Genomic DNA, 57530 nt, shown 5'->3' with positions numbered 1-57530 from the left:
TTTGCGGCCACTGCGCCAACGCTTCGCGAATGGGTGCACAATAGCTATCGATATCAATGTTGTCGTTTTGATAACTCACCGGAAAGCCACCGCCAATATCCAATGTATTCATGGCAGGCAAACCCGCGCGTCGAGCTAATTCAAAGACTTCTTTACATTGCTCTATTGCTGCCACGTATTTATGAGGATCGCGTGTTTGTGAGCCTACATGGAATGACAGCCCACGCACGCGAATACCCATGCTATGAGCTTGGTGCAACAATGGCAAAGCTTGCGCTGGTGTTACGCCAAACTTTTTCGACAAATCAGCAGCCGCATCTTCATTTAAGAAGCTTAAGCGCAGTAACAGCTCAACCTCATGGTTATAAGGCGCAAACTTATGTAACTCATTGGCACAGTCGAATACAAAGGTATTGCACCCATAAGCCAAGGCATGCTCAATATCTGCCACGCGCTTGACCGGGTGAGTGTGAATGGTTTTACTTGCTGGCACAGCACACTGAGCCACCACATCCACTTCACCATTGGTCGCAAGGTCAAAACTGCCGCCCAGCGCGTCTAAGGCGCGTACCACATCTGCATGAGGTAGGGGCTTTAGAGCATAGTGTAAAGTCACCCCCGGAAGCGCAGCATGAAGTGCTAGGTAGTTTTCGCGAACACGGTCAATATCCAGCACCAGTAAAGGGGTACCGTATTGATTGGCAAGTTGGTCGGCTTGTACGAATTGCTCGGTAAATGAGTGAGCAGGAGCTCGCAAAGAAGAAACAGACATAATAACTCCAAAATTGAATTTGGATAGTTACTCTTCGCCTTGGCTGGAGGGCTGTACTAGGATTGGCTATCGAATTAAAGTGGCGCAATAATAGTTAAATTATCGCGCCATGCAAGCAAAAATTTAAAATATTTTTAGTCTTTAATTTTCAATAGCTTATTGGGCTATGTCAAAGGTAACTTGAGCGTCTTCACCGCTTGTCACCGTGACTGTCTGTTGCTGATACAGCGTAAACGACTCATCGAGGATTTCGGCGTCATCAATGTGTGCAGCACAAGTGTAGGCTAGCTGATATTCACCTGGAGCGACAAAGCCGATTTCGAACTCATAACGTTCATCTTCCTCATCGTAGCTTACGCCACCGGTCGCGATAGGCGCATCAGCCGCAACCGTTTCGCCATCAAGGTACAAATCTTTAGGCTCACTGACATCGCTATTATAGAGATATACGGCATGACCAAACCCCCCGGTGGCAGGCGCGATATCTGCATTGTCAGTTTCGCAGTTTTGTACCAACTGCTGGCTAACTACACCCTCGATATCTTCCACTTGGGCAAGGTTTTCTAGGCGAATTCCTGTGGGTTTAAGCTTAACTTCGTTACTGTTACTTGGGTTGACCAAAGATTTTTTCAGGTCAAACTCAAGCACGAAGTCGTTGTCACCACTGACTAAAGTGAAGTCATTAATTTGAATTTCACCGATGCCGTCATTGCCCTTACGGGTGATAACAAGTGGCACGACAGTGTCATCGTTATAAACCAGATGTGAAGTCATCTCGATATTGGCCATATCGCCATTGACTATATCAGCGCGCAGCCATGCATAGTCACCGGCAGCAACAAGCTCATCATCGATAAGCGCAAACACATCATCACCAGTGTAGTCCAGTAAGTTTACCATCACGGGTTGATCTGGGTTCTCTGCAGAGCGGGTCTCAAAGGTTGGCATCTCACCATCGCCCGCGTTCAAGGTAATGCTGTCAAAGGCAACCCACACTGCTTTAACGTTACTTACTGGCGCATCAGATACGCCTAACGAGAACTCTGCTTGTGTCGGCTCTGGGTTGGTGATGTTGTCGTCATTATCGTCCGAACCCCCACAGCCGTTAAGTAAAACGGTGCTAATTGCACTCGCAAGAATCAGTTTATTCATTAAATGTACTCCGCCAGATTGCCCACTTATCGAGCGTAGCAAAGTTACCTGAACACTGTTTTAACTGTGTGCTGCGAGGGAGTGATAAATTTCTTGATAGCCTTGCTTGTGGTTATCAAACAGGAACTGGCGCAGCTGTTTTTTGTTGGTGTTACGTATAAATGTGACAGCAATGAGTGAGCCTTGTTGCCGCGCTTTTTGCATCTCCAATTGCATTGGCGGATAGTCTGGCAGGATCAACTTGGCTGTGGCCCTTTGTGGCGCATGCTTGATTTGCTCAGCATCAATCACCGCGCCTGTAGAGGATAAAGAATGAATAGGAAGCTTTCGTCCGTCGTCGGTGAGCAAGTAAATACTCGTGGGATTATCAAAGCGCCAGCTGCGGTGCTGCCCAAGAGCCTCGAAAATTTCTGGTGCTTCCAGCGCGGGCTGTAAATCACCGTTTGCGGTTAATGACAGCGAGAGAGGAAACCAAAGTTCAAAGTGCCCGACTTCTGCCAACATACATAACCCAGGCTGCTCAAATAGGGAGGCAACATAATCCGGTAACTCCGAACGAAGGGACAAGCCGGTGGTGTTAACATCGTCGCCCTGCAACGTGTTTTCGCTAAATACCTGCTGGAAAAAAGCCAGCTCTTGTTCGGTGAACTCCATCTCTGTACCCCAAATAACCCTTTGCGACTATAAAAAAATAAAATCAAATATGCAAAATTTGGGCGCAAATTTAGCAGACACTCGCTGAACGTTTAAAGAACAACAAATTATAACCTAGAGCGTTATTCTAATTTTTTGAATTAAATTGAATTAGTTTTGCTTAGCTTGCTTTGTGGCGAATGTCTTACAAAATTTTAAAAACAGGCAACTAGAAGACTGATTTATCGATATTTATACGTTCATAGAATCCCCGTTATATACCCGAGTAAACGGCCGTTTAGGAAAATGTTTAACGTTCATAAACGTGCTTCATCATAAACAAACGTTTTAAATCCCCAAATCTCAGTTAATCTTCTCATCGTTGTTTGAAGCACACCAATAACGGGTCAGGATGCGAAAGCAAAACGTTATAAAAATCTGTAAGTTGGCGCTAATGCTAGCAAGTTTAGATGGCTCCATAGCCACCGCAAATGAAGTTAGTCTAGCCATGTATGGATATATAAAAGCCCGTTGTTCTGTTGCGTTTCATCAACATGATGTTGAGTTGAGCAATACAAGGTCCTCTCAGGCTGAATTGGATTTACGCTGTAATTCACCCATGACCCTAACGCTTTATTCTCAAAATGGGGGGTTAAGCCATCATAACAATGATGTGTTAGTGCCTTACCGAGTGACGTTGACCGTGCCGAAAGCCAAACGGGAAACAGTATTTTCAGCCTTGCAGTTGAAGCAAGGAAAGGCGATTCACTTCGAGCAGGTGTTGTTCTCTGAACGCGCTTCTCTCGCGGTACAGCTGCAGCAGCAATTGGTTTTTGCCGGGCGCTATAGCGACGAAATTCGTCTTGAAATCACGCCTGATCTATATGGTCGAGGCCTATAACGATTATTATTTAAGCAAAAGGACATTACACATGAAAACAGTACTTATCTCTGCTGCGATTGCTCTGACTCTTAGCGCAACGGCGCATGCTTCAAGTAGCCTGAATCTTAACGGACAAGTTGATTCGGTATGCACCGTTTCTAACTTGACCAACAGCCAAACCTTCTCTTCTTTAAGCTCAGGTGCGACAGCGATGTCAGACGTTACATTGCTATGTAACGATGCTGATGGCGCGACTGTGAGCCTGACTTCAGCAGAAGGGAATCTGCAAAATACCGACAATGAAAACCGTGGTATTGACTACAAAGCCTCTCTTACCGCTGGCGCCGTTGCCCTACAGTTAATGGCAGACACCGGTGAAAACGAGAAACGTGTTAGCGTTGATGTTGACGGTTCAGAAGAGCTTGCTCGCGGCGTCAATGGTCAGATTCAGCTAGAGCTATTAGAAGATGCCTTGTATGCAGGCACTTATTCAGACACGCTGCAAATTGCTATTACCGCGCGTTAATCCAATTTCCATGTTGAGTTGGGCAGCCTTCGGGCTGCCTTTTTAGGTTTATGTTATGAGAATTTTACTGCTTACTCTTTTACTTTGGATAGCCGCCCCAGTTTACGCGTTCCAAGTACAGCCTATGGTGGCCGAACTTGCGCCTATGGGCAAGCAAGCGCAGCGTAATATGCGTATCGTAAATATTGAGGATACGCCTCTGACGGTGGAGGTCAGTGCTAAGAACTTGGTCATTAACAGCCAAGGTGAAGAGCAACTCACTAATAATGACAGCGACTTCTTAATTCTGCCAATGACAGCGGTTATTCCGCCAGGGCAAGCGCAAACAATCGTCGTGCGTTACATTGGTGAGCCGGCGCTAGTCGCGTCGAAAGCGTACCGTATTGTCATTGACCAAGTGGCTCTGCCAAATCAAGCGCAGTCCTCTGTAGGTATGGCTCTGAGCTTTCGTACTTTATTTAATGTGGCTCCTGAAGACGCTAAAGCAGATCTTGCGATTACTGACATTCGTAGCGACGAAAAAGCGTGGCAGGTCAATATCAGCAACTCAGGTAACAAGTATATTCGCCTTATTAAAACCAAATGGATACTACAACAAGGTGAAGAACAACGAATAGTACAAGGTCCGGCGCTGTCTGCGGCTTTGCAAACCAGCTTTATTCCTCCTAATAGCGCGCGCGTGATTGGGTTTACACCTCCTCCTGGGTTTAAAGCTGAAACGACAAAAGTGCGCATAGAGCCCTTGAGTCACTAGTATGGCTAAGTGGTTGTTGCTCTTTGGCACTCTGATCACCAGCCACCTGCTAGGTGCTGTCGAGGTCACACCCATGGTGCAGCATATTAGCCATAAGCCGGGGAGCCGTGGTTATTTTGTTATTCATAACCCAAGTAATCGTGAGTTTGCGTTTGAGCTGGGTGTTGAGCGTATTCACTTTCAAGATCAAGGTTATAGTTCGAGTGAAAGCGATGACCTGATGGTCTTTCCGCCAGCAATGATTTTAAAGCCTGGGCAGTCGCAGCGTGTTCAGATAGTGGTCGACAACATACCAGCTAACGGTGTAGAGGCTAGTTACTTCGTGCGGTTATTGCAGCAGCCGCTGATATTATCGCAGCCACAACTGCAGATGTTATTAGATATTAATGTTGTTGTGCACTTGGATGTAGCGGGTGCAAGCAGTGATGTGCGCATAGTGGACTCGAACATTACTGCGCACAATGCAAGCTTAACGCTTCATAACCAAGGAAACGCGAGAACATATCTTAGTTCACTACCTCTGGTACTTATCAGCGCTGATGGTGAAAAAGTTCTTTTACGCGACAGTGATATTGCGCGGCTCTCTGAGGACAGCTTATTGCCTGCTAAGAGCAGCCGTAATATTAGCTTAAGCTCGCAATGGCATCAGTATTTACTTTCAAAGGCAGTAGGGAAGGCGCCATGGCGGCTCGCATTGCGCCAGTAATTAGCCTGTGCTTATTGTTACTGATTGGCTGCTGTTGCTCTGTTGCTCATGGGGCGCTGAATCCAACAGGCCAAGACCTGGATTTGAGTGTGGAGCTTGTCGTAAATGGTGCTAATTTGAGTGTGGTTGATATTCGCATTGCAGCAGATGACACCATTTATGTTGATAGTGATGAGTTTATACACGCGCTAACACCACTCGTACTGCCGACAATCACACGCTCATTAGCGCAGCCACAGCAAAAATGGTTACCGTTGCTTGCATTACGTGAGCAGGGCATTCGCGTGCAATTCGATATGAGTCAGTTCCAGCTAGTGACCTCTATTGATCGTCAGCTATTGCAAAGCCGCACGGTGTCAGCGGCGCAACAGCAACCGTTCTTGGAAGCGCATAAAATGGCTCCCTACAGTGGTTATCTCAATAACTATCTGAGCGTTATTAAAGAGCAAGCATCGAAAGAGAGCCTCAGTGAGGAGCAATTTACCTGGCGCACCGAGCTTGCACTGCGCGCCCATGGTTGGCTGTTGGAGTCGGAGCAGCAACTTCAACACGGACGCTCGGCTCGGGCGAGTCGATTAGGAACTCGTCTCAGCTATGACTATGCGGATATAGGAGCGCGCCTTAGTCTTGGTGATAACTACGTACTCGGTGGCTATTTTCAGGGCAGTGAGTCGAGTTTAGGCGTTGCCTTTGTTAAAAACTTTGCGCAAATTACACGCCACTCCCCACGTCCCTCTGCTTCACAGAGCTTCACTCTTGAGCGCCCCTCCAGCATTGATGTGATCGTTGAACAGCGAGTCGTAAAACGTTTACAGCTTGGTCCCGGAGTCTACACGCTTGCGGATATTCCGTTGCAAGAAGGCAGCAATGATGTGTCGTTAAAAATAACGGATGATGCGGGTAAAGTGGAGGTGATCGAGTTTGATATTACCACCGGCTTAGATTTGCTCGCCCAAGGCGATTTGCAACTGCAAAGTTTTGCTGGTGTATTAAGTCAAGCCTCAGCAACGGGGTATGACTACCTTTGGCAGCAACCCTTTATTAGCGCGAGCTTTGACTATGGGTGGTCGCCTAATCTAACCCTAGGCGCTGGGCTGCAATGGCATGAGCAAAGTACGCAATTGAGCGCTCGGGCTACCTATGCAATGCCGTGGTTTATTGCCGCCAGCGAATATGCGTTGAGTCATCACTCTCACTTAGGAGCTGCACAGGCCTACCGAGCATCTTTACGCAGCTACCGGTCTAACTCTGGCAGCGAATTTCAGCTCGGTTACGAATATGTAGCGAAAGCCTACACTCCGCTGCAGATAAGTGCTGTTAAAGCGGCTCGCTCATTGCCAGTGCAGCACCAGTGGCAGTTTGACTACAGCTATGTATTTGATAACGCCAACACAGTTAACTTTTCCCTCAATGCGCAAAAACGTCATCAACAAGGTAGCAAGAAACAATCTTGGCAGCGCAGTGCCACTTTGAGTGTAGGCGGGCATAGTTGGCAGCAAGGTTGGTCTTGGCGAGTATTTACTGGAGTTCGTGATGAGGGTCAGCGGGATTACAACTTAGGTTTCAACATCAGTTATCAATTTGCTCAAGGTAAGCGCCTACGTTTGTACGCACAACAGCGAAAACACCTTGAGCGCTTAGAATACAGTTTCCAGGGGAGTGCTCAACATATTGGTGTGAGCCAATTTACGGCTGGCATTGAAAACAGCATTGATTATCAAAGCGCCGTCGATGTGAGCATGCGATACAACGGCAACCGTTTTGGTAGTGCACTGGATCATGGCAGCTTTTATAAGCGTTTACAGGCTGATGAAGGGCGGCATCAAACCCGTCTCTCACTCTCAACGGCCCTGGCGTTCGCGCAAAATCAGTGGGGGGTGGGGCGTACAATTAACGATAGTTTCGCTTTAGTCGATACGCACTCGAGTTTAGATGGGTTGAAGGTACGTTTGACCGACCAAGGTCAAGCAATACGCGTTAAAAATGATGGCTTAGGGACCATGTTACTGCCTGATCTTAATGCCTATAGCCAAGGCGGAGCGGCGGTAGATATCCCTAACTTGCCCATTGGCTATGACATTGGCACAGGGTTATTGCGATTCTATCCGCACTATCGCTCTGGTCATTACATCAAGGTCGGCTCCAGTGCCAATATTACCGTGATGGGAACACTTATTGATGACGATGAAGCGCCCCTTGCTTTAACCGTGGGAGAAGCGGTATGTGGTGATGATGTGAAAGCTTTTTTTACTAATCGTCAAGGACGTTTTGCCATCACCGGCATGAAACCGTGTCACTATCGCATTCGTTTTGATGATACCCACTTACCGAGTGTCTCGCTGGAAGTTGAGGATGAACAACAATTGCAAAGAAAAGGGGTGATTTATGTGCGTTAAATGGGTGTGTTTAGTATTAGCGCTTGCTGCTTTGCCAAGTACAGCACAACAAAGCTGCACGGATATGCAACTGCACATTGAAGAGCTCAGCGACACCTTGGCAAGCTATCGCTCTCAGAGCACGGCGCAGGCGAGCTATCGATTGCGTATTACGCCTAGGCAACACGAAGACTGTGAATTTCAACTCAGCTTACACTCTCAGCAGCAGTTCCGCCTACATGGGGATAAGGCGCGCCTTAGTTACGATGTGCACAACGACCAAGGTCAGACATTGGCGATGCCTATACATGTGCGCGGCGCTCAAAGCACCATTATCAATCTCAAATTAAGGCGTCAACAATCAGCACCTGCTGGGTTCTACGAAGATACTCTGCTTATTACTGGGCACTTCCAAGGGCAACTAATAACGCAAGCAAATGTGGTGGTTGATACTCATCTGCCACAGCGCTTTTCGTTGACCTGGTTAGGACACAATGCGCGCCAAGCGAGTGTCAATCTTGGTGAGCTGCGCAGTAACAAAGAGTATCATCACCTTCCTAGTTTACAGGTGCGTAGCAACACTGACTTGCGGTTATTGATGCGCTCACAAAACCAAGGGTATTTACTGCATGATACGCAAAAACCTGCTTGGCGTATTGGCTATTCGCTAGCTGTGGCTGGGCGTTGGTACGACCTACAACATGCGCGACAATTGCCAATCGCTGCACAGCAGTCTACTCAATTGCTGCCGCTGGCCATTCGCTTACAAGATTTTGAACGTCAAGTGGCAGGCCGATACAGCGATATTATTTACTTTCGAGTGGAGCCTCGCGAGTTGTAATTGTTCAGGTCAGGTGCTGCTGCGACCAAAGCATGGCTTGTTGTTTGTTTTTCACACCGATTTTTTGATAAATCTTATGTAGGTGAACACGCACGGTCGCATCGCTGATGAATAATCGCTCGGCAATGCTAATAAGCGGCATTCCAGAGGCCAGTAATTTAAGTACCGTCATTTCTTTTTCGGTCAATAAAGACTTTTGGCTTTGCTGGTGCTCTTCTGTGGCTAGGTAATGGCGCATCCAGTGATCCGTTACTTTACGTGGAAACCACAGCTTTCCTTCAGCAATGGCTTGCAGGCCTTGCATCACTTGCTCATCAGTACTTGGGGCAATAAAAACACCGCGCAGATTAGGCCAACGCTTAAGGTGACCGAAGTTCATATCGCTGGGCACATTGGCTATGACTAAGTGCTTTAACTTGTTTTGATGCATAAAGCGGGTAACGGAGGTTGGGTCAACTAAATCACTGATTACCTGATAATCAAGTAATAGGGTATTGAATTGCGGGTAACTGCTGATTAGCTGGGTGGTCGTGTCCTTGACGTGCGCTGAAGTCATTTATCTCTATCCTTATCTTAACGACTTGCAACGGATACTAGCACATTTGTATTAGGGATGTGAATAAAGAAGGGACGCGCCACAATGCCATGACGCGTCGTAATCGCTTATTTAACTTCTTTACCTGCTGCTTGTTGGTCAGCATGATAGCTAGAGCGTACAAAGGGACCACAGGCTGCTTGGGTGAAGCCGATGTCATCTGCGTACGCTTTTAAAGCGTCAAATTCCGCTGGTGGCACGTAACGTTTTACCGGCAAGTGGTGTTTCGAAGGCTGTAAATACTGGCCTACTGTGAGCATATCGACGTTGTGCTCACGTAAGTCGCGCAGCACTTCTTCGATCTCGCTCATATCTTCACCTAACCCTACCATTAGGCCTGACTTGGTGCGCACCTCAGGGTGTGCTTCTTTAAAGCGCTTTAATAGCTCTAAAGACCATTTGTAGTCTGCGCCTGGACGAGCCAATTTATAAAGGCGTGGGGCTGTCTCTAAATTGTGGTTAAAGACATCTGGTGGTGTCTCGCTGAGGATCGCTAATGCTCGGTCCATACGACCACGGAAATCTGGCACTAGAATTTCAATAGTAATGCCCGGGTTGTGCTTACGAATCTCGCGAATACAATCGGCGAAATGTTGAGCCCCCCCGTCACGTAAATCGTCGCGGTCTACCGAGGTGATCACCACGTAGTTGAGCTTCATGTCCTTGATAGTCAGTGCCAGCTTTTCTGGCTCTTGAGCATCAGGTTTCAGTGGACGACCATGAGCGACATCGCAAAACGGACAACGACGCGTACAAATGGCTCCTAAGATCATGAATGTGGCGGTGCCGTGATTAAAGCATTCAGAAAGGTTAGGGCAGCTCGCCTCTTCACACACTGAGTGCAAGCCGTGCTTACGCATTGCCTGTTTAATGCCATCAATGCGCTCGTTAGATTTAGGTAAGCGGATTTTCAGCCACTCTGGCTTACGTAGCATTTCGTCTTTTTCAGTCGGTAGGACTTTGACCGGGATAAGCGCCATTTTCTCAGCGTCACGTAATTTTACACCCGGTTGCATTCTTACTGATGATTTCGTCATTCTTTCGCTAACCCTTGTTGATACTCAACGTGTTCGGGGTTGAGTCGTTTAATTAATTGCTCGACAAGCCCTTGACCGGCTTGCTCTGTGGACTGAGGCCCATTTAAATCTTTACATTGCACCATTTGCATACCCGCATAGCCGCACGGGTTAATGCGCAAGAAAGGCTCCAAATCCATATTGACGTTCAAAGCCAAACCATGGAAGGAGCAGCCTCGACGCACGCGCAAACCTAAGGAGGCAATCTTGGCGTCATTAACATAGACCCCAGGTGCATCTTTTTTGGCGTAAGCGTCGATTCCATATTCACCAAGACTGTCGATGATACTGTCTTCTAGCCAGGTAACCAGGTCGCGTACACCGATTTTCAATCGACGTAGGTTGAAAAGTACATACAGCATTTGCTGTCCAGGGCCGTGATAAGTGACTTGTCCGCCACGGTCTACTTTGACCACAGGAATGTCACCGGGCATTAGCAAGTGCTCGTCTTTGCCTGCTTGGCCTTGCGTAAATACAGGCTCATGTTCTACCAGCCAAATTTCATCGGCACTGGCCTCGTCACGGGTGTCTGTGAAGGTTTGCATTGCCTGCCAAATAGGCATGTATGGGCGAGAACCCAATTGGCGTACTATTAAGGTGCTCAATGTCAGTCCTTAAAAGGCTTACAGAACGTAGCGTACATCATCAATGCTACCTAATTCAGTATAGATAACTTCGATATGCTCTTTTGATGTCACCGTCGCAACTAAAGTCACTGACTCATAATTACCTTTACTGCTCGGTTTCGTTTTTGGTGCATAGTCGCCAGGGGCGTGCTCTTGCATAACCGTTAATACCTGTTCCGTCAGGCTCACGTTAGCAAGACCCATCACCTTAAATGTGAAAGGACAAGGAAACTCTAGATATTCATCAAATTTGGTATTTTTGACCGGTTTGACCACGACAATAAACCCTCTTAACTACAGACGACGGTGTGTTTAAAGTATACGGAGCAAAGCTCTTAATAGTGCGTATTCTAGCATTTTTTAAGGTAAAAAAAACGCCCCAACAAGTGGGGCGCTCGGTAATGCGTGATCCGCTGTAACAAATCAGCGGCGATTACATGATTTGTAAGCGCAAATAGTCGTAGATCTTGCTGAAAAAGCCACCTTCTTCAATACTTTCCAGTGTCACCAGTGGATAGTTGGCCACATCTTCACCGTCAAGTTGTAAGTACAAAGTGCCTACTTTGGTGCCTTTCTCTAGTGGCGCTTCAAGTGTCGTATCGAGCTCAAAGTTCGCTTCTAGATTCTTCTGTTGGCCACGAGGGATAGTGATAGGCGTGTCTTCTAAAATGCCTAACGCCACAGTTTCTTTGTCGCCCATCCAGATGCGTTGGTCGGCAAATTTGTCGCCAGCTTTATACGGTGTGATGGTTTCGAAAAAACGAAAGCCGTAGTTAAGCAGTTTTTTGCTTTCCACTTTACGTGCACGCTCAGAGCTGGCACCCATGACCACGGCTATTAAACGCATATCACCCTTAGTGGCAGAAGACACTAAGCTATATCCGGCTTCGCTGGTGTGACCAGTTTTAATGCCGTCTACGTCGAGGCCTTGATCCCACAGCAAGCTATTGCGGTTAAATTGTTTGATACCGTTGTAGGTAAAGTCTTTTTCTTTATACAGTGCGTATTCGTCTGGCACGTCACGGATAAGTGCAGCGCCCAAGGTCGCCATATCCCGAGGGGTAGTGAAATGCTCGTTGGTGTCTAAACCATGGCTGTTGATAAAGTGGCTGTTATCCATGCCAAGCTTCTGCGCGTGGGCATTCATGAGATCGGCAAATGCCGATTCACTTCCCGCAATATGTTCGGCCATCGCTACACACGCATCGTTACCCGATTGAATGATGATACCGCGATTTAAATCTTCAACGCTTACTTGCTTACCGACTTCGATAAACATTTTTGATGACTCTGGAAAGTTTTTTGCCCATGCATTTTCACTGACGGTCACCATATCTGAAGGGGAGATGTTACCGGCGTTAATTTCTGTACCGATGACGTAGCTCGTCATCATTTTCGTGAGGCTAGCGGGTGCCAATTTAGTGTCGGCTTCGCCTTCGGCGATCACCTTGCCCGTTGTGAAATCGACAAGAAAGTGGCCCTTAGCGTTAACTTCAGGTGGAGCCGGAATGATCTGCGCTTGAGCGGCAAACACTGAGCTTGCACACAGTAATCCGCCTAGGCCTTTGAGAAGAGAATGTTTAATTGATTTCATTATGCTTTTAAATATATTTTAGGTGAAAATGCGAATTGGTTAATATCTTAAAGGGCATGGTCATCATAAAGCAAGAAAGCTTGGGCGAATTGGCCACTTTTTAATTGCTTCAATAGCGACTGTGCCTGATTTTCATCAGTTATTGGACCTAAGCGTAAGCGAAAAATTCCATCATTTTGCTTTTTAATATTCGTTGGTACGTGATACTGCTGCTCCAATTGATAAGCCAATGCTTCAATATTAGCGAGTTTTGAGCCCGCAGCGACTTGAATATACTTAGTACGAGGTTTTGCGTCGGCAAGGGTAACTGCTTCGAGCTTAACCCGCGCTGTACCTTGGCGGTGATAGCCCAGTTTGTAGGCTGCTGAGTATGATAAATCAATAATCCGGTCGTCATGAAACGGGCCGCGATCATTGACGCGAACGATCACGCTTTTGCCGTTATCGAGGTTGGTCACTCGAACGAAGCTGGGTAAGGGCAGGGTTTTATGGGCTGCGGTCATGGCGAACATGTTGTAGGTCTCGCCATTGGAGGTGTGATAGCCATGAAACTTACGGCCATACCACGAAGCAATACCTTGTTGTGTAAACCCTCGTTCGTCAAAAATAGGCACGTAATGGTGCCCACGAACTTCATAAGGGCGATTTGCAGCGGCACTTTTGGGTTCATCGGTGATCACCGCGTCTTGCAGCTCCAGCGCCGTAGGCTGGCGTAAAGGTGCGGCATCATGGCGCATATGATAGCGCCCCGATGGCGTACTACAGGCACTTATTAAAAGTGTTATAAGAGTAAGAAAAAGCGCACGAACTGCCATTATTTATTTAACATCCGTTTTTCTGTGGCGATACTCATAATAATGCCAAAACCCGCCATCAGAGTCACCATTGAGGTGCCGCCATAACTGATCAGTGGCAAGGGGACGCCTACGACAGGTAATAATCCAGACACCATACCGATGTTGACAAACACATAAACAAAAAAGGTTAGGGTTAAAGCCCCTGCGAGTAACTTACCAAAGGCTTCTTGGGCATTCACGGCGATATAGAGGCCGCGAGCGATAATGAATAAATACACCCCTAAGAGGATTAACACGCCAATTAGGCCAAACTCTTCACTCAGTACTGAGAAGATAAAGTCGGTGTGTCGCTCGGGTAAAAACTCCAACTGTGATTGGGTGCCTTGCAGCCAGCCCTTGCCTTCTATGCCGCCCGAGCCAATGGCGATTTTTGACTGAATAATATGGTAGCCTGCACCGAGTGGGTCGCTTTCCGGGTTTAAGAAAGTAAGGACTCGCTGCTTTTGATAGGCGTGCATACCATAATGCCAAAATAAGGGAGCGCCGGCGCCAACGAGCACAGCCAAAGAGCCAATCAGCTTCCAGCTTACACCGGCTAGAAACAACACAAAAATCCCCGAGCTGGCGATCAGAATAGATGTCCCCAAGTCGGGTTGTTCTTTAATTAGCAAAGTGGGCACCATGACGATAACCAGCCCGATAAACAAATGCCCCAAGCGAGGCGGCAGATGATTGCGGCCAATATACCAAGCAACGCCCATGGGCACCGCAAGCTTCATAATCTCTGAAGGCTGAAAACGAATACCAATGTCGAGCCAGCGCTGTGCACCCTTGGAACTGACACCGACAAACAACACCGCGATGAGCATCAAGGTGCCCATCAGATACAAAGGCACAACAACACGCTTTAACGTAGGTGGAGAGACCTGTGCAAACACTAACATAGCCACTAGAGCGCCACCCATCCGGGTGCCGTGGCGCATCATCATATTCCAATCTTGGCCGCTAGCACTGTAGACGATGCACAAGCTTGCGAACATCATGGCGAGCAAGGCTAAAAACAGCGGCAGGTCGATATGCACGCGTTGCCATAAAGAGTTGTGCTGATGTAATGGCGTCATTGCGATTCATCCTGTACTTCGCTGGCAATGGGGTTCGCAAGGAAATAGTAGTCCATTACCTCGCGGGCGATCGGGGCGGCCACCGAGCTGCCACCACCACTGTTTTCAACAATGACTGTGACAACGATTTGCGGGTCGTCAAACGGAGCAAAACCAACATAAATGGCGTTATCACGATGGCGCTCTTTGAGCTTATCAGCGTCGTAACGCTCGCCCTGGGCAATACTCACCACCTGTGCGGTACCCGTTTTACCGGCTGGATCATAATTAGTCCCTTTGAATGCCTTATGCGCCGTACCTGTGACTTTTTTCACGGTATTATGCATGGCATCTAAGGCAATTTGCCAATGCTCAGGTTTTTGTAATTTTACCGGTGGCTTTTCGTCGTCATTAACGGTTGTAATATCGCTATCACGGCGTAATTGATGAACTAGGTGGGGCGGATTGTGTACGCCGCGATTGGCCATGATGTTGACGGCATTAGCAATTTGAATCGGGGTTGCTGTCCAATACCCTTGGCCGATTCCTACAGAAATCGTATCGCCACGCCACCAAGACTCGCGAAAACGGTCTTCTTTCCACTCCTTGGAAGGTAAAATAGCCGTCGTTTCCTCGTGGATATCAATACCGGATAAATCGCCAAAACCAAACTGCGCCATAAAATTACTAATTTTGGTTATGCCAGCACGGTAAGCGATGTCGTAAAAGTAAGTATCGCATGACTCTTCTATGGCTTTATAAACGTCGACATGGCCATGACCCCAGCGCTTCCAGTCGCGCCATTTGTGTTCAACGTTGGGAATTTGGAAAAAGCCAGGGTCCCACATTTTTGTTTCTTCGGTCACCAACCCCTGCTCTAAGCCAAAAATCGCCATATGTGGTTTGATGGTTGATGCCGGGGCATAGCGGCCTTGGGTAGCACGGTTTATCAGCGGTCTATCAGGATTAAGCAGGGCTTTGTAATTTGCTGAGCTAATACCGTGAACGAATAAGTTAGGGTCATAACTGGGGTTAGAGTACAGCGCTAAGATGCCTCCCGTTTTTGCATCTAATGCGACAATGGCACCACGTTTATCCTTTAATGTCATTTGCGCGATTTGCTGCAGCCCAATATCGAGGGTCAGCATTAAGTCTTTACCGGGCACCGGAGGCGTTTCCTCAACGCGACGTAATACTCGGCCTCGGTTATTAATCTCCACCGATTGCGAGCCTACCTGACCATGTAACTGCGACTCATAAAACTTCTCAAGCCCGAGCTTACCGAAATCCCGGGTGGCGCGATAATTGGTGGCCAAGCCTTGCGCTTCCAGGTTGGTTAGCTCTTTTTTATTCAGTTTGGCAACATATCCAAGAGCATGAGTGAGGGTATCTCCGAAGGGGTAGTACCGGGCTAAGCGAGCCTCGACACTGAACCCTGAGAATTTATGTTGGTTTACAGAAAATAGCGCTACTTCTTTGTCATTCAAACGGCTTTTTAGCACCTGACTCTGGAACCGGCGGTTGTGGCGGATATCGTCGAGAAACTCTGCACGCTGCTGTTCGCTAATATTGAGTAATGCGCTAATATCGTCCAGCGATTGTGTTAGGTCATCCACCTGTTCAGGGATCACCTCAAGGTTATAAACCGGCTTGTTCTCGGCCAGCAAAGTGCCGTTCCTATCGTAAATTAAGCCTCGGTTAGGGGCCACAGGCAACACTTTAATTCGGTTATCGTTGGAACGGGTTTGATAGGTTTTGTGCGCCACCACCTGCAGGTTGTAGAGATTCGAAATTAAAATGGCGACCAGAATAAGAACAAAAATAAAAGCCGTAAAAGAACGGCGCGCAAACAAATTGGCCTCGGCGGAATGATCGCGGATAGGAGTGCGTTTACGCAGCATAAAAACGGCTATTCTCGGTGATAGGGGTGATTGTTATTTAAGCTCCAGCCTCGATATAGGCTTTCCGCTACGATAATGCGAACCAGCGGGTGAGGCAAGGTTAAATTCGATAGCGACCACTTTTGCTCGCTGCGGGCAATGCATTCAGGAGCTAGTCCCTCAGGGCCTCCGATAAGCAAACTGACATCACGACCATCGAGTTGCCATTTTTCCATGGCCTTGGCAAGCTGGTGCGTGTCCATCGCTTTGCCTGTTACTTCTAAGGTAACAATACGATTTCCCTTTGGAATGGCCGCTAAGGTGCGCTCACCTTCTTGCTGTAAAATACGTTTAATATCGGCATTTTTGCCGCGTTTACCAGCGGGTATTTCAATCAGCTCTAGAGCCATGTCCTTGGGAAACCGGCGTTGATACTCGCTAAACCCTGTCTCTACCCAAGATGGCATTTTGGTCCCCACGGCGACCAGTTGGATTTTCACCGTTAACCCCAGAGCTTCTCGAGTTGGTAAAAGTCACGAGTTTCATCTTGCATTACATGCACGACCACGTCACCTAAGTCCACCAATACCCATTCACCGATGTCTTGTCCTTCCATGCCTATCACATCTAAGTCATGTTCCTTGGCCTCTTTGGCAAGGTGTTGGGCGATGGATTGAACTTGGCGTTTGGAATTACCCGAACAGACAACCATGAAATCAGTAATGTTCGATGTGTCGCGAACGTCCAAGGTAATGACGTCACGCGCTTTCATATCGTCAATTTTATCTAATGCAAAATCAAGAAGGTTGTTGGTTTGCAAAATGCACTCTCTAAGTTAGTTAAAGCTTTCTAAGCGGCGTATTTTACCACTATTATCAACCTATATACAGGCGCTTATCGCGGATATATTGGTACACGGGCGGCGTAAGCAGTTCCTCACAAGGCTGCTGACGTTGCAATTTGGCGCGCACCTCGGAGGATGAAACCGCCAGCTGCGGGCCGGGTAAAAAGTAAACAAGCCCGCTGCGTTGGTTATTGAGCGCCGCCCCTTGCTGACACTGATGCTGTGATAAGTATTGCGTGAGTGTTGCTGATAGGTCAAGGCGCTCTTGTGGACGCTGATAGACCACTAAATGACACAAAGATGTAATTTGCTGCCATTGATACCACGAATCAAAGCTGTTGAATGAGTCCAAGCCCATCAAAAAGAGTATTGGCTCTTGGTGATTACCGGCACTATCTAGTTCTTCACGTAACTCTTGTAGGCTCAGTAGTGAGTAGGATGGACCTTCGCGATGCAGCTCGCGCTCATCGATTTTAAAGCGCGGCTCGGAGGCTATGGCTAAGCGTAACATCGCCAGTTTGTCAGCATTACTGATGTTGCTCGCCTGCTTGTGAGCAGGGACGCGGTTGGGCATAAAAAATAGTTGCTCACTATTAAAGTGATTTAAGCACTGATTAGCCATATTAAGATGGCCGATATGAACCGGATCAAACGTACCGCCGAACAGAAGCATATTTACTCCGAAAAAATAGGCGCAGAAAATGCTAAGGTGCGACAGAAGCTCATACTGATGTGTGCAAGCATGGGGTAGGGCGAAGATAACTTGCCGCTTTTAAACTGGCTATCAAAATCACTGAGTAAATCACAAAGTTGCTCTATACGTGCCATGTCTAAGCGCTGCAGGGCTCTTTGATACAAAGGTTGCTGATTCTTCCAAATCCCCAGTTTTTTACACGCGCTATTAAAATCCTGTCCTTGATGACGCAACTCTGCGAGTGTGAGGAGTTGCTGCGCTTCCTTGCCAAGAGCCCAAGCGATGGCGGTGGGCTCGGTGTTATCATTTTGCAGTCGTGCCAACACCTGCATCGCTTTGTCACCCTCGCCACCAAGTACCGCATTAGCCAAATCAAAAATATCAAACTTATTTTGATTCAATAACATGCCTGTAAGGGTACGCCCATCAATGGCTTTATTTGCGTACAGCAAAGCCAGCTTTTCTAGCTCTTGGTGACAGGCCAGGAGGTTCCCCTCTGTGGTATCGAGCAGCACCTGCTTAGCATCCCCTTCAAGATTAAGACCTAGACGTTGACAGTGGTTATCAAGCCAACGCCGTAAGTGATTGCCGGTTAGTGGGTAGCAGGGGACAAAGGTGCCTTCTTTATCAAGCGCTTTAAACCAGGCTGAACGCTGGACGTCTTGCGATGCTTTCATGCCACGGATCACAATAATGCAATCAGGATTCACGCCTTGTGCACATCGCTTCAGGTGCTCGGCGCCGGTTTTCGCAGGCTTTTGGCCGTTTAAGTCTAATTCTATTAAGGTGCGGGAGCTAAATAGCGACAGGCTGTGGTAGTGGCCGTCTAACTCTTGCCAGTCAAATTGCGCTCCGGCGGTGAGTTTAATGACCTCATCAAAGCCTTGTTGGCGGGCATTTTGGCGAATATGGCGGATACACTCATCAACTTGAAAGGGTTCATCGCCAAACACCATGTAAAAAGGTGCCAGCCCACGGGATAGTTGCTGTGCCAGTTGATTCGCGTAGATGCGCATTAGAGCTGTGCTAACTCCCTAACAATGCGGCGACTCGCCTGTTTACGTAGCTCCTCCAACAAAATCGTCATTTCATTGGCTTTAGCTAAGGCATTGTCTGGATCGTCTTGGTAATTGCGATAAAGCTCAAAATATTGCTCGATAGGGTCTTCACCTGCTCGCTTAAGCGTGTAAGACACCGAGTAAATAAGCTCGTATTCTGCGACCTGACCGTTTTTAAACAGCGACAGTGTTCGTCTATCTAGGCGGTCGGAGGTGAGTCGTAACATCGGAGAGTTAGCGCGCAACCCTTTATTGACCTGCACATTACTGCGTGCAAGTTCACTCAATAGTTGCTCATACAGAGCTGAATTAGGATCGCTGGCGTTGACTTCCAAAGTCATGAGATCTTGCGGTAGATCCGAGGCCTTTTTAAGGTGAAAACCACAGCTGCTTAGTAATAATACTAAGCAGCTGATCACTAGGCTATGGCGTAGTGCACTGGCAGCGAACATCTTAGTTCGCCACCACATTAAGCACTTTGCCTTTGATGTAGATGACTTTACGCACGGTGAGTCCATCGGTGAACTTCTGTACGTTGGCATCTGCAAAGGCTGCTTGCTCAACGGCCTGCTGATCTGCATCGGCCGCTAGAGTCAGCTTGGCGCGGACTTTACCATTGACTTGAACTACCACCAGTTTCTCACTTTCAACCATGGCTGATTGATCGGCAACAGGCCATTGTGCGTCAAGGATATCGCCAGGCTTGGCGAGGTCTTGCCACAACTGATGTGATAGGTGTGGGGTAATCGGTGCCAGCATAATCAGCATTGCTTCTAACGCTTCATTGGCTACGGCCTTGTCACCGTCATCAGCTAATGGTGCCTTGATCAGCTTGTTCGATAGCTCCATTACCGCTGCAATGGCGGTATTGAAGGTTTGGCGGCGGGCTAAATCATCAGTGATTTTAGCGATGGCTTTGTGCAACTCGCGACGCAGTTCTTTTTGCGCTTTCGTCAAGCTGGCGACATCTAGCTCAACAAAGCCCGCTTGCTTCACATCATAGGCATACTTGTATACCCGTTTGATAAAGCGATGCGCGCCTTCAACACCGGAGTCAGACCATTCCAATGTTTGCTCTGGTGGCGCTGTAAACATCATAAACAAACGCACGGTATCGGCACCGTATTGGTCGATTACCGTTTGTGGGTCAATGCCATTGTTCTTGGACTTAGACATCTTGCTCATGCCGGCGCTTTCAACCGGTTGACCATCATCCTTGTGCCAAGCTTTAATGATACGGCCTTTGTCATCAGTTTCTACTTCGACGTCACTGGGTGAGAACCAAATATCACCGCCTTTTTCATCTTTGCGGAAGTAGGTGTCGGCCAGGACCATGCCTTGGCAAAGTAGGCGCTCAAATGGCTCATCAGAGTCAACCAAGCCAAAGTCACGTAATAATTTGTGGAAGAAACGCGCATAAAGCAGGTGCAAAATTGCGTGTTCAATACCGCCGATATACTGGTTGACTGGCAGCCAATAGTTAGCTGCGCCTGGCTCAAGCATGCCTTCGTCGTAACGCGGGCTGCAATAACGAGCGTAGTACCAAGATGATTCCATAAAGGTATCGAAGGTATCGGTCTCGTGGAACACGGTTTCACCGTTGACGCTTGCCTTGGCCCATTCAGGGTCTGATTTAATGGGGGAAGTCACGCCGTCCATTACCACATCTTCTGGTAGGCGCACCGGTAGCATATCCTCTGGCGCTGCCAGTTCGCTGCCATCTTCTTTATTCAACATTGGGATAGGTGAACCCCAATAGCGTTGGCGGCTAACGCCCCAATCGCGCAGGCGGAAATTAACCTTGCGCTCACCCACGCCAAGCTCAGCTAACTTATCGGCAATGGCATTAAAGGCGGCATCAAAATCCAGACCATCGAATTCACCAGAATTGATGAGCGTGCCTTTTTCTGTGTAAGCGGCTTTGGATAAATCACACTCGTCACCTTCATTGGCAGCAATAACCTGCTTGATCTCTAGACCGTATGCTGACGCGAACTCAAAATCACGTTGATCGTGTCCTGGTACTGCCATAACTGCACCTGAGCCGTAGTCCATCAACACAAAGTTAGCTATCCAAATCGGCACTTCTTTACCGGTTAGCGGGTGAACTGCGTTCAGACCCGTGGCGATGCCTTTTTTGTCCATGGTGGCAACGTCGGCTTCGGCTACTTTGGTGTTTTTACACTGTTCAACAAACGCTGCAACATCGGCATTACTCTTCGCAGCTTCTTGAGCAATAGGGTGGCCTGCGGCAACAGCCACATAGGTAACACCCATGAAGGTATCGGGACGTGTTGTGTAGACGCTGAATTCGCCTTGGTTATCGGCGCGTTTGAAGGTAATGTCGACGCCTTCAGAGCGGCCAATCCAGTTGCGCTGCATGGTTTTAACTTGCTCAGGCCAGTGCTCAAGCTTGTCTAAATCATCTAATAATTCTTGCGCGTAGTCGGTGATTTTAATAAACCACTGCGGAATTTCTTTTTGCTCAACCACAGCACCAGAGCGCCAACCACGACCATCAATCACCTGCTCGTTTGCCAAAACAGTCTGATCTACAGGGTCCCAGTTAACAGTGGACATTTTTTTGTACACTAGGCCTTTTTCGTACAGCTTAGTGAAGAACCATTGTTCCCACTTGTAGTAATCTGGGTGACAGGTGGCAATCTCACGGTCCCAGTCGTAACCAAAGCCTAATAGTTTGAGCTGGTTACGCATGTAATCAATATTTTGATAGGTCCATTTGGCTGGGGCGGTGTTGTTTTTAATTGCGGCATTCTCTGCCGGCAAGCCAAAGGCGTCCCAACCCATGGGTTGCATAACATTTTTACCTTGCAAGCGCTGGAAGCGAGAAACAACGTCACCAATGGTGTAGTTACGCACGTGACCCATGTGCAGTCGACCACTCGGGTAGGGGAACATGGACAGACAGTAAAACTTCTCTTTTGAGTCGTCTTCACGAACTTGGAAAACCTTGTTTTCTTCCCAGTATGACTGGGCCTTAGCTTCTATTTCCTGCGGGTTATATTGCTCTTGCATCTACTATTCCAGACTTCTTGCAAAATGATGACAAATTTGCCGATAGCATACCCCAAATCGATATCTAATCACAGCAAGGCACAGGCTTTTTTATCGCTGTTATTGAATTGTCGGCAAGCGGGCTATAGTTACAATAGAGAGAGGCTGTTAAATTCAAAAGGAGCGAACATGGCAGATTATCGTCAATGGTTGGGTCAGTTTAGTGATTGGCTCAAAGATGTGAAAGAGCATGAAGTGAAAGACATGGTGTCCTCCTTTATGGAGTCGAAGCAGGCTTTGCAAGAGCTGAGTAAAGACAAGTACGAGCAATATAAACAATATTTACAGCGCGACATCGACCACCTCATTGAACACGAGAAACACTACAACGAGCTAGCATGGCAAGAACTTAAGGAGTCGCTGTGGTTCGAATTATCACATATCGAAGATAAGTCACAATTGGAGTGGCAAGCGCTTAGCCAAGACTTTAAACATAAAGGCGTTTATCACGCTGGAGAATGGATAGCCATGGGCACCTTAGTGTGCCAAAATTGCCATCATCAGGTGGATATTTACCACGCCAGTGAGATTCAGCCTTGCAGTCAATGCGAAGGCATTCACTTCAGCCGTCAGGCACTGCAGCCATAACGCAGTGCTCAGCGGATAATAATTGGGGCCCGCTAATAGGGCCCACTACAAGATGTGTCGAATGAAAGATAAAAGCAATAACGGTGTTACTCCTCTTAGTGCCAATGCGTTGGCCCCACAAATTTCAGCAAATCATGTGCGCACTTGTTTAGCGCATCCCTACCCCGAGGACTTACCTTTTATCGGCCAGCAGCGTGCCGACAGTGCTTTGGAATTTGCTCTGGGTATGCAGCTTCCTGGATACAATGCTTATGTGATGGGAGAGCCAGCGTTAGGGCGCTTCACGTTAGTGCAGCATAAGCTGCAACAACATGCCAAAGAGCGCGAGACGCCGCGTGAGTGGCTCTATGTTAATAATTACGATGATCACCGCGAGCCTATCGCCTTGTTAATGAATCCGGGCGAGGGACAAGTCCTAGTCGACGATATTGATGCGTTGCTGGATGAGATTCTCGATACCTTTCCGGCTGCGTTTGATAACCCAGGGTTCCAACGCAAGAAAAAGTCCATCGATCGTGAATTTGAAGATAAGTACGAAGATGCGTTGGCTGCGGTGGAAGACTTGGCCAATGCCCGCAGTGTCGAGTTGATCGAGGATGAAAATAACGTAGGTTTTGTGCCAATCGTCAACAATCAGCGCCTCAGCGATGAGCAGTTCAGTGCCCTTGATGAGCCCACGCAAGAGCGCTTTCTTGACGCTATCGCAGAGCTTGAAGACGCATTAATTGATGCCCTTATTGAGCTGCCAAAGTGGAAGCGCGAGTCTAGCGAGGCACTGCGCAAGCTGAAGAAAAGCACCGCCGAAGCGGCAATCAAACCGCTTTTACGTGAGCTTGAGCACAAGTATGCCACCCATGTTGGGGTGTTACGTTACTTAAAAGATTTACGCTCAGAGTTGGTCGATACGGTACTCGAGTGGCTTGATGAAGAGCAAGGCAGTGAAGATAACAAAGATGAGTATGATCGTGATGAAATGCTCACCGAATTCTTTGCTCCCAATTTATTGGTGTCTTTTAAAGAAGACGATCCCGCGCCAGTTATTTATGAGCCTAATCCGACCTTTGGTAATCTGTTTGGCAAAATAGAATATTCAACATCGCAAGGGTCGTTGGTAACCAGTTACCGCAGCATTCAGCCTGGCGCACTGCACCGTGCCAATGGTGGTTATCTGATTATGGATGCGGAAAAAGTGATGACCAACGCGCAAGTGTGGGATGGCTTAAAATTATCATTAAAAACACATCAGATAAAAAATGATTTACCTTACCAAGACAGCTCGGTAGGTAGCAGCTTCACCTTACGACCGCAATTGATCCCGCTGGATGTAAAAGTGATTTTACTGGGTTCTCGGGATTTGTATTACACCCTCAATGAATATGACGAAGAGTTTGCCGAGCATTTTCGCGTTCTGGCTGATTTTGATTATTACCTTCCAGGCTCAGATAAATACCAATATCAATTTATCACTAAAGTGATTGAGTATTGTCGAGAAAAGCTGAAAATTGAGCCTAATAATGAGGCGATGGCACTGCTGTTGCGCTTTAGCCACCGCCAGGCTGAGCATCAACAAAAGTTGTCAGCACGGTTTGCCGATGTACTTGAGTTAGTGGCTGAAGCAAGCTTTTACGCTCGTCAGGACAGCAGTGAACAGATCTTAGCTGCCCACGTAGAAGAAGCAATTGCTGGGAAAGAATACCGCACTGGGCAAATGAGCGAAAACATGCTGAGTGATATTCGTGAAGGACACATTCTTATTGATACACAAGGTGAGGCAGTCGGTATTGTTAATGGCCTTACTGTGTTGCACGTGGGTGATACCTCATTTGGCACTCCGGCGCGTATGAGCGCCTCGGTTTATGCAGGCAGTGATGGGGTGATTGATATTGAGCGCGAAGCTGAATTGGGTAAGTCTATTCACTCAAAAGGTGTCATGTTGCTAACCGGTTACCTAGGTAATAAATACGCGCAGGATTTCAGCCTGACTCTCAGTGCCAACATCGCAATTGAGCAAAGCTATGGCTATATCGATGGTGACAGCGCCTCGCTGGCTGAGTTGTGTGCTTTGGTCTCAAGTATTACCCAAGTGCCCATAAAGCAAGGCATTGCACTGACTGGTTCAATCAACCAACGCGGTGAAGTGCAAGCCATTGGCGGTGTTAACGAAAAGATTGAAGGGTTCTTCAAACTTTGCCAAATGCGCGGTTTAGACACTCACCAAGGGGTCATTATTCCCAAGTCAAATTGCTTGAACCTGGTGCTCAATCAAGAGGTAATAAGTGCCGTTGAGCAGGGGAAGTTCCATATTTATCCAGTTTCGAGTGTCGATGAAGCCCTCAGTTTGCTGACTGGTAAGCAATGCGGGCAATTTCATCAGGGCCAATACCCCGAAGGAAGCTTGCACGACTTAGCCATGAAACGCTTGCGGGCTATAGCTGACATTGTTGCTGGTGAGGAAGAAAAGGATGATTAATGCGTTATTAATTCTCGCCATTGTCGTGTTGTTGGTACTGACCTTTCGCGGCCATCGGCGCAATCAAGCGGCAGCAGCAGAAAATGGCGATGCCGAGGCGCAATTTCTGGCTGAGAACAAACACAAAGAAGGAGTTGTGGAGCTTGATTGTGGGGTGCAAATGCTGTGGCATACTCGCAATCAGGCTGGTGAGCAGCCAAGCGCTAAGTCGAAAGTAACGGTGCACTATCGGGGCACATTGCTTGATGGCAGTGAATTCGATAACTCCCAGAAGCGAGGCCAACCCCTGACCTTCAAATTAAACCAAGTGATCAGTGGCTGGCAGCAAGGGTTGCTTGCCATGCATGCTGGAGAGCGGGCCACGCTGTATATTCCAGCTAAACTTGCCTATGGTAACCGCCGGGTGGGGAATATCGCCCCAGCAAGCTTGTTAATCTTCGACGTTGAGCTTATTGCTGTTAACTAAGCTGCTGTAAATACGCTAGGTCAGCGTAACTGATTTAGCGTGTGCCCCGTCAATTTCATGTCCCCCATATAAGTAAAATTGAAAATACAATGTAAAAATATATTTGACAACGCTGTCTTTGTGGCAACAATAAACGGTGGGAGGGCTCAGTGATCAGTGCATGAGCAGCTGGTCGGTCTTACAACGAAAAAATGAGTCAAATATGTCTAAAACAACACAACTATTCACCGTGCTGGGGATCAGCGCAGCCGTCTCCACAGCGGCCCACGCCATTAATGTACAACCCGATCCACAGAACCCCGAGGGCTATGTCGTCGCCAAAGCCGATATTGAAGCCATGGCAGCGGCGAAAACAGCCGATCCTATGTATCAAGTGTGGGCGCAGGCATTGCGTACTCGCGACAATGCCGTGGTTGAAGCTATTGTCCCAGGGAGCGCCACTAACCCCGAAAACGTGCAGCGCGCACAGCGGGTATTTCCACAGCAGCAGTGGGACTTTCTTACGCAAATGGCGGCACCAGAGTACACCTACACGCGATTTTTAAGAGCGATAGGCAAATTCCCCGCGTTTTGTGGCGACTATAGCGATGGGCGCGATGCCGATGCTATTTGCAAACGCTCAATAGTCACAGCCTTTGCTCACTTTGCCCAAGAAACTGGCGGTCATATCAGTAAAGACAACGTCTCTGATAACCCTTTGGGGTTAGAGGAGTGGCAACAAGCGTTAGTGCATGTGCGAGAAATGGGATGGTCCGAGGGCGAAGAGGGCTACACCACAGGCTGCGGTCAAAATGACTGGCAAAACCGTCGTTGGCCATGCGCTCCAGGTCAGGGTTACTTTGGTCGCGGCGCAAAACAGCTCTCTTATCATTTTAACTACGGGGCATTCTCAGAAGTCATGTTCGATGGTGACGCCACCGTATTGCTAAATAACCCGGCGTTAGTGGCGGACTCGTGGTTAAACTTGGCTTCAGCTATTTGGTTTTTCCTCACTCCGCAAGCCCCGAAACCGGCAATGTTACACGTGATTGACCGTACCTGGGTGCCGTCGCAGCGTGAGCGTAATGCCGGGATTGGTTATGGCTTTGGCACCACCATTAATGTTATCAATGGTGGTATAGAGTGCGGCGAGCAAAATAAATATAAGGGCCAACCAGTCAATCGTATTCGTTATTGGCAGGGCCTCGCTCATCACTACAATATCGTTATAGAAAGTGACGAAGAAGACACCTGTTGGCAACAAACCCCGTATGGCAGTCTTAATCTTGAGGGCGCGACAGATGTCTTATACACCAATTGGGAGGGTGATTGGGGCTATTATGCCGACCGCCCCGGTGGCTATTCCTTCGAATGTAAGTTAGTAGGTTATCAAACGGCTTATTCGGCCTTGGTCCCCGGTGACTATGAGAAATGTGTTACTAACTTCTATCAGTCTCATGCCGGCTGGCCGCAAGTGCGCGTTAGCGACACCTTGCCTAGTGAGCCGCCCACAGAGCCGCCTGTGGATGGCGTTGCAGCGTGGGATGCAGCAACGGTCTATGTACAAGGTGAGCAAGTGAGCCAAGGTGGGCAAATCTATGAGGCCAAGTGGTGGACTCAAGGTGATGACCCTCTTAATGGTGGGCCATGGCAACTTATTGACAGTGGCGGCCAAAGCGAGCCGACACCGCCAAGCGATCCGGTAGACCCTGCACCCGGTGACGGTGCGATCACCTGGGATGCGGCGACTATCTACGTCGGGGGTGACCAAGCCAGCAAAAATGGTGTCCTGTATCAGGCTAAATGGTGGACACAAGGTGACGACCCCATCAATGGCGGGCCTTGGCAGCGCGCCAATAACTAAGCTCATGAGTATAGCCTGCCTTAGCGCAGGCTTTTTTATGTCATTGGTCGCAACCCACTGTTTTTCACCTAAGTGTTACATTAGCGTTAATATCGAGGTGTAAGTACCGACTATTATTCAACAGGGGAACAATCCATGACAAAGCTTTCGGTTTTAGGCCAAGCGCTATTGCTGGCAGGTATGTTTAGTGTCACATCAAGCGTTGCGGCCGCTGATTTAGACCAACAAATTCAACAAGCCAATGAACAGGTTGCCGATAAGGTGATCACTTGGCGACGTCATATTCATCAATATCCGGAATTGAGTAACCGTGAGTTTAAGACCGCGCAGTACGTGGCCGAACACTTACAAAGCTTGGGCCTTGAGGTGGAAACCGGCGTGGCTCATACCGGGGTGGTAGCCAGGCTCAAGGGTGATAAACCGGGGCCCTTGATTGCCTTGCGTGCGGATATGGACGCACTGCCTGTGACCGAGCAAGTAGACTTGCCTTTTGCTTCGCAGCAGAGTGCCACTTACCGTGGTCAAAAAGTGGGGGTGATGCATGCCTGTGGTCACGATGCCCACGTCGCTATCCTTATGGCTGTGGCTGAGTCCTTGGTGGCGTTAAAGTCTGAACTAGCTGGGGAAATACTGTTTGTGTTCCAACCAGCGGAAGAAGGCGCTCCTGAGGGAGAGCAGGGCGGTGCCGAACTGATGCTTAAAGAAGGCTTATTTGCACAAAAGCCTGAGGCGGTGTTTGGTTTGCATGTCACCTCATCACTCAATACCGGGCAAATTGGTTTTCGCTCAGGGCCGTTGATGGCCAGTGAGGACTCATTTAACATCAAGGTCAAAGGTCGTCAGACTCATGGCTCACGACCTTGGAATGGAGTCGATCCCATTGTCGCTTCTAGCCAAATTATTATGGCTACACAAACCATTGCTTCGCGCCAAGTCGATGTCACCAAAGCGCCTTCGGTGATTTCTTTTGGTGCCATCAATGGTGGGGTACGCAGTAATATTATCCCTGATGAGGTGGAGATGGTGGGCACTATTCGCACCTTTGATCAGCAAATGCGCGCTGACATCAAGCAGCGTTTGCAAAAAACCGTGGAGTTAACCGCCCAGGCAGCTGGGGCAAAGGCTGATATCCATATCGACCATGGTTACCCGGTCACCGTGAATGACCCGCAGTTAACGAACATGATGACCCCCACGCTGCAACGGGCCGCAGGCAGCGACAATGTCATCACCACGGATCTGATCACCGGCGCTGAAGACTTCTCTTACTACGCCCTGGAAACCCCTGGACTGTTCTTCTTTTTGGGAGTGACGCCAAAGGATCAGGATGCCAAAACGGCGCCAAGCAACCACTCGCCGCACTTTTACATTGACGAGAAAGCGTTGCCGTTAGGGGTCAAAGCGATGACTAACTTGGTGTTTGATTACCTCGACAAGCAATAAAAAAAGCGCCGTTAGGCGCTTTTTTAACTCTTCTAGAATAGTACAGACTCAGGCCCAGTAAGCACAGCAGCGCCAACCACGTAGGCCAACGACCATACAGGGCGTATAGGCTGTCGCCAGAGATCAAGCGAACATCAGCGCGCAGTACATCCGCATCAAATTGCGCAAGGCTAAGTTGTGATTGCGAAATCGGGTCATACACGCCAGTCACCCCAGTATTAGTCACTCGTACCAGTGGACGCTGCAGCTCGAGCGCGCGCATGCGTGAGATTTGCATATGTTGATGAGGTCCGTGGGAGTCGCCAAACCAGGCATCATTACTCACGGTAAAGAGGATATCCGAGTCACTGCGGTAATTATCTCTGACTAAATCCGGAAAGGCGATTTCGTAACAGATAGCGGCAAGGATATGGTAGCCGTTGGCTATCAGGTTATCTTGCACGCGTTCACCGCGACTAAAACTCGACATTGGCAAGTCAAACAGCGGTGCCAAAGGACGTAGTAAGTCTTCAAAAGGCACAAACTCGCCAATAGGTAGTAACTGATGTTTGCGATAGCGGTTTTTATGGAGGTAGCGGTACTGACCTGCGCTGCTGTCTCGTTGTTTTTTACCCACCACCACTAAGGTGTTGTAAACATTGCGGGTATCATATTGATAGTCGACGATGCCGGTGATAAGCGCAGTATCATTAAACACCGCCGCCTTATCCAAGGATGTGAGGTATTCCCCCGCTAACTGTTCGAGCTCGGGGATCGCAGCCTCAGGCCACACCACCAGATCGGCATCCCAATGTAGGCGCGTCATATCTTGGTACTTGAGCATGGTGGGCCAGAAGTTCTCGGGTTGCCAGCGCATGCTTTGCTTGATATTGCCTTGTACTAAGGCCACATTCAGCTGTTTGCCAGAATACTGGTTATAATTGAATACTGTGGCTAGGGCTGCAACTAGGGCGCCTGCGGCGAGTGTTGCCACAAGGGGTTGCCAGACCTTGGCACAAAATAAACGATAAAGGCCATAACCCACGGCCAGCACCAGCACACTTAAGCCAAATTCACCCACTATCGGCGCGAGAACATTTACTGGTGAATCGGTTTGGGTGTAGCCCAGTGATAACCAAGGAAAGCCGGTTAGTAGTGTGCCGCGCAGCCATTCGCTGAAGGCAAAGCTGATTAACAGCGGAGCCAGCCAAGCGCCGCTGTGTTTGTGTATAAACGCAGTGAGTGCCAGTGCCAGTGCAGGATAAAGTGCTAAATACACCACCAGTAAGGCCATAATGGCAATGGAGGCGGGCAGTGGCATACCACCAAACTGGGCTATGGAGACGTGCACCCAGCTTATTCCCGCAGCAAACCAGCCGATGGCAAAGATAAATCCGTACCAAGCCGCTTGTTTGACCGGTGCCTGATAACTGCAATAACACAGCACCGCAATACTAAAAAAAGCTAAAGGCCAGGCGCCGAAAGGGGCATAAGCAAAGGTTAAAACAAGGCCGGCAACCAGTGCCAGCCATGTTTTTTTATCACTAAATTGCTGTTTAAGCCGCGTCAGTATCTTCGCCATCGCTCGATTTCGGCAAGGTAACTTGCAGCTGCAAAATACGACGGCTGTCGGAATTTGTGACCTTAAACTGCAAAGGATCAATGTCTATGATTTCACCGCGCCCAGGCATATGGCCGAAGGCATGCAACACAATACCGCCAATGGTATCGGCTTCGCTGGTGTTGAAATCGGTTTTAAACACGTCGTTAAACTCTTCAATAGGCGTCAGAGCCTGTACAGAGTAAACGTGCTTAGAAACCTTACGGATGGCTTTACTTTCATCTTCATCATCATGCTCGTCTTCAATCTCGCCGACAATGATTTCGAGAATATCTTCAATGGTCACTAAGCCAGACACACCACCATATTCGTCGATAACAATCGCCATGTGGTAGCGCTGTTGGCGAAACTCGTTCAGTAGCGTATCAACCCGCTTACTTTCCGGGACGACTACCGCCGGGCGGAGCATATCGCGTAGGTTTGGTAAGGCGGCCTCTTTGTCCATCAGTAATGGCAATAAGTCCTTGGCCAATAAGATACCTTCGACGTGGTCTTTGTCTTCACACACCACCGGAAAGCGCGAGTGCGAGGACTCGATCATCATCGGTAGTTGATCGAACAGTGGTTTATCTACATCTAAGGTGATCATGTGTGAGCGTGGGATCATAATGTCGCGCACTTTCAGCTCCGACACACCCAATACGCCTTCCATCATTTCCTTGGTCTCAGGGTCAATCAGATCGCGTTCTTGCGCATCTGAGATGACTTCAACCAATTCTTCCTTATTTTGGGGTTCTCCTTGGAACATCTGGGTGATGCGATCCATCCACGATTTTCCAGAAGAACCCTCTCTACTATGCGAGTTTTCGTCGCTCATTAGCTTTATGCGCTCCAAGTTGAATTAATTCCGATAGTGAGCAGAGCCTCACTATTGGGATTAACACTCATCATCCCTGTATGGGTCGCTGATATCAATGGTTGCCAACAGGCGTTTTTCAATCGCTTCCATTTCTTGGGCATCAGCGTCATTTATATGGTCATAGCCAAGTAAATGCAAGCACCCGTGTACCACCATGTGGGCAAAGTGGTCATGAAAGCTTTTTTGCTGTTCCAAAGACTCACGATATACCACTTCGGGGCAAATAATCAAATCCCCAACTAAGGGTAGCTCTACACCTGGGGGGGCATCGAACTCAAAAGACAAAACATTAGTCGGTTTGTCTTTGCCTCGGTAACTATGGTTGAGGCTTTGGCTTTCCTCTGCATTGCTGATGCGAATAGTGATTTCGCTGTTAGGCTTAAGTTCATCAAGCACCAACGCGGCCCAGCGCTGAAATTGCTCAGCGCTCGGTAAGTTATCAAATTCACAAGCAAGTTGCAGATCGACAGTGGTGGTCATGAGTCAGACTCTTTTTTATTTTGCTCTTTAGCGGCACGTTTGGCACGCTGTGCTTCATCATGGCTTTCGTAAGCTTCAACAATAGCAGCGACCACGGGGTGGCGAACCACATCATGAGCTTGGAAAAAGTTAAAGCTGATAGCCTCAACATCACTGAGCACCTCAATTGCATGACGCAGGCCTGAGCGCGCACCTCGAGGCAAATCCACCTGCGTAATATCACCGGTGATCACCGCTTTTGAATTAAAGCCAATACGGGTAAGGAACATCTTCATTTGTTCCACTGTGGTATTTTGGCTCTCATCAAGAATGATAAAAGCGTCATTCAACGTGCGACCACGCATATACGCCAAAGGAGCCACTTCGATGACGTTTTTCTCTATGAGTCGCTCAACCTTCTCAAAGCCAAGCATTTCAAATAAAGCATCATAAAGGGGGCGCAGGTAAGGGTCGATTTTTTGGGTGAGGTCACCAGGTAAAAAGCCTAGTTTTTCACCCGCTTCAACCGCCGGGCGGGTCAATAGAATACGGCGAATCTCTTGGCGTTCGAGGGCATCGACGGCAGCGGCTACGGCTAAGTAAGTTTTTCCGGTCCCTGCTGGGCCAATACCGAAGCTAATGTCGTGATTTAAGATATTAGCCACATACTGACTTTGATTGGGGTTACGCGGTTTGATGACGCCACGGCGGGTTTTAATGAACACTTCTTTCCCCCACACACTGGGCTGCTCTTGTTCGAGCACATCAGCTTCGGTGATGGCTAAGTGTACGTGTTCAGGTTCGATCTCTTTTTGCTTACCTTTAACAGGGGCCGTATCAACGTAAAGATTTTTTAGAATTTCCCCGGCAGCTTTTGCAGTGTGCGGCTTGCCGGTGACTTTAAAGAGGTTTTCGCGGTGTGCAATTTCAACTCCCAGACGACGCTCGATGTGCTTAATATTTTCGTCGAAGGGTCCACACAAAGAAGAAAGGCGGGCATTGTCTGACGGTTCTAAGTAAATATCGATATTCTTCAGCTGGTTACTCAAAGTTGCTTCCTGTTGCTTGGCGCTGCGTAAACGCAGCGCACGATTATTTTAATTCGGGGTGAATGTACCGACGCCGATGTCATTGGCTTGCGGCTCGCTCGGTGCTTTGGCAAGAATGTCGCTCGGCGCGACATCGCGACGTAGATTCATTTCATCTTCAGTGCGCAGCAATTCTCCACGCAGTGAATTAGGCAACGCTTCAGTGATACGGACATCAACAAATTGGCCGATCACAGAATGTGGACCCTCGAAGTTAACTACACGGTTATTTTCGGTGCGTCCACGCAGCTCCATAGGGTTCTTTTTCGAAGGGCCTTCCACCAAAATACGCTGCTCAGTAGCAAACATATCACGGCTGATTTTCTGTGCCATTTGGTTGATGCGGTCTTGTAAAATGTATAGGCGCTGTTTTTTCTCGTCTTCGCTGACGTCATCCGGCAAGTCTGCTGCGGGTGTACCAGGGCGGGCACTGTAAATAAAGCTGAAGCTCATATCAAAGCCGATGTCGTTGATAAGCTTCATGGTTGCTTCAAAGTCTTCGGTGGTTTCGCCTGGGAAGCCGATAATAAAGTCTGAGCTCATGCTGATATTAGGGCGGATCTTACGCAGTTTGCGAATAGTCGACTTATATTCAATGGCCGTGTGGCCACGCTTCATTAGGTTTAACACGCGGTCTGAACCACTTTGTACTGGCAAGTGCAAGTGGTCAACTAACTCAGGTACATCAGCATAGGCATCAATAATATCAGGCGTAAACTCAACAGGGTGCGAGGTCGTGTAGCGAATGCGATCAATACCATCGATGGCGGCCACGTAACGCAGTAAGTCAGAAAAGTAACAGATTTCGCCATCATGCGTCTCGCCACGATATGCGTTAACGTTTTGACCCAGCAGATTCACTTCACGCACGCCTTGCTCAGCCAGTTGCGCAACTTCTAAAAGTACATCATCCAGAGGGCGGCTTACTTCTTCGCCACGAGTGTAGGGCACCACGCAGAACGTGCAGTATTTCGAACAGCCTTCCATAATCGATACAAAGGCACTGGGTCCTTCCGCTTTGGGCTCTGGCAAACGGTCAAACTTTTCGATTTCAGGAAACGTGATATCAACCACTGAACCTTCTTTCGCCTGCACTTGTTGAATCATTTCAGGCAAGCGGTGCAAGGTTTGTGGGCCGAACACGATATCTACGAAAGGCGCACGTTGGCGAATGGTATCACCCTCTTGTGAAGCTACGCAGCCACCAACACCGATAACTAAATCGGGGTTTTGCTCTTTGAGTAGTTTCCAGCGGCCAAGTTGATGGAATACTTTTTCTTGTGCCTTCTCACGGATTGAGCAGGTGTTAAGTAAAATGACATCCGCATCGCTGGCTTCTTCGGTCAACTGATAACCATTGGTGTCATCAAGTAGATCGGCCATTTTCTGGGAGTCATATTCATTCATCTGACAACCCCAGGTTTTTATATGCAGCTTTTTACTCATTGAGATAATGCCTCGCTTTCAATCCGGTAGATAATGCACGACAGAGCTTTGGGTTGGACTAATGGCCCGAGCTTTGCCTAAAGGACGCGTATTTTATATGCTATCGCGCTATGAGCCAAGTATAGATTTGATATTTACACTGTGACACAGGATGACATCAAAGCAACACGCTTTAGCCTGCGCTTAGACTGCCACCATTGCCTTAACTGAGTTACAATCACCATAATATTGAAGCATTTAGAGGCAATAGGCCATGAGTGTAAAAAATGTGCTAATCGTCGGTGGCGGGATGGTCGGAGCTGCTTGTGCCATTAAGCTGGCGCAACAAGGCATGAAGGTGACGGTATTTGAGCGCCACTTTCCAGGTGCCACTACTGATTTGCAAAACAGCCGTGTTGATATTCGTGTCTCAGCGATAAATCGTGCCTCCGAGCGATTGCTTGATGAACTCGGAGCTATGGCGACGATTAAAGCGACGCGTAGCGCGCCGTACACTGAGTTAGAAGCTTTTGAACAGCCCAACGCGCGTTTATTATTTTCCGCCGAACAACTGGGTTTAACCCATTTAGGTCACCTGATTGAAAACAACGTGATTCAAGCAGCGTTATGGCAACAATTCTCACAGTACGATATTACAGCTATCGAAAGTGCTGAGCCAATAAGTGCGATTGACGATGACGGTGAGCAAGTAACACTGACCTTAGGGGCAAAGCAGTATCAAGGCGATCTACTCATTGCTGCCGATGGCGGGCGTTCCGCTGTACGCTCGATGTTAGGAATAGGTAGCGAGGGGTGGCAATATCAGCAACATTGTATGGGCATATTGGTTAAGCTTGATGCCCCGCAGCAGGTGCGTACTTGGCAGCAATTTCAGCGCACCGGGCCAGTGGCGTTTCTACCCATGCAGGCGCCTTATGCCAACTTGATTTGGTATCACCACGGTGATCACTTAGCTCGTTTAAAGGCTTTACCAAAAGAGCAACTGAAACAAGAGATTATTACTCATTTCCCAAGCTTGCCAGGTGATTTTGATATTGAGTCTGTGGCGGTTTTTCCGCTTACCAGAGCCCATGCTCAGCGCTATGTTCAAGGACGCTGCGTGTTAATCGGGGATGCCGCTCACACCATCAACCCGTTGGCAGGGCAGGGGGTCAATCTCGGCTTTGCTGATGTAGTGGCGCTCAGTGCACAGTTACAAAATGACAACCCCATTGATATTGCATTGCAGCGTTATTGGCAAGCGCGCCGTTATGCCAACTTGGCTATGATGAGCACAATGGATGCATGTTATTGGGGGTTCTCTAATGAGAGTGGGCCATTAAAATGGGGGCGTAATCTATTTTTACGCGCGGCAAACCAGGCTGGGCCGATAAAAGATTGGGTACTAAAATACGCGATTGGTCATTAGATCAATCGCCATCTTGCAGTCGTGCCGGATTTTTTTATTAAGTGAATTCTATAAATGCTTATAGGTGGTCGCGATAAGCAAGTAGTGCTTAGACTATGGTGATGTATAAAAGGTGAGATAATAAAAATGGTGCGGAAGGAGAGACTTGAACTCTCACATCCGAAGATACTGGAACCTAAATCCAGCGCGTCTACCAATTCCGCCACTTCCGCATTTTTTACTTTACCTAAAGAAACCTAATTAGAGCGTCTAGTTGGAGACACTAGGCTCATTCCTCAACTTTAGGAAAGTTGGCTGGAGTACCAGGATTTGAACCTGGGAATGGCGGGATCAAAACCCGCTGCCTTACCGCTTGGCGATACTCCAACGAAATCTCAAATCTATTTGTGAACCAGGATTTGAATCTGGGGGTGGATGAGTGAGGGATCAAAACCTCTCTCTTCTGCCCTTACCGCTTGGCGATACTCCAGCAATCCAGGACGATTATTTTAGTTCTTATCGAGAACATGGTGCGGAAGGTGAGACTTGAACTCACACATCCGAAGATACTGGAACCTAAATCCAGCGCGTCTACCAATTCCGCCACTCCCGCATAGTGTATTTTCCATTTTCTTATTGGTAGAAAGAAAATGGTGGCTACGCCCTGATTTGAACAGGGGACCCCATCATTATGAGTGATGTGCTCTAACCAACTGAGCTACGTAGCCAATGGCTGGAGTACCAGGATTTGAACCTGGGAATGGCGGGATCAAAACCCGCTGCCTTACCGCTTGGCGATACTCCAACGAAATCTCAAATCTATTTGTGGACCAGGATTTGAATCTGGGGGTGGATGAGTGAGGGATCAAAACCTCTCTCTTCTGTCCTTACCGCTTCCACTTCGTGGCGAGGCGATACTCCAACAAAATCAAGTTTGATAATTTTAGTTCTTATCAAGAACATGGTGCGGAAGGAGAGACTTGAACTCTCACATCCGAAGATACTGGAACCTAAATCCAGCGCGTCTACCAATTCCGCCACTTCCGCAATATAATCTGGAGCATTTTGGAACTTAAGCCTAAGCTCATTCCTCAACTTCAGAAAAGTTGGCTGGAGTACCAGGATTTGAACCTGGGAATGGCGGGATCAAAACCCGCTGCCTTACCGCTTGGCGATACTCCAACAAAATCAAGTTTGATAATTTTAGTTCTTATCAAGAACATGGTGCGGAAGGAGAGACTTGAACTCTCACATCCGAAGATACTGGAACCTAAATCCAGCGCGTCTACCAATTCCGCCACTTCCGCAATATAATCTGGAGCATTTTGGAACTTAAGCCTAAGCTCATTCCTCAACTTCAGAAAAGTTGGCTGGAGTACCAGGATTTGAACCTGGGAATGGCGGGATCAAAACCCGCTGCCTTACCGCTTGGCGATACTCCAGCTATAGAAAATGATAATTTCAGTTCTTATCGAGAACATGGTGCGGAAGGAGAGACTTGAACTCTCACATCCGAAGATACTGGAACCTAAATCCAGCGCGTCTACCAATTCCGCCACTTCCGCATAAAGTAATTTTCATTTTCTTATTGGTAGAAAGAAAATGGTGGCTACGCCCTGATTTGAACAGGGGACCCCATCATTATGAGTGATGTGCTCTAACCAACTGAGCTACGTAGCCAACTTTTACTTGTTCATCATCGCTGATGCGGGGCGTATTATGCTGATCTGCCGAAAGCGCGTCAACACCTTTTTAGTAAAAACATAACGAGGATGAATTGTTTGCCTGAAAAACAAGCGAAGCGAATAAAAAACAGCTTCTTTTTCTCACTCACAAACAAAAAAGCCCGCTAATAAAGCGGGCTCATTGAAGCGGTGTTTATTACACGTTGAACAAGAAGTTCATTACATCGCCATCTTTAACAATGTAGTCCTTGCCTTCTTGACGCATTTTTCCAGCTTCTTTTGCGCCATTTTCGCCCTTGTATTCAATATAGTCATCAAACGCGATTGTTTGTGCACGGATAAAGCCTTTTTCGAAATCCGTGTGTATTTTTCCTGCTGCTTGTGGCGCTGTTGCACCAACAGGAATCGTCCAAGCACGAACCTCTTTGACGCCCGCAGTGAAGTAAGTTTGCAGCTGTAGCAACTCGTAGCCACCACGAATTACTCGGTTTAAGCCTGGTTCTTCAAGGCCTAAATCTTCCATAAATTCGTTGCGCTCGTCTTCTTCGAGCTCTGACAGTTCAGCTTCTATGGCTGCACAAACCGGAATGACCACTGCATCTTCATTCGCAGCAATCTCGCGCACGGTTTCTAAATGCGGGTTATTTTCAAAGCCGTCTTCGTTGACATTGGCGATGTACATAGTTGGCTTAATGGTTAAGAAGTTTAAGTAATCAATGGCTGCTTTTTCTTCTTTTTCCAAGCGGAGTGAGCGCAATGTTAAGCCTTCATCTAAATGCGCTTTTACTTTCTCAAGCACACTTATCTCGAATTTTGCGTCTTTGTCGCCGCCTTTGGCTTTCTTTGCTTGACGTAGTAGCGCTTTATCAGCACTGTCCATGTCAGCCAACACGAGCTCAGTGTTGATAACTTCAATATCATCGGCAGGGTCGATTTGCCCGGCAACGTGGACAATATTGTCATTTTCAAAGCAGCGCACAACATGACCAATCGCATCGGTTTCGCGAATATTGGCAAGGAATTGGTTCCCTAGACCTTCACCTTTCGAAGCGCCTTTTACCAAACCAGCGATATCAACGAACTCCATGGTCGTAGGTAGAACACGTTGTGGGTTAACAATCTCTGCAAGCTGGTTTAAGCGTGCGTCGGGTACTGGAACAACGCCTGTATTTGGCTCGATAGTACAAAAGGGGAAGTTTTGCGCTTCAATACCAGCTTTGGTAAGCGCGTTGAAAAGGGTTGATTTACCAACATTAGGCAAGCCAACAATACCACATTTAAAACCCATATTATGTATACCTGTTTGTGTTCAAGCCACGCGTCATTATGGCTTAAATGAGTGGAGTCTGTTTTGTGCTTTAAGCACACCGTCTTTCGCCAAAATATCCATGCAGCGCACAGCTTCATCAACTGCGGCGTCGATCTTTTCCTGATCAGCTTGAGGCGCCTTGCCTAACACCCAACCGGTCACTTTATCACGGTGACCTGGGTGGCCAATACCTATACGCAAACGCATAAATTCTTTGTTGTTCGCCATTTTCGCAATGATATCTTTTAGCCCGTTGTGACCGCCGTGTCCACCGCCTTTTTTTAACTTAGCGATGCCCGGTTCTAAATCCATCTCGTCATGAGCAACAAGAATATGCTCAACGGGGATTTTGTAAAAGTTAGCTAAACTGGCCACAGATTTACCACTGAGATTCATATAAGTGGTTGGAATCAGAAGCTTAAATTCGCTGTCACCGATAATAACTTTGCCGGTTAAGCCGTGATGTTTTGCGTCAGGTTTTAGAGTGCAGTTATAGCGCGCGGCCAGTTCTTCGATAAACCAGGCCCCTGCATTATGGCGGGTCTTTTGATATTCGGGGCCTGGATTAGCCAGGCCCACTAGCATTTGAATAGTATTCAAGGTGCTAACACCTTAAACCTTATTCTGCGTCGCTATCAGACGCTTCTTCTGAGTCTTCAGCTGGAGCAGCTTTGTTAGCGTTGACAGTTACAACCGCTTGGTCGTGGTCAGCGCCTTTAGCTAGTTCTACTGAAACAACACCTGCTGGTAGTTTGATCTCAGATAGGTGTAGTGAATCACCAGGAACTAGGTCAGCTACGCTTACTTCGATGAACTCAGGTAGCGCTTTAGGTAGACACGTGATTTCGATTTCAGTTAGTTGGTGAACAGCAGTTGCACCTTTTTTGCTAACTTCTTCATCACCGATGAAGTGAATTGGCACGTTAGTGTGGATCTTAGAGTTCGGGTCAACACGTTGGAAGTCTAAGTGAGTGATCTTAGGCTTGAACGGGTGACGGTGAATGTCTTTAAGAATCGCTTCAACAGACTCACCACCGATGTTCAGGGTAAGAATGTGCGTGTAGAAACCTTCGTGGTCTTGTGCTTGGTTCACTTTGTTGTGGTCAAGCGTTAGTGATACAGCGTCTTTGCCTGCACCGTAAAGGATCGCAGGAACTTTGTCTGCACGACGTAGGCGGCGGCTCGCACCAGTACCTAGCTCTGTACGTACTTCTGCATCAAATGTGTAAAAATCGTTAGACATGATGTCTCCAAATTATCAAATTAATATAGTGTAAGACCTTCGCGACCAAAGGCCTTAACCCAATTGGCAAGCGATGTAACACCACAGCCAATTAAAAAAGGCGCGCTATAGTACCACCGGCCTTGGTTAAAATAAACAGCAGAATAAAAAAAACACCGCCGAGGCGGTGTTTTCTATTTGAGCTCATCGGCGAAGCATTTTAGTGCTCAAACATCGCCGAAATAGATTCTTCGTTGCTAATACGGCGGATGGTCTCGGCCATCATATCAGCCAAGGTTAACACCTTGATATTGTCTAAGGCTTTAAGCTCATCTGACAACGGAATTGAGTCGGTGACAATGACTTCGTCAATTACTGAATTACGCAGATTTTCAGCTGCATTACCGGATAATACTGGGTGGGTGGCATAAGCAAACACGCGTTTAGCGCCATGTTCTTTTAATGCTTCAGCAGCTTTACAGAGTGTGCCGCCAGTATCAATCATGTCATCAACGATAATACAGTCACGACCTTTGACATCACCAATGATGTGCATAACCTGAGACACATTGGCTTGAGGACGACGCTTATCAATAATAGCGAGGTCTTTGTCATCAAGTAACTTCGCAATAGCACGGGCGCGAACGACGCCACCAATGTCAGGTGAGACAACGACGACGTCGTCAAAATCACGCTGAGCCATGTCTTCGATAAGTACAGGGCTGCCAAATACGTTGTCCACCGGCACATCGAAAAAGCCTTGGATTTGCTCGGCGTGGAGGTCTACCGTTAGCACACGGTCGACGCCAACACTTGATAAGAAATCAGCAACAACTTTGGCAGTGATTGGCACACGAGCAGAACGCACACGGCGATCTTGACGGGCATAACCGAAGTACGGCAGTACAGCGGTGATACGCCCAGCTGAAGCGCGGCGCAGCGCATCAACCATGACGATTAATTCCATCAGGTTGTCGTTGGTCGGCGCACAGGTAGACTGGATAATAAAAACGTCCGAGCCACGGACGTTTTCATTAATAGATACACTGATTTCACCGTCGCTAAAACGACCAACTTCGGCATCGCCTAGTTCGATATATAAACGTTTTGCAACTTTTTGAGCTAGGTCAGGCGTTGCATTACCAGCGAAGAGCTTCATGTCTGGCACGGTAGGGTTCCTCGGGCACTGAAATTTTGGACTAACATGCAAGTGAATTTGCAGGCTAACTTAAACACTTTACTTCTACATTAGTTTAAACCAAGCGCTGTATGAGCAGGAGATTGATTTAAACTTTTGGCAACAAAGCCTTGCCACTCGGTGGGCAGCTTTTCTAGAACGTCTAACGCTGCGCGTTCGCTATCGAACGCGGCGAAACAACACGCCCCAGTGCCAGTCATTCTCGACGGGGCGTATTTTAGCAACCACTGCAGTGTTTTTTCAACCTCGCTGTAGAGCTTTTTGACCAGTGCTTCACAGTCATTTCTATGCTCTGCATGCTGCCATTGCTGTGGTAGTGGGGCGCTATCTCGAGGTAAATCAGGGTGGCCAAATACCGCTGCGGTGCTTATATGCACTTGTGGATGTACTACCAAATACCAGTGTTGTGGTACATCAACCGCTTGTAATTGTTCACCAACCCCTCGCGCTAGGGCACTGCGCCCGCCTATAAACACGGGCACATCGGCACCGAGTTGAATGCCTAATTCTGCTAGCTCATCCAGGCTCAGCTTGTTGCCCCACAGTGAATTAAGAGCAAGTAGGGTTGTTGCCGCATCCGATGAACCACCGCCGACACCGCCGCCCATAGGCAATCGCTTGTCGATATCAATATTCACTCCGCACACTTCGAGACCACGCTGCTGATATGCTTGGCGCAAAAGTTCGCCAGCGCGGAAAATAAGGTTATCCTCGTTGGCCACGCCATTCATTGGCGCCAACTCGAGGCGTGAGTCTTGGCGTGGTTGAAAGTGCAACTCATCGCCGTGGTCAAGAAAAGTGAAAAGGGTTTCCAATTCATGATAGCCGTCATCTCGGCGCCCCGTTATATGCAAAAACAAATTAAGTTTAGCCGGTGCTATCACGCTAAGTGCACATGAGTTCATTGCAGTTGCCATTCATTAATTAATAACTTAACGCGCAGAGTATCGTGGCTCAGGGTGATACGCGTGGGTAGCCAAACGCCCTGAATAGCCTCGTAATTTTGGTAACGAATCTGCCACTGACGATTATCCGGGCTCAGCCAGCTGGCGCTACGTACGCGTTGTTGTTGATCAAACTGAGCTGACTCGGCGTCGTAGGCCGCTAACAGCCATTGTTCTGGGGTATCTAAAGGTAACAGCCAACCGCTTAAACGATACACTAAGCTCTGTGCGTTATGTCCTTGGTATTGTTCGCCATCGATATCCAGCTCAACGATATAGGGGTGGCGTTTTAAGCGCAAAACGTTGGTGCCGATAAAGGTGTTTAAATCGAGGCTGTATTCATCGTCTTGTTGTTGCCAAACAAAATTAGCTGATTGCCGCTTCTGTGGTGAAATAAACGCCATTTTACCTTCACTGCGAAAGTGTTTTATTTGCTTAAGGGAGGTGCGCCAAGTGTCGCTAGGTGGTGTGGATTCCGGGATTGTTTGTACACAGCCTGTGAGAAACAAAAAAAACACCAGCAAAATCAATCGAAAGTTAATCAAATGTCTTTCCCGCCTTTCCTTATTCGCTTGATTTTCGTAAAATTATTCGCTTGAAGCAGGTTCAGACCAATGTTATTGCAAGCGATTTTCATTTAGCGTCGACGAATTCGTTTACTGCCATCGATAAAATCCGTTTGGCAGAAGCTATCCATCTATGCGCTAATTTAAAGAATGAGTAAGTATTTAATAAAATTGGTTGTTAAGCAATAGTTGTCCACCATGACCATAGTCGCACTGGGTATTAATCACAAAACAGCATCGGTTGATTTGCGCGAGAGAGTTGCCTTCTCTCCTGAACAACTTGACCGCGCACTACAGCAACTCACAATGCAAGATGAGTTCGCTGAGTCCGTGATCGTCTCGACCTGCAATCGCACTGAAATATATTGTTCACTTGAGAGCGGTACACCGGAGCAAGTGTTGCAGTGGCTCGCGCAGTTTCACCAACTTGATAGCAAAGAACTGGCGGAAAACGTGTACAGCTTTGATCACAGCCAAGCTATCTATCATTTGATGAAGGTGGCCTGCGGTCTCGATTCATTAGTACTGGGTGAGCCGCAAATCCTTGGGCAAATAAAACAAGCGTACGCCAGCGCTAAAAAGAATGGCGGTGTTGGAGTCTTATTCGAGCGCTTATTTCAAAAAACGTTCTCTGTCGCGAAACAGGTGCGTACAGAGACGAATATTGGTGCCAGTGCGGTGTCGGTGGCCTATGCTGCAGTGAATTTAGCCAAACATATTTATGGCAAGCTAGATAACACTCGTGTGCTACTCATTGGCGCTGGTGAAACCATTGAGCTGGTTGCCAGACATATTCATCAGCACTCACCCCAATCAATGACTGTTGCCAACCGTACCATCGACCGCGCCCGAAATTTAGCCGACGAGTTCGCCGCTGGCGTGATATCCTTAGCGCAGTTGCCGGAACAATTACCACAGGCCGATATTGTCATCAGCTCAACGGCCAGTACGTTGCCCATTATCGGTAAAGGGGTGATTGAGCAGGCGCTGAAAAAGCGTAAAAACAAACCTATGCTGTTGATTGATATCGCTGTTCCACGGGATATCGAAAGCCAAGTAGCGGAGCTGGATAACGCCTATTTATATTCAGTGGATGACTTGCAAGCGATCGTCAGCGAAAATATGGCAACGCGAGAGCAAGCAGCAAAAGAAGCCGAGCAGATTATCACCGCGCGAGTCAGTGAGTTTGATAATTGGCTAAAGTCTCTCGATTCAGTGGGACTCATCCGCGATTATCGTAATGATGTGACGCAAACGAAAGAACAACTCCTTGAGCGAGCAATGGCTCAGCTAGCCAGTGGCAAAGAGCCAGAGAAAATCATGGTTGAGCTCGCGAATAAACTCACTAATCGACTGATGCATGCGCCTACTAAGGCGATTAAAGATGCGGCCGAGAAAGGCGAAGTGGGGCAGCTGGCACAAATGCAAAAAATGTTAGGAATTAATCAGGAATAACAAACACATGAAAGAGTCGGTATACCGCAAGTTAGAAACCTTAGTGGAGCGTTATGAAGAAGTTCAAGCGCTACTGAGTGATCCCGAAGTGATAGGCGATCAAGACAGGTTTCGTGCTTTGTCCAAAGAATATGCAGAATTAGAAGAAGTGGCTAAAGCCTTTACCGCCTATCAGCAAGCACAAGAAGATGTGGGCACAGCACAAGAAATGCTCAAAGATTCCGATCCTGATATGCGTGAAATGGCACAAGAAGAATACAAAGAAGCAAAAGCTCAAGTGGAGAGCCTAGAAGAACAATTGCAAGTATTGATGTTGCCTCGTGACCCTCGTGACAACAACAATGTGTTCTTAGAAGTGCGGGCCGGTACGGGCGGTGATGAAGCGGCTATTTTCGCAGGCGATCTATTCCGTATGTACAGCCGCTATGCAGAAAATCAGAAGTGGCAAGTAGAGCTAGTCAGCGCTAACGAAGGTGAACACGGCGGTTATAAAGAGGTGATTGCCAACATCAAAGGCGACGGCGTATACGGTAAGCTAAAGTTTGAATCCGGTGCGCACCGAGTGCAGCGTGTGCCTGAGACGGAATCGCAAGGGCGTGTTCATACCTCCGCGTGTACGGTCGCTGTTATGCCTGAGATCCCAGAAGCCGAAGCCATCGAAATTAATACCGCAGATATTAAAGTAGATACCTTCCGCGCCTCGGGTGCCGGTGGACAGCACGTTAACAAAACCGACTCTGCTATTCGTATTACCCACATTCCTACAGGCGTTGTGGTTGAGTGTCAGGATGAACGTTCACAGCATAAAAACCGCGCTAAAGCAATGTCGGTTCTTGCTGCTCGCTTAGAGCAAGCGGAAACAGAAAAACGTCAGGCAGAAGAGGCCAGCCAGCGTCGTAATTTGGTGGGCAGTGGCGACCGCTCAGAGCGTATTCGTACCTACAATTACCCACAAGGGCGTATTACTGACCACCGTATTAACCTCACCCTGTATCGTTTGAATGAGGTGGTTGCCGGTGATTTAGGCGCTGTGATTGACCCACTATTGATTGAACACCAAGCTGATTTGCTTGCTGCAATGGGTGACGATTAATTGTCGAGTTCGACTATTGATGCCGTGCTGCGTAATGCAGCAACGGCGCTCGCAGACAGCAGTGAATCACCACGCCTAGATGCACAAGTATTATTATTACACGTGTTGCGTAAACCACGCTCCTACCTATTTGCTTGGGGCGATAAGGCCCTCGACGAGCGTCAACTGCGTGAGTTTGAAAAGCTATTAAGTCAGCGTTTGCAGGGGGTGCCAGTTGCCCATTTAACGGGCACCCGCGAGTTTTGGTCCTTACCATTGGCCGTCAACAGTAGCACCTTAATACCGAGACCCGATACCGAGACGCTTGTTGAACAGGCGTTGGCGCTCGACCTACCTGAGAATGCGCAGGTTTTAGACCTCGGTACAGGCACAGGGGCAATTGCTTTGGCGCTGGCTAGTGAACGTCAGCAATGGCAGGTACAAGGGGTTGATGCCAGTGCCGATGCCGTTACCTTAGCTATGCACAACCAACAGTCCCTCGGTATTGCAAACGTGCGCATCTACCAGAGCGATTGGTTCAGTGCTATTGCCGCTCAACGCTTTGACCTTATTGTTAGTAACCCGCCCTATATCGATGAGAGCGACCCTCACCTGAGTGTTGGAGATGTGCGCTATGAACCTCTCAGCGCCTTGGTTGCCAAAGACAATGGCTTAGCCGATATTGACCATATCATTGCCCAAGCGCGCGCTTATTTGCACCCAGGTGCAACGCTGATGTTAGAGCATGGCTTCGAGCAAGGGCAGGCTGTACGGCAACTGTTGACTAATTACGGGTACGTTAATGCGCGGACAGTGGTCGATTTAGGTCAAAATGAGCGCATCACCTTGGCTGAATACACAACTTAGGCCTATGCTTAGGGAGTGACATTGGTCGTTGATTTTTAAAAGGAACTAACATGTCCGAAGACTTTTTATTCAGTGATGAGGAAATTGAAGAAGTCGAGCAAGATAGCCTTGGAACTTGGAAAATCCTTATTGTTGATGATGAACCAGAAGTCCATGCTGTGACGAAACTCGCGCTTAGTGATTTCGAGTTCCAAGAAAAACGGCTGGAGTTTATCAGTGCCTACTCAGGCAGCGAAGCGACGCAGCTAATTAATCAGCACCCAGATGCAGCCATTGTGCTACTCGATGTGGTTATGGAAACCGATGATGCCGGCTTGAAGGTTGCACAGTACATCCGCCATGAAGCCAAAAACCATCATGTGCGTATTATTCTCAGAACAGGTCAGCCTGGCCAGGCGCCAGAGCGCCAAGTAATCGTTAATTACGATATCAACGATTACAAGTCGAAAACTGAACTGACAGCGCAAAAGCTGTTCACCGTAGTGATGTCCAGCCTGCGCTCGTATCGTGACATTTTAGCCATTGAGCAATCGCGCCAGGGACTGGAAAAAATTATCACTGCTTCGCGAGATATATTTGCTTCACACTCCATGGAAACCTTTATTCACGGAGTCATTCAGCAGCTCACTTCCTTACTTGGCTCAGTTGATAAGGCCATGTATGCGACCTCTTTAGTGGCCAGCAGTGAGCAAAAGGACGCGAAAAATTTAGTGGTTTTTGCCGGTCAGGGGGAATTTGAACAAAGCGAGGGTAAATCTCTAGATCAAGTCCTCAGTGCAGAGCAGTTTACCGCCTGTACACAAGCGCTCAATGAAAAAACCATTATTTATAAAGACGATTATCTGTTTGCCCATTGCTCTAGCCAATACAATAACAGCGCCTTGCTTTATATCTCCGGGGTGCCTAAAAACCTAACTACCACGCAACGACACTTGATTGAAATCTTTGCTCAGAACGTACAAATTGCGTATGAAAATGTACAGCTGCAATCGGAAATAGAAGACACTCAGCAGGAGCTGGTGTGGCGCTTAAGCGAGGCGTTAGAGCAGCGCAGTAACGAGACAGGCAACCACGTTCGCCGGGTGTCGCATATCTGCTATGAGTTGGCGCGGGGCTTGGGGTTGAGCGAGCAAGAGTGTGAATTGGTGCGCAGTGCGTCTCCTCTGCATGATGTCGGCAAAGTGGGCGTGCCTGATGCTATTTTACACAAGCCAGGGAAGCTCGATGAGAACGAATGGCAGGTGATGAAACAGCATGCGCAAAAAGGTTACACTATTTTAGCTGATTCTAAACGGCCTTTAGTACAAGCAGGAGCCACGATTGCTCAAGAGCATCATGAGTGGTGGGATGGCAGTGGCTATCCGCAAGGTAAAAAAGGCCAAGATATTCACGTGTTTGGCCGCATAGTGGCGTTGGCAGATGTCTATGATGCCTTACGTCATCGGCGCAGTTACAAAGAACCTTGGGGTAAAGCCGAAGTCGTGGAAGAAATTCAACGCTTACGCGGGACCCAGTTTGAGCCCAAGCTCGTAGATGTATTTATTGAAAAACTAGACACGCTAGAAACAATTCTAGCGCGCTACCCAGATTAAGGAATGGTATGGATTATATTGCACTAAAACACACCCATGTGTTGTTTGTAGTCTTGAGTGTGGTGCTTTTTTACACCCGCGCTTTCTCACGTATCGGTGGTGGTAAAATTGCTGCGAATAAAGCAGTATTTATATCCAGCCATATTGTTGACACCTTGCTGCTACTGAGTGCGACTGCGCTGCTTGTGGTGGCCAGTATCAACCCCCTTGCAGTGCCATGGCTATGGCAAAAAATTATTTTAGTGGTCGCTTACATTGTTATCGGTTTTAAGCTGCTTAAAGCGCCTACACAAGGCCAAAAATGGTTATGGTTAGGGGTTAATACCCTCGTGCTTTTAGCGATTGGCTACTTGGCTGGGTCGAAATCTGGCTTCTTTAGTTAACAATTAACCACTAAAAACCGCCGAAATTGGTATATCTTCACGATCCTAGGTAAACTAGCGCTCAGTTTTTTTAGCTCGTGAGATGTACCCTATTCTATGTCTGATGTGTGGTTAGATGACCAATTCGATCTAGAGCACAGCTACAGTGTCAGTGCCATCACTCAGTGTATTCAAGCTGAAGCTCGGTGGCATGCACAAGCTAATGTTGATGACGCCTTTGCTCAACTCAAACAGTTACAACAAGCCGCCAGCGAGGTGTATGCGCGTTACAGCGATAAACACCAAGCGCTTGATGCTATCGTTGATTGTTTTTACAGTGACTGGAGCTTCAGTGGCACGCAACAAGAGATGCCAGAGTATCGCCTAAACAGTGTTTATTTTACCTTGCTATACCGCACAGGTAACAGCCTATCATTAGCGATTGTACTGCAAGCCATTTTAGAACATTGTCGCTTTAACGCCGATATTGCACTGATTGATCAAAGTGTTATGGTGCAGGTATCGTTTAGTGCGCAGGAATACTACCTCATAGAACCCGCCTCTGGGCAACAGATATGGCATTTGCAGCCTGAAAACGCGGAAACTGATAATGAGACATTACCTGAGATGGTGTTCGATGAAGAGGCATATAAGCTGTATCTGGCGCATCAAAAATGGGCTTTTATCGGTGCTGAACGTTTTGGCGACGCGCTTGCCTGTGTGGAATTACTGATTGAACTACTCGGTGATGATCCCTATGAGCGGCGCGACAGAGGGTACTTGCTTAACCAAATTGACCGACCAGAACTGGCCAAGGCTGATTTACGTTTTTTTGTCGATGAATGTCCCGACGACCCAGCCATTGAGCTAGTCCGTCATCAAATTGACGAGCTGGATAACAATAACAACACACTCCATTAGGGTAAGGATTTTTTATGGCTCAACCTCATGAGGCACTGATCACCAACGATGCGGTGGTGATGGGTATGCTCGCCGTGATCCTCGGCGTTATATTTAAAACGGCACATAGCCAGCATCGTTTCTGGCAAAAGTTTTATAAGTATGTTCCCGCGCTTTTACTGTGCTACTTTTTACCGTCGTTGCTTAATACTTTTGGCATCGTTGACGGCCACAGTTCCAATGTTTACTACGTTGCTTCGCGGTTTTTGCTACCTGCATGTTTGATATTATTAACCATTAGCATAGATTTAAGAGCGATTATTAATCTCGGCCCTAAGGCGCTGATTATGTTTTTAACCGGCACCGTGGGCATTGTGATTGGCGGGCCTTTAGCTATTTTAGTGATGAGTGCCATCTACCCTGAAGCGGTTGGCGGTCATGGCCCTGATGCCGTGTGGCGGGGAATGACGACAATTGCCGGCAGCTGGATTGGTGGCGGAGCTAACCAAGCATCAATGAAAGAGATGTTCGAGGTTGGCGGCGATATTTTCTCGGCAATGGTGACTGTGGATGTGATTGTTGCCAATCTATGGATGGCGGTACTGTTGCTAATGGCCGGTAATCACAAAGCCATAGATGCGAAAACGGGTGCCGACACCACTGCCATTGAGGATTTGAAAAAGCGGGTCGAAGCTTATCATGCTGAGCATGCGCGTATGCCCACACTGAATGACTACATGACCATTATCGCCATCGCCTTTGGTATTACCGGTTTTGCTCATTTTTGCGGTGATCTGTTAGCCCCGTACTTTGACCAATTTGCATGGGCTCAGGAATACAGCCTAAATAGTAAGTTTTTCTGGCTCATCGTTATTTCGACTACCATAGGCATTAGCTTGTCTTTTACTCGGGTACGTCATATTGAGGCTTTTGGAGCGTCAAAGGTGGCCTCAAGCTTCCTCTATATTTTGGTCGCATCCATCGGCTTACACATGAATATTACCGCTATTTTAGACAGCCCGCTGTATTTCGTAGTGGGTGCTATTTGGATGCTTACCCATGCCAGCTTGATGCTGATTGTCGCGAAACTGATCAAAGCGCCGTTGTTCTACATGGCGGTGGGTTCGCAAGCCAATGTCGGTGGCGCCGCATCAGCGCCGGTGGTGGCATCAGCCTTTCACCCCTCCTTGGCTCCGGTGGGCGTACTGCTGGCGGTGTTAGGTTACGGTGTGGGTACTTACATGGCTTATATTTGTGGCTTGATTATGCAATCAGTCGCCCCTTAAGGAAATGATAATGACGATTGAAAAGTTAACTATCGGTGCCATTGAGTTGGCAAACAAAAACCCCTTTGTGCTGTTTGGTGGTATGAACGTACTCGAATCTCGCGATTTGGCGATGCGTATCGCAGAGCACTATGTGGAGGTCACGAATAAACTCAATATTCCTTATGTATTTAAGGCCTCTTTTGACAAAGCAAATCGGTCGTCTATTTCCTCATACCGTGGTCCGGGTATGGAAGAAGGGCTGAAGATTTTTGAAGAGATTAAGCGTACTTTTGATATTCCATTGATTACCGATGTGCATGAACCCTATCAGGCAGCCCCTGTTGCTGAGGTCGTGGATGTTATTCAGCTCCCGGCATTTTTAGCACGGCAGACGGATTTGGTAACGGCCATGGCGAAAACTGGTAACGTTGTAAACGTCAAAAAGCCACAGTTTTTAGCCCCTCATGAGATGCGTCACATCATCAATAAGTTTGCTGAAGCGGGTAACGAGCAAGTGGCTTTGTGTGAGCGAGGAACCAGCTTTGGCTATAACAACTTAGTGGTTGATATGCTCGGCATGGACGATATGAAAGCCATGGCACCGGTTATTTTTGATGCCACTCATGCGCTACAACGCCCGGGTGGACGCAGTGACAGTGCCGACGGTCGCCGTGCTCAAGCGGCTGAATTGGCGCGCAGTGGTATGGCTCTTGGCCTTGCTGGACTCTTCATTGAAGCCCACCCAAATCCTAACGAAGCTAAATGTGATGGCCCGTGCGCACTGCCATTGGCGAAACTGGAAGGGTACTTAACGCAAATGAAAGCGATCGACGATTTAGTCAAAAGCTTTGCACCATTAGATACTAGCGCCAGCGATTTAGGCTAATATCTTAGTTTGTATCGCGCTTTTCAGAGCCAGCGTGTAGCGCTGGCTTTTTTGTTAATAAGTGTTTTTCATATACATGGGAAAAATCGTCGAAGTATTCACTTAACCAATTACTTTGGTGTTGTCGGTACGACTCGCTGGGTAAAATATGGTTGCGGATAATAGGGTTAATACGGTTGATAAAGGTCGTAGCAAAGTCATTATCAGCGCGCTTGGCACAGCCGATAGCACCAAACACGAGATTTTCTTGGTTATTGGCAATGGGTAAAGTGACAAGCTGAGCGTCATGATGACGGCTGTAGTAAGTGGCGATAAAGGGATAGTCGATGCCGAAGTCGATGCGTTCGTTGACTAACATATCGCCTAACACCGAGGCCTGATCGGCACCACGGTAATTAAGCGTCACTGCTTGGCTATTTTGTATTCGCGATTTGATTTTCTCAATCCATGGGCTGTATTTCCGTCCGGCACCTTGCCCATAGCGCAAACCTGTATCGTTTAAGAGCGAATAAAGGCGCACGGGATTGCCATGTTTTTCGGTTATAGAGCGCTGTTTATGTGCTGTGGTGACGATACCCATTGGCGGATAAACGCTGGTGCGCGTAGAGAATAACACTAAAGGATGATTGTCGCGTTTGATTAGGCAGGGCACACATACATTTTTGCCTTGTTCAAAATAACTCTTTAAGCGCATTTGCGGTAAATGAATGGAGTCATGTTTTAAATCCGGAGTCCGGGCGATAATCTCATCAACGATATCATCGCAAATGCCCGAATCAGAGCTGTTGGCGGGCATGGAAAATGGCGGCGCATTAATGCGTAACCAAGTCACATCGTAGTCATTGGCAAAAGCTGGAAAAGCAACGCTTAGTAGCAAATATAGAAACTTCATAAAAGCAGATTATGACGTTTTTACTTATTAGTCTAGAGGGAGACGTTCTGTTGCTTTCACTCACGGTGATTTTGGGCATGTTCTTAACCAGCCTTTATCAAGTTTATTGTCTACAACTAATCTAATGTTATACTTTACCCACATAAAAAAAACTAATCGTTAGTTATGGCTCGGCGACTCCCCCCTCTAAACTCTCTCAAGGCTTTTGAAGCTGCGGCAAGGCACTTAAGCTTTACCAAAGCAGCAGAAGAGCTGTATGTAACTCAAGCAGCCGTAAGCCATCAGATCAAAACCCTAGAAGAGCATTTAGGGTTGAAATTATTTTTGCGAAAAAATCGCTCCTTGCTATTAACTGAAGAGGGGCAAGGGTACTTTCTCGATATTAAAGAGATTTTTGCACAATTAGTGGATGCTACAGAAAAACTGTTAGCGCGTGGAGCCAAAGGGTCGTTAACGGTGAGCCTGACTCCAAGCTTTGCGATTCAGTGGTTGGTGCCTCGGTTAAGTTTGTTTAACGAGTTACACCCAGAGATCGATGTGCGTATTAAAGCGCAAGACCAGGACGACAATTCACTTCAAGATGATGTTGATATTGCTATCTATTATGGTCGTGGTCATTGGAGTGGCGTGGAAACTCATAAGTTGCACACCGAATACTTGGTGCCTTTGTGTAGCCCTATGCTATTGAACGGCCCTAAACCGCTGAACGAGCCACAAGATTTGCAGTACCACACACTGTTGCACGATACCACGCGCCGACCATGGAAGTTATGGATGAAAACCGCTGGAGTACGCAATGTGCAAGTTAACCAAGGGCCGATATTCTCGCATTCTTCGATGGCGATGCAGGCTGCTGCCCACGGTCAAGGTGTGGCCCTTGGCAACTTGGTGCTGGCGAAACCAGAAATTGATGCGGGGCGATTAATTGTGCCGTTTAATCATACCTTAGAAAGTAAAAACGCTTACTACCTAGTCTTTCGTGAGTCGCAATCGGAGCTCGGTAAAATCGTCTCATTTAAAGAGTGGATGCTAGGGTTAGTTGAAAAAGAACAGGAGCAGCTTTAATGCAGTGGATTGAAGCGCAATCGCCGATTGCCCAGTTTATTTTTGCCCACGGTGCAGGGGCGGGCAGTGACAGTGACTTTATGCAGCAAATGGCAGCGAACATGGCCGCGTTAGGGGTGAGTGTGGGATTATTCGATTTCCCATACATGCAGCGCGCTAAGCAAGAGAACAAACGCCGACCACCGGAAAAAGCCGATAAGCTGTTAGCCAGCTTTAACGAACACCTTGAGCAGCGTCGCTCAGGTTTGCCGCTGTTTATCGGCGGCAAATCCATGGGCGGGCGCATGGCCAGTATGTTGGTTGCTGAGCACCCAAATGATGTCCAAGGCGTGATTGCCTTCGGGTATCCGTTCCACCCGCCAGGAAAAAAAGACAAACTGCGCGTCGCTCATTTTGCCGATATCAAAGTACCTTTTTGTGTGCTGCAAGGAGAGCGCGACACTTTTGGCAAGCAATCAGAGTTGCTCGAGCTTGTCGATACGCGTCCCGCTCAGCTCCATTGGTTGGAAGATGGCGATCATTCTTTGGTGCCGCGTAAAAAAAGTGGCTTTACCCAACAACAGCAATGGCAAAAGGCAGCGGAGCTCGCCATGAGCTTTATCAAGGAGCATTTATGAGTCAGTTATTTCTTATTAGTGGAGCGCTTTTCGCGGGGCTCAGTGTTATACTTGGCGCCTTTGCTGCCCATGGCTTGAAAAGTCGCTTATCGGAGTACGCGATTGGCGTTTTCCAAACCGGTGTTGAATACCAAATGTATCATGCCCTGGGGTTGATTCTGCTTGGCATATTGGCCAAGTTTGGTGTCAACCTTAGCATTAGCGGCTACTTTATGATCGCCGGCATTGTGCTTTTTAGTGGCAGCTTGTATGCCTTAGCCCTAACAAGTATCAAGTGGTTTGGGCCGATTACTCCGATCGGGGGCCTGTGCTTTATTATCGCTTGGGCCGCCATGATCATTAAACTGTTACAAATGAAATAAGTCACCACCATGTCCTGTATTGTTATTTATTGTCGCGCTGGTTTCGAAAATGATGCCGCCGCAGAAATCACCCACCATGCCAGTCAACATGGCGTCGGCGGCTATGTAAAAGCCAAGCCAAACTCGGCATTGGTGGTGTATCACTGCTACAGCCATGATGAAGCGGAATACCTGCTTAAGAAAATTCCATTTAAAGATATGGTGTTTGCTCGGCAATGGTTTGTCGGCAAGCAAATAGCGCGTATGCCTATCGATGACCGTGTTACCAGCTTATGTGAAGCGGCCAAGGAGTTTCCATTATGTGGCGAACTGCGCGTGGAAACCTGTGACACCAACGACGGCAAAGAGCTCTCTAAGTTTTGTAAAAAAATTAGCACGCCACTGGCGAAAGGGTTAGAGAAACAAGAAACCTTACTGCGCCAGCAAGTGAAAAATCGACCGATATTACACGTGTTATTTATCGCCAGTGACACAGCTTATGTGGGCTATTCGTTTAGTTTTAATAATTCAGCACTGTATATGGGGATCCCCCGTTTACGTTATCCGAAAGATGCACCGAGCCGTTCAACGTTGAAACTAGACGAGGCCTTTATGGTGTTCGTCCCAGAAGACGAACAAGAAGACAGGGTGCGCTCCGGAATGAAAGCGGTCGATTTAGGTGCCTGTCCTGGCGGCTGGACCTATCAACTAGTGCGCCGAGGAATGTTTGTGCAAGCCATTGATAATGGCCCTATGGACCAAGCGTTAATGGAAAGCGGACAAGTGAAGCATTACCGCGAGGATGGCTTTAAGTTCCGCCCAGAGCGTCGCAACATCGATTGGTTAGTATGTGACATGGTAGAAAAACCCAGCCGTGTTACCGAGCTTATGATTGATTGGGCGGTGAATGGCTTCGCCAAAGAGCTCATCTTTAACTTGAAACTGCCAATGAAGAAGCGCTTTGACTGTGTATATGAAAATATGCAGCGCATTGACCAAGAGTTGCGCGAGTATGGAGTGAAGTTTAACTTACAGGCTAAGCACTTATACCATGACCGCGAAGAGGTGACGGTGCATGTGCAGGTGCTGCGCGTGCCACAAAACGTATACAGCTAGTCGATAAAGAGCCGGGCAACAACCCGGCTTTTATTATCACCCTTCAGGCGTTATCTGCTCCGCAGTGCTTGGCGCTTTAGTACCCATCCCAGCACGAGGCTGGCGGCAATGATACCGAGCAAATTGGCGCTTAAATCGGCCAAATCAAACGTTCGCGTGGCAATAAACGCTTGGCTTATCTCTTCAATCAGCGCAAATGCAAACACCAAAAGAGCGCCCCAATACACCTTCACTTTACCGTAAAGCGGTATTGCTCTCGCGCCGAGCGCAAGCGTAGCTAACAGTGTAAAAGTCGCAAAAAGCACCAAGTGGCCAAGCTTGTCGCCGTAAGGTATCGTTGCGACCCATTGGAAGAAAATACTGTTTTGGCCGCTATTGGCCAAATAAATAACCCAGCCTAGGAATGCGGCAAAGGCTATTGCCGCAACAACAAATACAGCAGTGAAGTTCGGTTTTATCACAAGTTACGATACTGGCTGCGATAATTTTCTACCCATAATTTCGTGGCACCACAAACCGCCACAGGCATGATGATCATGTTCAAAATAGGCACCGCAGCACATATCATCACTCCGGCACCAAAGCCGTAAGACAAGCCCTGGTGGGCTTTTAGGTCGCGTTTCATATCCCTGAAGCTGACCTTGTGATTATCAAACGCATAGTCTTTATATTGCACCGCAAACATCCAACAGGTGAACAGGGCCCAAATGATCTGTCCGATCACCGGTAAAAACCACATGAGGATGAAAAAGCCAAGGGCGCGAGGTAAGTAGTAGCATAGCTTAGTCCACTCTCGCCCAAGCATACGTGGCACATCGCGCATGGTATCGAGCAAGCCATCATCGTTAATGCGCTGCCCGGTTAAGTGCATCTCCACTTTTTCCGAGAGAATGCCGTTGAACGGCGCGGCAATAAAGTTAGTGATCACCGTGAACACCATAGAGTAGCTAAACAGCAGCACCAATATAGCCAATGGCCATAAAATAAATTCCAGCCAAGTCAGCCATTCCGGCAACTGTGCATTGAGCCAGGCAAACGCATCAGTGAGCCAGCCATAGATAAAGAATAAAGATGTGCCGAAAATCACTAAGTTGATCAACAGCGGGATAAGAACGAAGCGCTTTAGGCCTTTTTGGGTGATCAGCGTAAAGCCACTAAAAAAGTATTCAAAACCACGACCTAACTGCATGGCATACCTCTACTATTTGCATCTCGATGGTTCCGCAGTATAACTAAGGCGTAAACAAATAACAGACTCTATTCATGCTTTGTTGCAAAAAGGCCCAACTTGAGTTGGGCCATAGCCATTATTTATTTTCTTCTAGTTGCTGGGTGTCTTGGCGTTCACGAAAGCCGCCCGCTTTATCATCGCTCAGCTTAGGCGTACCATCTTCGGCTCGCGAGGCTTGGTTCACCTTGAGTATATTTTCTGCGTGCTGGAGGTCGGCTGTATTGGAAAAACCAGCGATGGTCTCACGGCCTTTTAAGAAGCCATCTATTTCATCAACGATGGTATTGAGCTCTTGCTCGTTTTTCTCCATGGTCATCACATAGCGCGGCATTTCCACATTGTCGCTGCCACTACTGGCAAAGGTGCTAGTGTGGATGCGCGAGCTAACAATCCACGGCGTGATTGATGATTTAACAATGACATTTTCACTGCGAGTGGAATCGTGAATGGACATACCGGTGGAGATCTTAGACTCGGTAAAGGTGCCTTCCGTTTTCATATACAGCAGCAGCGAACTAAAGCGCAACTCAGCCCAAAATACATGGCTAAAGTTCTCCAGCATACGTCCGATGGTGCTGAATATTTGCCAGAAGAAAAAGCCACTGAGTAACGCCACGACCAATGCTGATAACTGCCCAAGCCACTGCTGCATTGCAGCACCGTCGCCTCGTTCGGCACTGCGCACAAAGCTGTCTACGTTGTCCCATGACTGGGCTAGAAAGTCGTACAAGCCCTGAACTTTTGCGGCCAAAGCAAACAACAAGCAGGCGCCGATGACCACGCAAAGTTGCGCCGCGATGGTGCTAAATAAGCGCGTCGCTTTGAACCCTTGCGGCGCTGGAGTTGGCGTGAACTCAGGCTGAGTTTCGATTAACAGCTCACCACGAAAATCGCCTTTGCCCTGCGACTGCTCATTCAACGTGGGATCAAAGTCAATGTAGGTGCGGTTGGGGATCTCTCGATAGCGTCGATTGGCCAGCACGATATTTTCAATGTTGATAAAAATTTCATTAGGGTGCACCGACTCCTGTAAATTGGCGCGATATTCGCTCACTTCCGTTTGCGCGTTGCTTTGCTGCGCTCTCGTCGTCAACAAGTAAAACAGCGCGATACTGGCTATGGCACCCAGTGCCAATAAGGTGATAAGGCTAGGCCAGGCAGAAAAGCTAATGACTTGCTCGGTCACACTTTGCCATTGCTGCAATTCATGGGCTGAGGGAGCAAATACATGATGATAAATAAGACCGATGACCACTGGGAAAATCACCGAAAAAGCGATGACTTTTGCCAATGATGCAGCCCCCACATCTTT

56 protein-coding genes and 11 tRNA genes (2 of these 67 only partly in view) are annotated in these 57530 nt (G+C 47.9%); 24 read left to right on the top strand and 43 right to left on the bottom strand.

Annotated features, from left to right (window positions below; genetic code table 11):
* The 3 genes from FIU82_RS10430 to FIU82_RS10420 form a co-directional block, all read right to left on the bottom strand.
* Positions 1-772, bottom strand: the 5' portion of a protein-coding gene (locus tag FIU82_RS10430; RefSeq protein ID WP_152441022.1) for a type III PLP-dependent enzyme. It extends 401 nt beyond the left edge of the window; only the first 772 of its 1173 coding nucleotides appear in the window; it begins with the start codon at positions 770-772; the stop codon falls past the left edge of the window.
* A 156-nt stretch (positions 773-928) separates the two neighbouring features.
* Entirely contained in the window at positions 929-1924 is a 996-nt protein-coding gene (locus FIU82_RS10425) for a DUF4382 domain-containing protein (protein ID WP_152441021.1), read from the bottom strand.
* A 60-nt stretch (positions 1925-1984) separates the two neighbouring features.
* Positions 1985-2578, bottom strand: coding sequence for a hypothetical protein (locus tag FIU82_RS10420; RefSeq protein WP_022946395.1), 594 nt, complete (start codon positions 2576-2578; stop codon positions 1985-1987).
* Between the two features lie 433 nt (positions 2579-3011).
* Between FIU82_RS10420 and FIU82_RS10415 the strand changes: the two genes are divergently transcribed.
* From FIU82_RS10415 to FIU82_RS10390, 6 genes are read left to right on the top strand one after another with little or no spacing between them, the layout of a single operon-like run.
* A complete protein-coding gene (locus tag FIU82_RS10415) occupies positions 3012-3458 on the top strand; it encodes a hypothetical protein (RefSeq protein ID WP_138547593.1) in 447 nt (148 codons plus the stop codon).
* Positions 3459-3489: 31 nt separating this feature from the next.
* Positions 3490-3966, top strand: a complete 477-nt coding sequence (locus FIU82_RS10410) for a hypothetical protein (RefSeq protein WP_022946393.1) — start codon at positions 3490-3492, stop codon at positions 3964-3966.
* A 55-nt stretch (positions 3967-4021) separates the two neighbouring features.
* A complete protein-coding gene (locus FIU82_RS10405) occupies positions 4022-4720 on the top strand; it encodes a molecular chaperone (protein ID WP_152441020.1) in 699 nt (232 codons plus the stop codon).
* Between the two features lies 1 nt (position 4721).
* Positions 4722-5426, top strand: a complete 705-nt coding sequence (locus tag FIU82_RS10400; RefSeq protein WP_152441019.1) for a fimbria/pilus periplasmic chaperone — start codon at positions 4722-4724, stop codon at positions 5424-5426.
* Positions 5402-7822: a fimbria/pilus outer membrane usher protein gene (locus tag FIU82_RS10395; RefSeq protein ID WP_152441018.1), complete on the top strand. Its 2421-nt coding sequence runs from the start codon at positions 5402-5404 to the stop codon at positions 7820-7822. Before FIU82_RS10400 ends, FIU82_RS10395 begins: the two co-directional genes overlap by 25 nt.
* A complete protein-coding gene (locus FIU82_RS10390; protein ID WP_152441017.1) occupies positions 7812-8642 on the top strand; it encodes a hypothetical protein in 831 nt (276 codons plus the stop codon). The genes FIU82_RS10395 and FIU82_RS10390 overlap by 11 nt, the downstream gene beginning before the upstream one ends.
* 4 nt (positions 8643-8646) lie before the next feature.
* Here the strand turns inward: FIU82_RS10390 and FIU82_RS10385 are convergent, their stop codons facing one another.
* The 14 genes from FIU82_RS10385 to leuS all read right to left on the bottom strand — a co-directional run bounded on the left by FIU82_RS10385 (position 8647) and on the right by leuS (position 21942).
* Positions 8647-9198, bottom strand: a complete 552-nt coding sequence (locus tag FIU82_RS10385) for a LuxR C-terminal-related transcriptional regulator (protein ID WP_022946388.1) — start codon at positions 9196-9198, stop codon at positions 8647-8649.
* Positions 9199-9305: 107 nt separating this feature from the next.
* Positions 9306-10274: a lipoyl synthase gene (gene lipA, locus FIU82_RS10380; RefSeq protein ID WP_152441016.1), complete on the bottom strand. Its 969-nt coding sequence runs from the start codon at positions 10272-10274 to the stop codon at positions 9306-9308.
* Complete coding sequence (gene lipB, locus FIU82_RS10375; RefSeq protein ID WP_026111315.1) at positions 10271-10924, bottom strand: lipoyl(octanoyl) transferase LipB; 654 nt, start codon at positions 10922-10924, stop codon at positions 10271-10273. Before lipB ends, lipA begins: the two co-directional genes overlap by 4 nt.
* Positions 10925-10936: 12 nt before the next feature.
* Positions 10937-11215 (bottom strand): DUF493 family protein YbeD, encoded by a 279-nt coding sequence (ybeD, locus tag FIU82_RS10370; RefSeq protein ID WP_022946385.1) that lies wholly within the window; start codon positions 11213-11215, stop codon positions 10937-10939.
* A gap of 157 nt (positions 11216-11372) precedes the next feature.
* Entirely contained in the window at positions 11373-12533 is a 1161-nt protein-coding gene (locus FIU82_RS10365) for a serine hydrolase (protein WP_022946384.1), read from the bottom strand.
* A 47-nt stretch (positions 12534-12580) separates the two neighbouring features.
* Positions 12581-13348, bottom strand: coding sequence for a septal ring lytic transglycosylase RlpA family protein (locus FIU82_RS10360; protein ID WP_152441015.1), 768 nt, complete (start codon positions 13346-13348; stop codon positions 12581-12583).
* Entirely contained in the window at positions 13348-14451 is a 1104-nt protein-coding gene (gene rodA, locus FIU82_RS10355) for a rod shape-determining protein RodA (protein ID WP_022946382.1), read from the bottom strand. The genes FIU82_RS10360 and rodA overlap by 1 nt, the downstream gene beginning before the upstream one ends.
* Positions 14448-16331 (bottom strand): penicillin-binding protein 2, encoded by a 1884-nt coding sequence (gene mrdA / locus FIU82_RS10350; RefSeq protein WP_152441014.1) that lies wholly within the window; start codon positions 16329-16331, stop codon positions 14448-14450. Before mrdA ends, rodA begins: the two co-directional genes overlap by 4 nt.
* 8 nt (positions 16332-16339) lie before the next feature.
* Positions 16340-16810 (bottom strand): 23S rRNA (pseudouridine(1915)-N(3))-methyltransferase RlmH, encoded by a 471-nt coding sequence (gene rlmH, locus FIU82_RS10345; RefSeq protein ID WP_022946380.1) that lies wholly within the window; start codon positions 16808-16810, stop codon positions 16340-16342.
* A 2-nt stretch (positions 16811-16812) separates the two neighbouring features.
* Positions 16813-17130 (bottom strand): ribosome silencing factor, encoded by a 318-nt coding sequence (gene rsfS, locus FIU82_RS10340; protein ID WP_022946379.1) that lies wholly within the window; start codon positions 17128-17130, stop codon positions 16813-16815.
* A gap of 55 nt (positions 17131-17185) precedes the next feature.
* A complete protein-coding gene (nadD, locus tag FIU82_RS10335) occupies positions 17186-17827 on the bottom strand; it encodes a nicotinate-nucleotide adenylyltransferase (protein WP_152441013.1) in 642 nt (213 codons plus the stop codon).
* Between the two features lie 2 nt (positions 17828-17829).
* The gene (gene holA / locus FIU82_RS10330; RefSeq protein ID WP_152441012.1) at positions 17830-18864 is read right to left on the bottom strand and encodes a DNA polymerase III subunit delta; all 1035 of its coding nucleotides are present in this window, start codon (positions 18862-18864) and stop codon (positions 17830-17832) included.
* Positions 18864-19358, bottom strand: a complete 495-nt coding sequence (lptE, locus tag FIU82_RS10325) for an LPS assembly lipoprotein LptE (protein ID WP_022946376.1) — start codon at positions 19356-19358, stop codon at positions 18864-18866. Before lptE ends, holA begins: the two co-directional genes overlap by 1 nt.
* 1 nt (position 19359) lies before the next feature.
* Positions 19360-21942 (bottom strand): leucine--tRNA ligase, encoded by a 2583-nt coding sequence (leuS, locus tag FIU82_RS10320; RefSeq protein ID WP_045979813.1) that lies wholly within the window; start codon positions 21940-21942, stop codon positions 19360-19362.
* A 168-nt stretch (positions 21943-22110) separates the two neighbouring features.
* Here leuS and FIU82_RS10315 point away from each other — a divergent pair, with 168 nt between their 5' ends.
* The 5 genes from FIU82_RS10315 (at position 22111) to FIU82_RS10295 (ending at position 28791) form a co-directional block, all read left to right on the top strand.
* Positions 22111-22569: a hypothetical protein gene (locus FIU82_RS10315; RefSeq protein ID WP_022946374.1), complete on the top strand. Its 459-nt coding sequence runs from the start codon at positions 22111-22113 to the stop codon at positions 22567-22569.
* A 61-nt stretch (positions 22570-22630) separates the two neighbouring features.
* The gene (locus FIU82_RS10310; protein ID WP_022946373.1) at positions 22631-25039 is read left to right on the top strand and encodes a Lon protease family protein; all 2409 of its coding nucleotides are present in this window, start codon (positions 22631-22633) and stop codon (positions 25037-25039) included.
* Positions 25032-25505, top strand: a complete 474-nt coding sequence (locus tag FIU82_RS10305; protein WP_022946372.1) for an FKBP-type peptidyl-prolyl cis-trans isomerase — start codon at positions 25032-25034, stop codon at positions 25503-25505. The genes FIU82_RS10310 and FIU82_RS10305 overlap by 8 nt, the downstream gene beginning before the upstream one ends.
* A gap of 202 nt (positions 25506-25707) precedes the next feature.
* Complete coding sequence (locus FIU82_RS10300; RefSeq protein ID WP_152441011.1) at positions 25708-27348, top strand: chitinase; 1641 nt, start codon at positions 25708-25710, stop codon at positions 27346-27348.
* Positions 27349-27483: 135 nt separating this feature from the next.
* The gene (locus tag FIU82_RS10295) at positions 27484-28791 is read left to right on the top strand and encodes an amidohydrolase (protein WP_239385656.1); all 1308 of its coding nucleotides are present in this window, start codon (positions 27484-27486) and stop codon (positions 28789-28791) included.
* Here FIU82_RS10295 and lnt read toward each other — a convergent pair.
* From lnt to miaB, 5 genes are read right to left on the bottom strand one after another with little or no spacing between them, the layout of a single operon-like run.
* Positions 28757-30352 (bottom strand): apolipoprotein N-acyltransferase, encoded by a 1596-nt coding sequence (gene lnt, locus FIU82_RS10290; RefSeq protein ID WP_152441010.1) that lies wholly within the window; start codon positions 30350-30352, stop codon positions 28757-28759. The two genes, FIU82_RS10295 and lnt, sit on opposite strands and share 35 nt — an antisense overlap.
* Positions 30327-31208: a CNNM family magnesium/cobalt transport protein CorC gene (gene corC / locus FIU82_RS10285; RefSeq protein WP_022944677.1), complete on the bottom strand. Its 882-nt coding sequence runs from the start codon at positions 31206-31208 to the stop codon at positions 30327-30329. Before corC ends, lnt begins: the two co-directional genes overlap by 26 nt.
* A gap of 60 nt (positions 31209-31268) precedes the next feature.
* Positions 31269-31730 (bottom strand): rRNA maturation RNase YbeY, encoded by a 462-nt coding sequence (ybeY, locus tag FIU82_RS10280; RefSeq protein WP_152441009.1) that lies wholly within the window; start codon positions 31728-31730, stop codon positions 31269-31271.
* Positions 31727-32758 (bottom strand): PhoH family protein, encoded by a 1032-nt coding sequence (locus FIU82_RS10275; RefSeq protein WP_022944679.1) that lies wholly within the window; start codon positions 32756-32758, stop codon positions 31727-31729. The genes ybeY and FIU82_RS10275 overlap by 4 nt, the downstream gene beginning before the upstream one ends.
* Positions 32759-32806: 48 nt before the next feature.
* Positions 32807-34243: a tRNA (N6-isopentenyl adenosine(37)-C2)-methylthiotransferase MiaB gene (gene miaB / locus FIU82_RS10270; RefSeq protein WP_022944680.1), complete on the bottom strand. Its 1437-nt coding sequence runs from the start codon at positions 34241-34243 to the stop codon at positions 32807-32809.
* A gap of 253 nt (positions 34244-34496) precedes the next feature.
* Here miaB and FIU82_RS10265 point away from each other — a divergent pair, with 253 nt between their 5' ends.
* A complete protein-coding gene (locus tag FIU82_RS10265) occupies positions 34497-35651 on the top strand; it encodes an FAD-dependent oxidoreductase (protein ID WP_152441008.1) in 1155 nt (384 codons plus the stop codon).
* 127 nt (positions 35652-35778) lie between these two features.
* On the opposite strand, the gene FIU82_RS10260 is transcribed toward FIU82_RS10265, so the two are convergent.
* The 17 genes from FIU82_RS10260 to lolB all read right to left on the bottom strand — a co-directional run bounded on the left by FIU82_RS10260 (position 35779) and on the right by lolB (position 42512).
* Positions 35779-35863, bottom strand: a tRNA-Leu gene (locus FIU82_RS10260).
* Between the two features lie 79 nt (positions 35864-35942).
* A tRNA-Gln gene (locus FIU82_RS10255) sits at positions 35943-36017 on the bottom strand.
* Between the two features lie 141 nt (positions 36018-36158).
* Positions 36159-36243, bottom strand: a tRNA-Leu gene (locus FIU82_RS10250).
* A gap of 38 nt (positions 36244-36281) precedes the next feature.
* Positions 36282-36358 (bottom strand) — tRNA-Met (locus FIU82_RS10245).
* Between the two features lie 2 nt (positions 36359-36360).
* A tRNA-Gln gene (locus tag FIU82_RS10240) sits at positions 36361-36435 on the bottom strand.
* Positions 36436-36592: 157 nt separating this feature from the next.
* Positions 36593-36677 (bottom strand) — tRNA-Leu (locus FIU82_RS10235).
* A 60-nt stretch (positions 36678-36737) separates the two neighbouring features.
* Positions 36738-36812, bottom strand: a tRNA-Gln gene (locus FIU82_RS10230).
* A 40-nt stretch (positions 36813-36852) separates the two neighbouring features.
* Positions 36853-36937: transfer RNA gene (locus FIU82_RS10225), tRNA-Leu, on the bottom strand.
* A gap of 60 nt (positions 36938-36997) precedes the next feature.
* Positions 36998-37072, bottom strand: a tRNA-Gln gene (locus tag FIU82_RS10220).
* Positions 37073-37110: 38 nt separating this feature from the next.
* Positions 37111-37195: transfer RNA gene (locus FIU82_RS10215), tRNA-Leu, on the bottom strand.
* Between the two features lie 38 nt (positions 37196-37233).
* Positions 37234-37310, bottom strand: a tRNA-Met gene (locus FIU82_RS10210).
* A gap of 201 nt (positions 37311-37511) precedes the next feature.
* Positions 37512-38603, bottom strand: coding sequence for a redox-regulated ATPase YchF (gene ychF / locus FIU82_RS10205; protein ID WP_022944682.1), 1092 nt, complete (start codon positions 38601-38603; stop codon positions 37512-37514).
* A gap of 36 nt (positions 38604-38639) precedes the next feature.
* Complete coding sequence (gene pth / locus FIU82_RS10200) at positions 38640-39224, bottom strand: aminoacyl-tRNA hydrolase (RefSeq protein ID WP_022944683.1); 585 nt, start codon at positions 39222-39224, stop codon at positions 38640-38642.
* A 19-nt stretch (positions 39225-39243) separates the two neighbouring features.
* Positions 39244-39867: a 50S ribosomal protein L25/general stress protein Ctc gene (locus FIU82_RS10195; protein WP_022944684.1), complete on the bottom strand. Its 624-nt coding sequence runs from the start codon at positions 39865-39867 to the stop codon at positions 39244-39246.
* A gap of 199 nt (positions 39868-40066) precedes the next feature.
* The gene (locus FIU82_RS10190; RefSeq protein WP_022944685.1) at positions 40067-41014 is read right to left on the bottom strand and encodes a ribose-phosphate pyrophosphokinase; all 948 of its coding nucleotides are present in this window, start codon (positions 41012-41014) and stop codon (positions 40067-40069) included.
* An 80-nt stretch (positions 41015-41094) separates the two neighbouring features.
* The gene (gene ispE / locus FIU82_RS10185) at positions 41095-41949 is read right to left on the bottom strand and encodes a 4-(cytidine 5'-diphospho)-2-C-methyl-D-erythritol kinase (protein ID WP_138547607.1); all 855 of its coding nucleotides are present in this window, start codon (positions 41947-41949) and stop codon (positions 41095-41097) included.
* Positions 41946-42512 (bottom strand): lipoprotein insertase outer membrane protein LolB, encoded by a 567-nt coding sequence (lolB, locus tag FIU82_RS10180; protein WP_268743720.1) that lies wholly within the window; start codon positions 42510-42512, stop codon positions 41946-41948. The genes ispE and lolB overlap by 4 nt, the downstream gene beginning before the upstream one ends.
* Before the next feature lie 240 nt (positions 42513-42752).
* Between lolB and hemA the strand changes: the two genes are divergently transcribed.
* From hemA to kdsA, 8 genes are all read left to right on the top strand, one after another.
* A complete protein-coding gene (hemA, locus tag FIU82_RS10175) occupies positions 42753-44009 on the top strand; it encodes a glutamyl-tRNA reductase (protein ID WP_045979735.1) in 1257 nt (418 codons plus the stop codon).
* 7 nt (positions 44010-44016) lie between these two features.
* Positions 44017-45102: a peptide chain release factor 1 gene (gene prfA, locus FIU82_RS10170; RefSeq protein WP_022944689.1), complete on the top strand. Its 1086-nt coding sequence runs from the start codon at positions 44017-44019 to the stop codon at positions 45100-45102.
* The gene (gene prmC, locus FIU82_RS10165; RefSeq protein ID WP_152441007.1) at positions 45103-45948 is read left to right on the top strand and encodes a peptide chain release factor N(5)-glutamine methyltransferase; all 846 of its coding nucleotides are present in this window, start codon (positions 45103-45105) and stop codon (positions 45946-45948) included. It begins immediately after the preceding gene.
* Positions 45949-45998: 50 nt separating this feature from the next.
* Positions 45999-47540 (top strand): response regulator, encoded by a 1542-nt coding sequence (locus tag FIU82_RS10160; RefSeq protein ID WP_152441006.1) that lies wholly within the window; start codon positions 45999-46001, stop codon positions 47538-47540.
* A gap of 8 nt (positions 47541-47548) precedes the next feature.
* A complete protein-coding gene (locus tag FIU82_RS10155; protein ID WP_152441005.1) occupies positions 47549-47923 on the top strand; it encodes a SirB2 family protein in 375 nt (124 codons plus the stop codon).
* A 96-nt stretch (positions 47924-48019) separates the two neighbouring features.
* Positions 48020-48823 (top strand): tetratricopeptide repeat protein, encoded by an 804-nt coding sequence (locus FIU82_RS10150; protein ID WP_022944693.1) that lies wholly within the window; start codon positions 48020-48022, stop codon positions 48821-48823.
* Positions 48824-48837: 14 nt separating this feature from the next.
* Positions 48838-50088, top strand: a complete 1251-nt coding sequence (locus FIU82_RS10145) for a DUF819 domain-containing protein (RefSeq protein ID WP_022944694.1) — start codon at positions 48838-48840, stop codon at positions 50086-50088.
* A gap of 10 nt (positions 50089-50098) precedes the next feature.
* Entirely contained in the window at positions 50099-50956 is an 858-nt protein-coding gene (gene kdsA / locus FIU82_RS10140) for a 3-deoxy-8-phosphooctulonate synthase (RefSeq protein ID WP_138589165.1), read from the top strand.
* Between the two features lie 4 nt (positions 50957-50960).
* Here the strand turns inward: kdsA and FIU82_RS10135 are convergent, their stop codons facing one another.
* A complete protein-coding gene (locus FIU82_RS10135) occupies positions 50961-51848 on the bottom strand; it encodes a hypothetical protein (RefSeq protein ID WP_152441004.1) in 888 nt (295 codons plus the stop codon).
* A gap of 165 nt (positions 51849-52013) precedes the next feature.
* Here FIU82_RS10135 and FIU82_RS10130 point away from each other — a divergent pair, with 165 nt between their 5' ends.
* Genes FIU82_RS10130 through rlmM form a run of 4 tightly spaced genes read left to right on the top strand, consistent with a single transcriptional unit; the run spans position 52014 to position 54987 of the window.
* Entirely contained in the window at positions 52014-52913 is a 900-nt protein-coding gene (locus FIU82_RS10130) for a transcriptional regulator GcvA (RefSeq protein WP_022944697.1), read from the top strand.
* Positions 52913-53530, top strand: coding sequence for an alpha/beta fold hydrolase (locus FIU82_RS10125; protein ID WP_152441003.1), 618 nt, complete (start codon positions 52913-52915; stop codon positions 53528-53530). Before FIU82_RS10130 ends, FIU82_RS10125 begins: the two co-directional genes overlap by 1 nt.
* Entirely contained in the window at positions 53527-53892 is a 366-nt protein-coding gene (locus FIU82_RS10120; RefSeq protein WP_152441002.1) for a DUF423 domain-containing protein, read from the top strand. The genes FIU82_RS10125 and FIU82_RS10120 overlap by 4 nt, the downstream gene beginning before the upstream one ends.
* Before the next feature lie 9 nt (positions 53893-53901).
* Positions 53902-54987, top strand: coding sequence for a 23S rRNA (cytidine(2498)-2'-O)-methyltransferase RlmM (rlmM, locus tag FIU82_RS10115; protein ID WP_053911877.1), 1086 nt, complete (start codon positions 53902-53904; stop codon positions 54985-54987).
* Positions 54988-55037: 50 nt separating this feature from the next.
* Here rlmM and FIU82_RS10110 read toward each other — a convergent pair whose 3' ends face one another.
* The 3 genes from FIU82_RS10110 to FIU82_RS10100 form a co-directional block, all read right to left on the bottom strand.
* On the bottom strand, positions 55038-55448 hold the full coding sequence (locus FIU82_RS10110; protein ID WP_253946312.1) for a VanZ family protein: 411 nt from the start codon (positions 55446-55448) through the stop codon (positions 55038-55040).
* The gene (gene cysZ / locus FIU82_RS10105; protein ID WP_138589162.1) at positions 55445-56176 is read right to left on the bottom strand and encodes a sulfate transporter CysZ; all 732 of its coding nucleotides are present in this window, start codon (positions 56174-56176) and stop codon (positions 55445-55447) included. Before cysZ ends, FIU82_RS10110 begins: the two co-directional genes overlap by 4 nt.
* 118 nt (positions 56177-56294) lie before the next feature.
* Positions 56295-57530, bottom strand: the 3' portion of a protein-coding gene (locus FIU82_RS10100) for a hypothetical protein (RefSeq protein WP_152441001.1). The gene runs 678 nt beyond the window's last position; 1236 of the gene's 1914 nt are visible here — the last part of the coding sequence; the start codon falls outside the window, past its right edge; the stop codon is at positions 56295-56297.

It is taken from the genome of Pseudoalteromonas sp. THAF3 (genome assembly GCF_009363775.1).
Classification (GTDB): Bacteria; Pseudomonadota; Gammaproteobacteria; order Enterobacterales; family Alteromonadaceae; genus Pseudoalteromonas; species Pseudoalteromonas ruthenica.
The sequence above is the reverse complement of the archived record's forward strand: the minus strand, read 5'-3'. Positions and strand labels throughout refer to the sequence as shown.

What these genes read in the sequence shown, in the direction of transcription:
- FIU82_RS10425 (WP_152441021.1), bottom strand. Translation starts at nt 1,924, where the DNA reads ATGAATAAACTGATTCTTGCGAGTGCAATTAGCACCGTTTTACTTAAC.
- FIU82_RS10420 (WP_022946395.1), bottom strand. Translation starts at nt 2,578, where the DNA reads ATGGAGTTCACCGAACAAGAGCTGGCTTTTTTCCAGCAGGTATTTAGC.
- FIU82_RS10415 (WP_138547593.1), top strand. Translation starts at nt 3,012, where the DNA reads ATGCTAGCAAGTTTAGATGGCTCCATAGCCACCGCAAATGAAGTTAGT.
- FIU82_RS10410 (WP_022946393.1), top strand. Translation starts at nt 3,490, where the DNA reads ATGAAAACAGTACTTATCTCTGCTGCGATTGCTCTGACTCTTAGCGCA.
- FIU82_RS10405 (WP_152441020.1), top strand. Translation starts at nt 4,022, where the DNA reads ATGAGAATTTTACTGCTTACTCTTTTACTTTGGATAGCCGCCCCAGTT.
- FIU82_RS10400 (WP_152441019.1), top strand. Translation starts at nt 4,722, where the DNA reads ATGGCTAAGTGGTTGTTGCTCTTTGGCACTCTGATCACCAGCCACCTG.
- FIU82_RS10395 (WP_152441018.1), top strand. Translation starts at nt 5,402, where the DNA reads ATGGCGGCTCGCATTGCGCCAGTAATTAGCCTGTGCTTATTGTTACTG.
- FIU82_RS10390 (WP_152441017.1), top strand. Translation starts at nt 7,812, where the DNA reads ATGTGCGTTAAATGGGTGTGTTTAGTATTAGCGCTTGCTGCTTTGCCA.
- FIU82_RS10385 (WP_022946388.1), bottom strand. Translation starts at nt 9,198, where the DNA reads ATGACTTCAGCGCACGTCAAGGACACGACCACCCAGCTAATCAGCAGT.
- lipA (WP_152441016.1), bottom strand. Translation starts at nt 10,274, where the DNA reads ATGACGAAATCATCAGTAAGAATGCAACCGGGTGTAAAATTACGTGAC.
- FIU82_RS10365 (WP_022946384.1), bottom strand. Translation starts at nt 12,533, where the DNA reads ATGAAATCAATTAAACATTCTCTTCTCAAAGGCCTAGGCGGATTACTG.
- FIU82_RS10360 (WP_152441015.1), bottom strand. Translation starts at nt 13,348, where the DNA reads ATGGCAGTTCGTGCGCTTTTTCTTACTCTTATAACACTTTTAATAAGT.
- rodA (WP_022946382.1), bottom strand. Translation starts at nt 14,451, where the DNA reads ATGACGCCATTACATCAGCACAACTCTTTATGGCAACGCGTGCATATC.
- mrdA (WP_152441014.1), bottom strand. Translation starts at nt 16,331, where the DNA reads ATGCTGCGTAAACGCACTCCTATCCGCGATCATTCCGCCGAGGCCAAT.
- nadD (WP_152441013.1), bottom strand. Translation starts at nt 17,827, where the DNA reads ATGCTTCTGTTCGGCGGTACGTTTGATCCGGTTCATATCGGCCATCTT.
- holA (WP_152441012.1), bottom strand. Translation starts at nt 18,864, where the DNA reads ATGCGCATCTACGCGAATCAACTGGCACAGCAACTATCCCGTGGGCTG.
- lptE (WP_022946376.1), bottom strand. Translation starts at nt 19,358, where the DNA reads ATGTTCGCTGCCAGTGCACTACGCCATAGCCTAGTGATCAGCTGCTTA.
- leuS (WP_045979813.1), bottom strand. Translation starts at nt 21,942, where the DNA reads ATGCAAGAGCAATATAACCCGCAGGAAATAGAAGCTAAGGCCCAGTCA.
- FIU82_RS10315 (WP_022946374.1), top strand. Translation starts at nt 22,111, where the DNA reads ATGGCAGATTATCGTCAATGGTTGGGTCAGTTTAGTGATTGGCTCAAA.
- FIU82_RS10310 (WP_022946373.1), top strand. Translation starts at nt 22,631, where the DNA reads ATGAAAGATAAAAGCAATAACGGTGTTACTCCTCTTAGTGCCAATGCG.
- FIU82_RS10305 (WP_022946372.1), top strand. Translation starts at nt 25,032, where the DNA reads ATGATTAATGCGTTATTAATTCTCGCCATTGTCGTGTTGTTGGTACTG.
- FIU82_RS10300 (WP_152441011.1), top strand. Translation starts at nt 25,708, where the DNA reads ATGTCTAAAACAACACAACTATTCACCGTGCTGGGGATCAGCGCAGCC.
- FIU82_RS10295 (WP_239385656.1), top strand. Translation starts at nt 27,484, where the DNA reads ATGACAAAGCTTTCGGTTTTAGGCCAAGCGCTATTGCTGGCAGGTATG.
- lnt (WP_152441010.1), bottom strand. Translation starts at nt 30,352, where the DNA reads ATGGCGAAGATACTGACGCGGCTTAAACAGCAATTTAGTGATAAAAAA.
- corC (WP_022944677.1), bottom strand. Translation starts at nt 31,208, where the DNA reads ATGAGCGACGAAAACTCGCATAGTAGAGAGGGTTCTTCTGGAAAATCG.
- ybeY (WP_152441009.1), bottom strand. Translation starts at nt 31,730, where the DNA reads ATGACCACCACTGTCGATCTGCAACTTGCTTGTGAATTTGATAACTTA.
- miaB (WP_022944680.1), bottom strand. Translation starts at nt 34,243, where the DNA reads ATGAGTAAAAAGCTGCATATAAAAACCTGGGGTTGTCAGATGAATGAA.
- FIU82_RS10265 (WP_152441008.1), top strand. Translation starts at nt 34,497, where the DNA reads ATGAGTGTAAAAAATGTGCTAATCGTCGGTGGCGGGATGGTCGGAGCT.
- ychF (WP_022944682.1), bottom strand. Translation starts at nt 38,603, where the DNA reads ATGGGTTTTAAATGTGGTATTGTTGGCTTGCCTAATGTTGGTAAATCA.
- FIU82_RS10195 (WP_022944684.1), bottom strand. Translation starts at nt 39,867, where the DNA reads ATGTCTAACGATTTTTACACATTTGATGCAGAAGTACGTACAGAGCTA.
- ispE (WP_138547607.1), bottom strand. Translation starts at nt 41,949, where the DNA reads ATGAACTCATGTGCACTTAGCGTGATAGCACCGGCTAAACTTAATTTG.
- hemA (WP_045979735.1), top strand. Translation starts at nt 42,753, where the DNA reads ATGACCATAGTCGCACTGGGTATTAATCACAAAACAGCATCGGTTGAT.
- prfA (WP_022944689.1), top strand. Translation starts at nt 44,017, where the DNA reads ATGAAAGAGTCGGTATACCGCAAGTTAGAAACCTTAGTGGAGCGTTAT.
- FIU82_RS10160 (WP_152441006.1), top strand. Translation starts at nt 45,999, where the DNA reads ATGTCCGAAGACTTTTTATTCAGTGATGAGGAAATTGAAGAAGTCGAG.
- FIU82_RS10155 (WP_152441005.1), top strand. Translation starts at nt 47,549, where the DNA reads ATGGATTATATTGCACTAAAACACACCCATGTGTTGTTTGTAGTCTTG.
- FIU82_RS10150 (WP_022944693.1), top strand. Translation starts at nt 48,020, where the DNA reads ATGTCTGATGTGTGGTTAGATGACCAATTCGATCTAGAGCACAGCTAC.
- FIU82_RS10145 (WP_022944694.1), top strand. Translation starts at nt 48,838, where the DNA reads ATGGCTCAACCTCATGAGGCACTGATCACCAACGATGCGGTGGTGATG.
- kdsA (WP_138589165.1), top strand. Translation starts at nt 50,099, where the DNA reads ATGACGATTGAAAAGTTAACTATCGGTGCCATTGAGTTGGCAAACAAA.
- FIU82_RS10135 (WP_152441004.1), bottom strand. Translation starts at nt 51,848, where the DNA reads ATGAAGTTTCTATATTTGCTACTAAGCGTTGCTTTTCCAGCTTTTGCC.
- FIU82_RS10130 (WP_022944697.1), top strand. Translation starts at nt 52,014, where the DNA reads ATGGCTCGGCGACTCCCCCCTCTAAACTCTCTCAAGGCTTTTGAAGCT.
- FIU82_RS10125 (WP_152441003.1), top strand. Translation starts at nt 52,913, where the DNA reads ATGCAGTGGATTGAAGCGCAATCGCCGATTGCCCAGTTTATTTTTGCC.
- FIU82_RS10120 (WP_152441002.1), top strand. Translation starts at nt 53,527, where the DNA reads ATGAGTCAGTTATTTCTTATTAGTGGAGCGCTTTTCGCGGGGCTCAGT.
- rlmM (WP_053911877.1), top strand. Translation starts at nt 53,902, where the DNA reads ATGTCCTGTATTGTTATTTATTGTCGCGCTGGTTTCGAAAATGATGCC.
- cysZ (WP_138589162.1), bottom strand. Translation starts at nt 56,176, where the DNA reads ATGCAGTTAGGTCGTGGTTTTGAATACTTTTTTAGTGGCTTTACGCTG.